The sequence below is a fragment of the Streptomyces sp. NPDC046866 genome (genome assembly GCF_040704625.1).
GTDB lineage: Bacteria > Actinomycetota > Actinomycetes > Streptomycetales > Streptomycetaceae > Streptomyces.
This window is the reverse complement of sequence record NZ_JBEYXN010000038.1, coordinates 1-43,901: the sequence shown is the minus strand read 5'-3', so window position 1 is coordinate 43,901 and position 43,901 is coordinate 1. Positions and strand designations below refer to the sequence as shown.

At 73.5% G+C, this 43,901-nt stretch carries 41 protein-coding genes; 14 read left to right on the top strand and 27 right to left on the bottom strand.

Features of this window, described 5'->3' with window-relative positions; genetic code table 11:
- Positions 1–85: 85 nt before the first annotated feature.
- The 7 genes from AB0953_RS33085 to AB0953_RS33055 all read right to left on the bottom strand — a co-directional run bounded on the left by AB0953_RS33085 (position 86) and on the right by AB0953_RS33055 (position 7,946).
- Positions 86–463, bottom strand: coding sequence for a DUF5335 family protein (locus tag AB0953_RS33085; RefSeq protein ID WP_366863285.1), 378 nt, complete (start codon positions 461–463; stop codon positions 86–88).
- Between the two features lie 17 nt (positions 464–480).
- Positions 481–3,129 carry an ATP-dependent chaperone ClpB gene (gene clpB, locus AB0953_RS33080; RefSeq protein WP_366863284.1) on the bottom strand — a complete coding sequence of 883 codons (2,649 nt, stop codon included), beginning with the start codon at positions 3,127–3,129 and terminating at the stop codon, positions 481–483.
- A gap of 5 nt (positions 3,130–3,134) precedes the next feature.
- Entirely contained in the window at positions 3,135–3,476 is a 342-nt protein-coding gene (locus AB0953_RS33075) for a chaperone modulator CbpM (RefSeq protein ID WP_366863283.1), read from the bottom strand.
- Between the two features lie 6 nt (positions 3,477–3,482).
- The gene (locus AB0953_RS33070) at positions 3,483–4,469 is read right to left on the bottom strand and encodes a DnaJ C-terminal domain-containing protein (RefSeq protein ID WP_366863282.1); all 987 of its coding nucleotides are present in this window, start codon (positions 4,467–4,469) and stop codon (positions 3,483–3,485) included.
- A 9-nt stretch (positions 4,470–4,478) separates the two neighbouring features.
- Positions 4,479–5,084 carry a nucleotide exchange factor GrpE gene (locus AB0953_RS33065; RefSeq protein ID WP_366863281.1) on the bottom strand — a complete coding sequence of 202 codons (606 nt, stop codon included), beginning with the start codon at positions 5,082–5,084 and terminating at the stop codon, positions 4,479–4,481.
- 121 nt (positions 5,085–5,205) lie between these two features.
- Positions 5,206–7,104, bottom strand: coding sequence for a molecular chaperone DnaK (gene dnaK, locus AB0953_RS33060; RefSeq protein WP_366863280.1), 1,899 nt, complete (start codon positions 7,102–7,104; stop codon positions 5,206–5,208).
- A gap of 206 nt (positions 7,105–7,310) precedes the next feature.
- Positions 7,311–7,946 (bottom strand): Hsp20/alpha crystallin family protein, encoded by a 636-nt coding sequence (locus tag AB0953_RS33055; protein ID WP_366863279.1) that lies wholly within the window; start codon positions 7,944–7,946, stop codon positions 7,311–7,313.
- Positions 7,947–8,131: 185 nt separating this feature from the next.
- Here AB0953_RS33055 and AB0953_RS33050 point away from each other — a divergent pair, with 185 nt between their 5' ends.
- Entirely contained in the window at positions 8,132–8,434 is a 303-nt protein-coding gene (locus tag AB0953_RS33050; protein WP_366863278.1) for a hypothetical protein, read from the top strand.
- A 19-nt stretch (positions 8,435–8,453) separates the two neighbouring features.
- Here AB0953_RS33050 and AB0953_RS33045 read toward each other — a convergent pair whose 3' ends face one another.
- The 3 genes from AB0953_RS33045 to AB0953_RS33035 form a co-directional block, all read right to left on the bottom strand.
- The gene (locus AB0953_RS33045) at positions 8,454–8,720 is read right to left on the bottom strand and encodes a hypothetical protein (protein WP_366863277.1); all 267 of its coding nucleotides are present in this window, start codon (positions 8,718–8,720) and stop codon (positions 8,454–8,456) included.
- A 100-nt stretch (positions 8,721–8,820) separates the two neighbouring features.
- Positions 8,821–9,435 carry a carbohydrate-binding module family 20 domain-containing protein gene (locus tag AB0953_RS33040; RefSeq protein WP_366863276.1) on the bottom strand — a complete coding sequence of 205 codons (615 nt, stop codon included), beginning with the start codon at positions 9,433–9,435 and terminating at the stop codon, positions 8,821–8,823.
- An 82-nt stretch (positions 9,436–9,517) separates the two neighbouring features.
- Positions 9,518–10,825: a geranylgeranyl reductase family protein gene (locus AB0953_RS33035; protein WP_366863275.1), complete on the bottom strand. Its 1,308-nt coding sequence runs from the start codon at positions 10,823–10,825 to the stop codon at positions 9,518–9,520.
- A gap of 241 nt (positions 10,826–11,066) precedes the next feature.
- Between AB0953_RS33035 and AB0953_RS33030 the strand changes: the two genes are divergently transcribed.
- The 3 genes from AB0953_RS33030 to AB0953_RS33020 all read left to right on the top strand — a co-directional run bounded on the left by AB0953_RS33030 (position 11,067) and on the right by AB0953_RS33020 (position 12,979).
- Positions 11,067–11,345: a hypothetical protein gene (locus AB0953_RS33030; RefSeq protein ID WP_366863274.1), complete on the top strand. Its 279-nt coding sequence runs from the start codon at positions 11,067–11,069 to the stop codon at positions 11,343–11,345.
- An 11-nt stretch (positions 11,346–11,356) separates the two neighbouring features.
- Positions 11,357–11,611: a hypothetical protein gene (locus AB0953_RS33025; RefSeq protein ID WP_366863273.1), complete on the top strand. Its 255-nt coding sequence runs from the start codon at positions 11,357–11,359 to the stop codon at positions 11,609–11,611.
- Between the two features lie 168 nt (positions 11,612–11,779).
- On the top strand, positions 11,780–12,979 hold the full coding sequence (locus tag AB0953_RS33020; protein WP_366863272.1) for a hypothetical protein: 1,200 nt from the start codon (positions 11,780–11,782) through the stop codon (positions 12,977–12,979).
- Positions 12,980–13,048: 69 nt separating this feature from the next.
- Here AB0953_RS33020 and AB0953_RS33015 read toward each other — a convergent pair whose 3' ends face one another.
- Both AB0953_RS33015 and AB0953_RS33010 read right to left on the bottom strand, forming a co-directional pair.
- Entirely contained in the window at positions 13,049–14,452 is a 1,404-nt protein-coding gene (locus AB0953_RS33015) for a PIG-L family deacetylase (protein WP_366863271.1), read from the bottom strand.
- A gap of 259 nt (positions 14,453–14,711) precedes the next feature.
- Positions 14,712–14,930, bottom strand: coding sequence for a hypothetical protein (locus tag AB0953_RS33010; RefSeq protein WP_366863270.1), 219 nt, complete (start codon positions 14,928–14,930; stop codon positions 14,712–14,714).
- 303 nt (positions 14,931–15,233) lie between these two features.
- Here AB0953_RS33010 and AB0953_RS33005 point away from each other — a divergent pair, with 303 nt between their 5' ends.
- Positions 15,234–17,318 (top strand): SpoIIE family protein phosphatase, encoded by a 2,085-nt coding sequence (locus tag AB0953_RS33005; protein WP_366863269.1) that lies wholly within the window; start codon positions 15,234–15,236, stop codon positions 17,316–17,318.
- 148 nt (positions 17,319–17,466) lie between these two features.
- Positions 17,467–18,207, top strand: a complete 741-nt coding sequence (locus AB0953_RS33000; RefSeq protein WP_366863268.1) for a class I SAM-dependent methyltransferase — start codon at positions 17,467–17,469, stop codon at positions 18,205–18,207.
- 311 nt (positions 18,208–18,518) lie between these two features.
- On the opposite strand, the gene AB0953_RS32995 is transcribed toward AB0953_RS33000, so the two are convergent.
- Together AB0953_RS32995 and AB0953_RS32990 are read right to left on the bottom strand one after the other, a co-directional pair.
- Complete coding sequence (locus tag AB0953_RS32995) at positions 18,519–19,034, bottom strand: hypothetical protein (protein WP_366863267.1); 516 nt, start codon at positions 19,032–19,034, stop codon at positions 18,519–18,521.
- 195 nt (positions 19,035–19,229) lie between these two features.
- Positions 19,230–19,790 (bottom strand): hemerythrin domain-containing protein, encoded by a 561-nt coding sequence (locus AB0953_RS32990; protein WP_366863266.1) that lies wholly within the window; start codon positions 19,788–19,790, stop codon positions 19,230–19,232.
- Between the two features lie 263 nt (positions 19,791–20,053).
- Between AB0953_RS32990 and AB0953_RS32985 the strand changes: the two genes are divergently transcribed.
- The 4 genes from AB0953_RS32985 (at position 20,054) to AB0953_RS32970 (ending at position 25,084) form a co-directional block, all read left to right on the top strand.
- Positions 20,054–21,031, top strand: coding sequence for a hypothetical protein (locus tag AB0953_RS32985; RefSeq protein WP_366863265.1), 978 nt, complete (start codon positions 20,054–20,056; stop codon positions 21,029–21,031).
- 340 nt (positions 21,032–21,371) lie between these two features.
- Positions 21,372–21,911, top strand: a complete 540-nt coding sequence (locus AB0953_RS32980; protein WP_366863288.1) for a 2Fe-2S iron-sulfur cluster-binding protein — start codon at positions 21,372–21,374, stop codon at positions 21,909–21,911.
- Positions 21,908–22,918: a xanthine dehydrogenase family protein subunit M gene (locus AB0953_RS32975; protein ID WP_366863264.1), complete on the top strand. Its 1,011-nt coding sequence runs from the start codon at positions 21,908–21,910 to the stop codon at positions 22,916–22,918. Before AB0953_RS32980 ends, AB0953_RS32975 begins: the two co-directional genes overlap by 4 nt.
- A 30-nt stretch (positions 22,919–22,948) precedes the next feature.
- Positions 22,949–25,084, top strand: a complete 2,136-nt coding sequence (locus tag AB0953_RS32970; RefSeq protein WP_366863263.1) for a xanthine dehydrogenase family protein molybdopterin-binding subunit — start codon at positions 22,949–22,951, stop codon at positions 25,082–25,084.
- A 62-nt stretch (positions 25,085–25,146) separates the two neighbouring features.
- Here AB0953_RS32970 and AB0953_RS32965 read toward each other — a convergent pair whose 3' ends face one another.
- Positions 25,147–26,301 (bottom strand): hypothetical protein, encoded by a 1,155-nt coding sequence (locus tag AB0953_RS32965; protein WP_366863262.1) that lies wholly within the window; start codon positions 26,299–26,301, stop codon positions 25,147–25,149.
- Positions 26,302–26,407: 106 nt separating this feature from the next.
- Here AB0953_RS32965 and AB0953_RS32960 point away from each other — a divergent pair, with 106 nt between their 5' ends.
- A complete protein-coding gene (locus tag AB0953_RS32960; protein WP_366863287.1) occupies positions 26,408–26,944 on the top strand; it encodes a DinB family protein in 537 nt (178 codons plus the stop codon).
- 43 nt (positions 26,945–26,987) lie between these two features.
- Here the strand turns inward: AB0953_RS32960 and AB0953_RS32955 are convergent, their stop codons facing one another.
- From AB0953_RS32955 to AB0953_RS32925, 7 genes are all read right to left on the bottom strand, one after another.
- On the bottom strand, positions 26,988–27,359 hold the full coding sequence (locus tag AB0953_RS32955; RefSeq protein WP_366863261.1) for a hypothetical protein: 372 nt from the start codon (positions 27,357–27,359) through the stop codon (positions 26,988–26,990).
- A 276-nt stretch (positions 27,360–27,635) separates the two neighbouring features.
- Complete coding sequence (locus AB0953_RS32950; RefSeq protein ID WP_366863260.1) at positions 27,636–28,814, bottom strand: GDSL-type esterase/lipase family protein; 1,179 nt, start codon at positions 28,812–28,814, stop codon at positions 27,636–27,638.
- 64 nt (positions 28,815–28,878) lie between these two features.
- Positions 28,879–29,448 (bottom strand): WHG domain-containing protein, encoded by a 570-nt coding sequence (locus AB0953_RS32945; protein ID WP_366863286.1) that lies wholly within the window; start codon positions 29,446–29,448, stop codon positions 28,879–28,881.
- Between the two features lie 171 nt (positions 29,449–29,619).
- Positions 29,620–31,161 carry a bifunctional 3-(3-hydroxy-phenyl)propionate/3-hydroxycinnamic acid hydroxylase gene (locus tag AB0953_RS32940; protein ID WP_366863259.1) on the bottom strand — a complete coding sequence of 514 codons (1,542 nt, stop codon included), beginning with the start codon at positions 31,159–31,161 and terminating at the stop codon, positions 29,620–29,622.
- On the bottom strand, positions 31,158–33,053 hold the full coding sequence (locus AB0953_RS32935) for an acyl-CoA synthetase (RefSeq protein WP_366863258.1): 1,896 nt from the start codon (positions 33,051–33,053) through the stop codon (positions 31,158–31,160). Before AB0953_RS32935 ends, AB0953_RS32940 begins: the two co-directional genes overlap by 4 nt.
- Positions 33,050–33,991 (bottom strand): fumarylacetoacetate hydrolase family protein, encoded by a 942-nt coding sequence (locus tag AB0953_RS32930; RefSeq protein WP_366863256.1) that lies wholly within the window; start codon positions 33,989–33,991, stop codon positions 33,050–33,052. Before AB0953_RS32930 ends, AB0953_RS32935 begins: the two co-directional genes overlap by 4 nt.
- A complete protein-coding gene (locus AB0953_RS32925; RefSeq protein ID WP_366863254.1) occupies positions 33,988–35,133 on the bottom strand; it encodes a VOC family protein in 1,146 nt (381 codons plus the stop codon). The genes AB0953_RS32930 and AB0953_RS32925 overlap by 4 nt, the downstream gene beginning before the upstream one ends.
- A 142-nt stretch (positions 35,134–35,275) precedes the next feature.
- Between AB0953_RS32925 and AB0953_RS32920 the strand changes: the two genes are divergently transcribed.
- A complete protein-coding gene (locus AB0953_RS32920) occupies positions 35,276–35,923 on the top strand; it encodes a TetR/AcrR family transcriptional regulator (RefSeq protein ID WP_366863253.1) in 648 nt (215 codons plus the stop codon).
- A 68-nt stretch (positions 35,924–35,991) separates the two neighbouring features.
- On the opposite strand, the gene AB0953_RS32915 is transcribed toward AB0953_RS32920, so the two are convergent.
- From AB0953_RS32915 to AB0953_RS32905, 3 genes are all read right to left on the bottom strand, one after another.
- Entirely contained in the window at positions 35,992–37,275 is a 1,284-nt protein-coding gene (locus tag AB0953_RS32915; protein WP_366863252.1) for a hypothetical protein, read from the bottom strand.
- 184 nt (positions 37,276–37,459) lie between these two features.
- Positions 37,460–37,870 (bottom strand): SRPBCC domain-containing protein, encoded by a 411-nt coding sequence (locus AB0953_RS32910; protein ID WP_366863251.1) that lies wholly within the window; start codon positions 37,868–37,870, stop codon positions 37,460–37,462.
- On the bottom strand, positions 37,867–38,184 hold the full coding sequence (locus tag AB0953_RS32905; protein WP_366863250.1) for a metalloregulator ArsR/SmtB family transcription factor: 318 nt from the start codon (positions 38,182–38,184) through the stop codon (positions 37,867–37,869). Before AB0953_RS32905 ends, AB0953_RS32910 begins: the two co-directional genes overlap by 4 nt.
- 169 nt (positions 38,185–38,353) lie before the next feature.
- Between AB0953_RS32905 and AB0953_RS32900 the strand changes: the two genes are divergently transcribed.
- The gene (locus tag AB0953_RS32900; RefSeq protein WP_366863249.1) at positions 38,354–39,877 is read left to right on the top strand and encodes a hypothetical protein; all 1,524 of its coding nucleotides are present in this window, start codon (positions 38,354–38,356) and stop codon (positions 39,875–39,877) included.
- Between the two features lie 447 nt (positions 39,878–40,324).
- Here AB0953_RS32900 and AB0953_RS32895 read toward each other — a convergent pair whose 3' ends face one another.
- On the bottom strand, positions 40,325–40,606 hold the full coding sequence (locus AB0953_RS32895) for a hypothetical protein (protein WP_366863248.1): 282 nt from the start codon (positions 40,604–40,606) through the stop codon (positions 40,325–40,327).
- A 130-nt stretch (positions 40,607–40,736) separates the two neighbouring features.
- Entirely contained in the window at positions 40,737–41,753 is a 1,017-nt protein-coding gene (locus AB0953_RS32890; protein WP_366863247.1) for a polysaccharide deacetylase family protein, read from the bottom strand.
- Positions 41,754–41,911: 158 nt separating this feature from the next.
- On the opposite strand from AB0953_RS32890, the gene AB0953_RS32885 reads away from it, so the two are divergent.
- Positions 41,912–43,582 (top strand): putative glycoside hydrolase, encoded by a 1,671-nt coding sequence (locus AB0953_RS32885; protein WP_366863246.1) that lies wholly within the window; start codon positions 41,912–41,914, stop codon positions 43,580–43,582.
- Positions 43,583–43,901 lie beyond the last annotated feature (319 nt).

Genomic DNA, 43,901 nt, shown 5'->3' with positions numbered 1-43,901 from the left:
CGTTCTTGGTCGGGACGGGACGGGACCGGGACGTCAGGGGACCTTCGTGGCACGCGGCCACACGGGCCGACCTCCGTTCAGCCGTCTAGCGGGTGGTGCCGTTGTCAGGCGCCTGCGTGTCGGCGGCCGGGAAGAAGGTGATCAGGGTGGCGGTGCCGTCGGGGTCCAGAACGCGGACGGCCGCCTCACGGACGTCGGGTGTCGATGTGTCGACTCCCTTCGGGTGCGGCACCATGTGGCGCAGCACGACGGGGTAGCGCGGCGGACGGCCGCCGACCCCGACCACCACGACATCGTTCTTCGGGTCGTAGGCGACGTAGGAGAAGGGCAGCCGTTCGGCCTCGTACTGGTGCCCGATCTCGGGGTCCAGCACTTCGATCGTGGCGAGTTCTCCGGCGTGAGAAGCGGTCACCTCCTCGAGCAGGGCCCTCCATCCGCTGCGGTCGGGCGACGTGTCGGTCATGGTGGCATCCTTCCTCTTCACAGGTTTCCGGCCGCAGCCGCCGCAGCCGGCTCCCGCGGCGCGTCGACGCCGATGGCGAGGGAGCCGCCTTCGACGTCCACGGTGAGCGTGGAGCCGTCGGCGATGTCGCCGGCGAGCAGGGCCCGGCCGATGCGGGTTTCGACCTCGCGCTGGATGAACCGGCGCAGGGGCCGGGCTCCGTAGACCGGGTCGAACCCCTCGGCCGCGATGTGGCGGCGGGCCGCCTCGGTGAGGACGAGCGACAGCCTGCGGTCGGCGAGCCGGCGGCGCAGGTCCTCGGTGAGCAGGTCCACGACGCGCTCGATCTCCGGGAGCGTCAGCGGCTTGAAGAGGACCACGTCGTCGACCCGGTTGAGGAACTCCGGCCGGAAGTGACGGCGCAGCTCCTCCATGACGGCCGCTCGCGCTCCTTCCTTGATCTCGCCGTCCGGGGTGACCCCTTCGAGCAGGTGCTGGGAGCCGATGTTGCTCGTCATGACGATCACGGTGTTGCGGAAGTCGACCGTGTGGCCCTGGGCGTCGGTCAGCCGCCCGTCGTCGAGGAGCTGGAGCAGCGTGTTGAAGACGTCCGCGTGGGCCTTCTCCACCTCGTCCAGCAGCACCACCGAGTACGGCTTGCGGCGTACCGCCTCGGTGAGCTGGCCGCCTTCCTCGTAGCCGACGTATCCGGGCGGAGCGCCGACGAGACGGCTGACGGTGTGCCGCTCCTGGTACTCGCTCATGTCGAGGCGGACCATGTTGTCCTCGGTGTCGAAGAGGGCCGCGGCCAGGGTCCTGGCCAGCTCCGTCTTGCCGACGCCGGTCGGACCGAGGAAGAGGAAGGACCCGATCGGCCGGCGCGGGTCCTTGACCCCGGCGCGGGCGCGGATGACCGCGTCCGCCACGAGGCGGACGGCTTCGTCCTGGCCGATGACCCGCTCGTGGAGGATCTCGTCCAGGCGCAGCAGCTTCTGCCGTTCCCCTTCCAGGAGCCGGCTGACGGGGATGCCCGTCCAGCGGGCGACGATGGTGGCGATCTCGTCCTCGGTGACCACCTCCCGCAGGAGCCGCTGCCCGCCGCGCTCGGCGGCGAGCTGCTCCTCCGCCGCCTGGAGCCGGCGTTCGAGGTCGGGCAGGCTGCCGTGGCGCAGCTCGGCCGCGCGGGTGAGGTCGTAGGAGCGCTCCGCCTCCTCGGCCTCGTAGCGGATGTGCTCGATCTCCTCACGCAGCGTCTGGACCGTGCGCAGGGCCGCCCGTTCGGCCTCCCACTGGGCGCGGAGGGCGTCGGCGCGGGAGCGGGCGGCGGCCAGCTCCTCGCGCAGGCCGGTCAGCCGGGTCCGGCCGGCCGGGTCGTCCTCGGTGGCGAGCGCCGCCTCCTCGATCTCCAGGCGCCGCACCCGCCGGCTGAGTTCGTCGAGTTCCGCCGGCATCGAGTCGATCTCCGTGCGGAGCATCGCGCAGGCCTCGTCGACGAGGTCGATGGCCTTGTCGGGCAGGAACCGGTCGGAGATGTACCGGTGCGAGAGCGTGACGGCGGCGACGACGGCGCTGTCCTGGATCTTGACCCCGTGGAAGACCTCGAGGCGTTCGCGCAGGCCGCGCAGGATGGAGACGGCGTCCTCCTCGCTCGGCTCGTCGACCATCACCGGCTGGAAGCGGCGTTCGAGCGCGGCGTCCTTCTCCACGTGCTTGCGGTATTCGTCGAGGGTGGTGGCGCCGATCATGTGCAGTTCGCCGCGGGCCAGCAGCGGCTTGAGCATGTTCCCCGCGTCCATGGCGCCTTCCGCGGCGCCGGCGCCCACGACCGTGTGCATCTCGTCGACGAAGAGCAGGATCCGCCCGGATGCGGCGGTCACCTCGTGGAGCACGGCCTTGAGCCGTTCCTCGAACTCGCCGCGGTACTTGGCGCCGGCCACGAGGGACCCCATGTCCAGGGCGAAGACGATCTTGTCGCGGAGTCCCTCCGGAACGTCGCCGTGGGCGATGCGCTGGGCCAGCCCCTCCGCGATGGCGGTCTTGCCCACTCCGGGATCGCCGATCAGTACCGGGTTGTTCTTCGTCTTGCGGGAAAGGATCTGCACCACGCGGCGGATCTCGGCGTCCCGGCCGACGACCGGGTCCAGCTTGCCGGAGCGGGCCTCGGCGACGAGGTCGCGGCCGTACTTCTCCAGCGCCTCGTAGGTGGCTTCGGGCGTCGCCGAGGTCACGCGCTGGTTGCCGCGTACCGCGGTGAGCGCGTCCAGGAAGCGCTCCCGGTTCAGGCCCTGGTCGCGCAGGATGCGGCCGACCGCGGTGCCGGTGTCCTCGGCGAGCAGGGCCAGCATCAGGTGCTCGACGGACACGTACTCGTCCTTGAGCCGTCCGGCCTCCTGCTCGGCGGTGTCCAGGAGCCGTGACAGGCGCTGCGTCAGGAACACCTGGCCGGGCGAGGCTCCGGGGCCGGACACCCGCGGCCGGCGGCCGAGCGCGGCCTCGACCTCGGCGCGGGTCTGGTCCGCGTCGGCGCCCGCGGAGGCGAGCAGCCGGGGGACCAGCCCGTCGCTCTGGTCGAGCAGGGCGAGCAGGAGGTGTTCTCCGTCGACCTCCACGTGGCCGAAGCGCAGTGCCTTCGTCTGGGCGTCCTGCAGGGCTTCCTGGGACTTCTGGGTCAGTCGGTTCATGTCCACGGTCTTCACCTCCCGTCAACGATGCCGCGCCGCGGTGGCGCGGCCTCGAGTTCTTCGATGCGCTCCAGCAGGTCCAGGACCACCGCCACGGCGGTGTAGTTCAGTCCGAGATCCGTGCGCAGGCGTTGGATGCGTGCCACCCGTACGAGATGGGCGCTGCCGAACCACGTCCCTCCCGCCGGGTCGCCGTCGGGCTCCAACAGGCCCAGTGCGACGTAGCGGCGCACCAGTTCCGGGTGCAGGCCGGTCACGGCGGCGAATTCGCCGAGGGTGGCGCGGGCCCGGCGGCGGGCGCAGGCCCGTACGATCGGGTAGGTCGCGGCGCCGTTCCGCGGGTGCTCTGCCATCGCCGCTCACCCCCTTCCCGTGGTGCCGCGGTTCGCCCGCGGGTCGAACCGGGACTGCTCGGCCAGACGCCGGAACAGCTCGCGTTCGGCGGGCTCCGGATCGGGCGGAACCATGATCTTCACCTGGGCGTACAGGTCGCCCGCGGTACCCCGGGGGCTGGGCAGGCCGCGCCCCCGCAGCCGCAGCCGGCGCCCGCTGGAGGAGCCGGGCGGCAGGTCCACCCGCGCCGGCCCGCCGGGGGTCTCCACCGGGACCGAGGCCCCGAGCGCAGCCTCCCAGGGCGTGACCGGCAGGTCGACGGTGATGTCGCGGCCCTCCACGCGGTAGCGGGGGTGCGGGGCCAGGCGCACGACCAGGTAGAGGTCACCGGACGGGCCGCCCCCGCTTCCGCTGCCGCCCTGCCCGGCGAGGCGGATGCGCTGCCCGTCGGTGACACCGGGCGGGATGTTCACCTCGTAGCTGCGGGGGCCGGCGGCAGTGGCCAGGGTGACGGTCCGCCGGCCGCCGGCGTACGCGTCCTCCACGCTCAGCGCGATCTCGGCCCGCTGGTCGGCGCCGGGCATGCCGGCGCGGGCGTACCCGCCGCCGAAGCCCCTGCCGCCGAACAGGTCGCCGAACAGGTCCTCGAACCCCGTGCCTCCCCCGCCGCCGAAGCCCGCGCCTGCGCCCGCGCCGCCGGTGCCGAAGCCGACGAAGTCCGGTCCGCCGGCCTGGGCGTACGCCCGCCGGCCGTCGCCGCGGCCGGCCGAGCGGCCCGCGGCCACCTGCTGCCAGGCGTCGCCGAACCGGTCGTACTCGGCCCTGCGCTCCGGGTCCGAGAGGACGTCGTACGCCTCGCCGATCTCCTTGAACCGCTCTTCAGCACCCGGCTCCTTGTTCAGGTCGGGGTGCCAGCGGCGCGCGAGGTTGCGGTAGGCGCGCTGGATCTCCTCGGCGGTGGCGTCCCGGGCCACGCCGAGCACTTCGTAGTAGTCGCGGTTCGCGGTCGCCATGGGGGATCCTCACTCCTGCGATCGGTTCGCCACCGACACCATCGCCGGACGCAGCAGCCCGCCTTCCCGGTCGTAGCCCGGACGCAGGACGCGCAGGACGCTGCCCGGCGTGGCGTCCGGCTCGTCGAGGACCTGCGCGGCCTCGTGGCGGGAGGGGTCGAAGGGCTCGCCCGTTTCGGCGATGCGGCGGTAGCCCAGCTGGGCCAGTACGCCGAACGCCTGCTGGCAGACCGCCTCCACCCCGGCCAGGACCGACTTCGGATCCGCATCGGCGTGCTGGAGCGCCAGCTCCAGGTGGTCCAGGACCGGCAGCCAGGCGGCGGTCACGCGGTCCCGCTCGCTCTGGCGCACGTCCTCGAGCTGTCGTGCGCAGCGCTTGCGGAGGTTCTCCGTCTCCGCCACCGCCCGCTGCCAACGGTCGCGCAGTTCGGCGACCTCGGCGTCGTCTTGGACGGCCGCCCGGACACCGGCCCGGGTCCCGGTGTCGGTGCCGGGGTCGGTGCCGTTGTCGGGTGCCGCCCCGTGACGGCCGTCGGGGGGCGGGGCGGGCGCGTCGGCGGCGGGCCGGTTCTCGTCCTGCAGCCACGGCCGGGCCTCTGCCTGCTTGTCGTTCATGGTTCACCTCGCTCGCCCCGCTGTACGTTCGCCGGCCGCCGCCGGGCCGGTCGCCCGGCGGCTGCCCTGCCCTCTGCGCTCCTTGCGGCCCTGGTCCGCATGCGCCTTCTGTCCTGCGCCGTCATCGCGTCGTGTACTCGGCGTCGATGACGTCGTCTCCGTCGGCCGCGCCCCCGGCACCAGGAGCTCCCGGGCCGCCGCCGGCACCGCCGTCCGCACCTGGGCCACCGCCGGGCGAGGCGAGGCCGTGCAGGACCTGCTGCAGGTCCGAGGTCAGCGACCGGACGCGGTCCAGCGGCGCCTCCTCCTTCACGGCCTGGCGGGCATCGGCGATCAGCGCCTCGGCGCGGGCCTTGTCGTGGACGGCGACCGCGTCGCCCAGCTCGCCCAGCCGCCGCTCGACCTGGTAGGCGGCACTGTCCAGTTCGTTGCGCGCCTCGACCAGCGCACGCATCCGGACGTCCTCCTCCCGGTTGCGCTCGGCCTCCTGGAGCATCCGCTGGACCTCGGCCTCGTCCAGGGTGCCGCTGCCCGAGACCGTGATGCTCTGCTCGGCGCCGGTGTCCTTGTCCTTCGCCGACACGCTGAGGATGCCGTTGGCGTCGATGTCGAAGGTGACCTCGATCTGGGGCACGCCCCGCGGCGCCGGACGGATGTTGTCCAGGCGAACCCGGCCCAGGACCCGGTTGTCCGCGGCCCGCTCCCGCTCGCCCTGCAGCACGACCACGTCCACGGCCGGCTGGTTGTCCTCGGCGGTGGTGAACACCTCGCCGCGCCGGGTGGGGACGGTCGTGTTGCGCTCGATCAGCTTCGTCATCAGACCGCCGAGCGTCTCCACGCCGAGGGAGAGCGGCGTGACGTCGAGCAGCAGCACGTCCTTGACCTCGCCCTGGAGCACCGCGGCCTGGACCGCCGCCCCGAGCGCGACCACCTCGTCGGGGTTGACCGACATGTTGGGTTCCTTGCCGCCGGTGAGCCGGCGCACGAGCGTCTGGACCGCCGGAATGCGGGTGGAACCGCCGACCAGGATCACCTCGTCGAGATCGTCCGCGGTCACCTTGCCGTCGGCCATCGCCTGGCGCACGGGACCCATGCACCGCTCGACCAGGTCGGCGGTGATCTGCTCGAAGGTCGCCCGGGTCACGGTGGCCGTCAGGTGCTTGGGGCCCGAGGCGTCCGCGGTGACGAACGGCAGGCTGATCTGGGTCTGCGCGGCGCTGGACAGCTCCACCTTGGCCTTCTCCGCCGCCTCGTAGAGCCGTTGCAGGGCCTGCGGGTCGTTGCGGAGGTCGATGCCGTTCTGCTGCTTGAACTCCTCCGCGAGGTGGTCCACCAGGCGGCGGTCGAAGTCGTCGCCGCCGAGGTGGGTGTCGCCGGCGGTGGAGCGGACCTCCACGACTCCGTCGCCCACGTCCAGGATGCTGACGTCGAAGGTCCCGCCGCCCAGGTCGAAGACCAGCACCGTTTCGTGCTTCTTCTTGTCCAGCCCGTAGGCGAGCGCGGCCGCGGTCGGCTCGTTGATGATGCGCAGCACCTCCAGGCCCGCGATGCGTCCCGCGTCCTTCGTTGCCTGGCGCTGGGCGTCGTTGAAGTACGCCGGAACCGTGATCACCGCTTGGGTGACCTTCTCACCGAGCTGCTTGGAGGCATCGTCGGCGAGCTTGCGCAGCACCGCGGCCGAGATCTCCTCCGGCGCGTAGGACTTCCCCCGTACGGAGAACCGGACAGCACCCTCGGGGCCGGCGACGACCTCGTAGGAGACCTGCTCGGCCTCGGTGCCGATCTCGCCGACACGCCGGCCCATGAAGCGCTTGGCCGAATACACGGTGCCCTGGGGGTTCAGCACCGCCTGCCGGCGCGCCAGCTGTCCGACGAGGCGGTCGCCGGCGTCGGTGAACGCCACGACGGAAGGCGTGGTGCGCCCGCCTTCGGTGTTGGGGATCACTGCCGGGCTTCCGCCCTCGTACGAGGCAATGACGGAGTTCGTCGTCCCCAGGTCGATACCCACAGCCTTGGCCATCGTCGTGGCCTCCTGTTCTGATCGCATAGCCGTCTTGTGGTCAGTTCAGTCCATATGTCTGATCTGATTCCGGGATAAAACTTGAGTGGCCTCTTGTCAAGAATGTGGCGCTGGTCAATGTCAGTGACGGCGGGGGCCCAGACGACGCACCGCCCGTGCCGACACTCACGACGGCACGGGCGGTGACAGAACGCATGCGGCTCGGGTCAGAGGCCCGACTCCGGCTCTCCCGGCGTGGCCGTGCCGGGAGTGCCGCCGGCGGCGCGGCCGGCCTGTTCCTCCTCGGCCCGCGCCGTGGCGCCCGCGACGAAGGTGTTGTGCGCTTCGACCGGGGTCATGCCGCTCTCACCCCCGAGTTCACCGGGCGTCTTCCCCTCGGTGCGCTGCTCCTTGTGCCCGATCTCGATCTTGTGGCGCTGCTGCCGGCTCGTCTTCGGGATGGTCAGGGTGAGCACGCCGTCGGTGAGGTCGGCGTCGCAACGCTCGGGGTCCGCTCCGGTCGGCAGACTCGTCCGGTACATGAAGGCGGCCCGCCGGTTGCTGAGGACCTTGCCGTGGTGTTCCTCGGACAGCTCGCCGCTGACGATCAGCTCCTCGCCCTCGACCTCGATGTCGATGCTGTCGGCCGGGTAGCCGGGCAGCTCGAGCTTGACGGTGTACGAGTCGCCGCTCTCGGCTTCCTCGGCCATCGGCAGCCAGACCCCGCCGCCCGCGGCGGGCGCCGCGGCCTGCTCCAGATACCGGCCCATCTGGTCCCACATGCTCTCGAACTCGGTGAAGGGGTCCCGCCCCCGCAGCACAGCACCAGGACTGCTGCCGTGTCGTCGGATCGGCAGTACCATCGCCGTCACCTCCCGTGGTGATCCCCGGGCGGCGGGAGAGCCTCCCGGTACCGGGCGCCTAACCGCGCCATCAGCGGCTAAACGCATGCGCCGCGTCGTTCTGCGGGCCGGCTGCACAGGGCCGGAGGGGCGACTCCCCGCCCCGCCTCCGCGCCCGCGGCCCGGCCGGTCACTAGCCTGCCCCCATGACTGCCTCCGCCGAGCCCGGCCGGGCCGCCGTCCCCGAGCGGTACACGATCGTGCTGCACCCGGGCCCGCCCGCCGACCCCGGCTCCGAAGCCGAACGGGGCCGCGAGACCGTCCTGCGCACCGCCCGCGTCGAGCTCACCGGTGCGCTCGGCGCCTCCGGCTATCCGCGCTACGCCGGTGAGGGGGTGCAGGCCGAGATCGATCCGGAGACGCGGGCGGTCGAGGCGGTGACCGTGGACGGCGCCGAGCTCCCCTTCGGCTGGACCGCCGGGCTGGCCGAGGAATCCCGCCCGGGCTGAGGGACGCGGCGCAGGGCGCTCAGAGCAGCCGCAGCGCCGCCTCGCACGCGTGGCACCGCCGCTCCTCCAGCGCGGGCGGGTACCACGGCTCGCCCGGTGCCTCCGGCCGGTAGTGCGCGTGCTCCATCGGGTCGGTGTCCTTCCCGCACAGCGTGCGGGGCGCCGGGTCCTCCGGTACGTCCGGGTCGGCGCCGGCCGCGTGGACCCGGACCACGACGGGCTCGACGCCGTCGGGGCCGATGGCGCGGTCCGGTTCCAGCTCGAACAGGACGATGATCGATCCCATACCCGCAGGATGCTGCACCGCGCGCGGGCACACACCCCGGGACGGCCTTCCGTGGACCCGGACGGGAGCCGAGGCCCGCACCGGAGCGGACTGCGCGCCGTCAGCAGTGGCTGACGGCCACCGGGTGGTTCTCGTACGGGCCGTACCCGGGGAAGGTGGCGGTCGCGGCGGCGACCTCCCGGCAGGTCGACGTGCTGCCGTCGCGGTAGAGCACCTGGAGGGTGTACGCGCCGCCGCAGCCGTTGAAGACGGAGGTGTAGCGCCAGCTCTCGGACCAGCCGGCACACGTCGGCGCGATGCCGGAGGCCGGCGTGCCGGCACTGACCCGGAAGGTGTCGCGGGTGGTGACGGGGGCGTCCCAGGGTCGCAGGAGACGGTTCGCGCCTTCCTCCCAGGTGATCGTTCCGTCGGCCTTCTTCACCAGGTACTTGTACTCGACCGGGGTGTGGGAGGCGACGAGCGCGTCGGCGGTCCAGGCCGGGTAGCCGTGCGCGTCGAGGGGCACGGCCCGTGCCGGATCCCAGGCTCCGAGGGCCGGAGCGTCGCCGACGGCGAAGACCTGGTCGCCCCAGTCGGTCCGGGTCGTCACCTGGAAGTGGATCGGCGTCTGCGCCGGGGCGTCCGCGGCGGCGGGCGGCGAAGCGCTGAAGAGGAGGGCGCCGGCCAGCGCCGCCGCCGCGCCGGCGCTCGCGTGCCGGCGTCTCGGTCCCTGCATGGATTCGGGTCCCTTCACGGGTGGTCGAGGAGCGGCCTCACCCTATCCAGGCCTGCAAGATGTTGCAGCAATTTTCAGAAAATCAACGTCGTGGGGTGGGAACGAGGCGGAGCAGGGTGTGCAGGACGGCGTCGATGGTGTCCTGGGCGGGTTCGTCGGTCACCTGCGTGAGGAGACGGGCCAGGGTGTGGAGGAGTGCGGGCGAGGCCATGACCCGCGGGTGGAGCAGGGGCCGGAAGCCGTAGCGGGAGAAGACGAGGTCCCCGGCGAGGTTGCCGAGCCGGTAGTAGCGGCCCCAGCGGCGGCGGATCTGCGCCGGGTAGTGCTGCAGGGCGTGTTCACGCCGTGGTCCGGCGGGCCGCGCGAGGGCCAGGGCGATGGTGTCGGCGGCGACCTCCGCGGCTTCCATGGCCTGCGCGATGCCTTCTCCGCTCCAGGGGCTGACCATGCCGGCGCTGTCGCCGACCAGGAGCAGTCCCCGCCGGTATTGCGGCCGCCGGTTCAGGCCCATCGGCAGGGGTGCGCTGCGCAGGGGCGAGGCGGCGCTTTCCTCGCACAGGCCCCAGTGCTCGGGGGTGCGCCGCAGCCAGTGTTCCAGCGCGGCGCGGAGGTCCACCGGCCGGTCGTGGCGGTGCTGCGGCAGGGCGCCCAGGCCCACGTTGACGCGCCCGTCCCCCAGGGGGAACACCCAGCCGTATCCGGGCAGGTCCCGTCCGGTGCCCGGGCAGCGCAGGTCGGCCCACAGCTCCAGGTAGGGGTCGTGGGTGCGGGCCGCGCTGCGGTAGTACCGGCGGGCGGCGGCCGCGACGGGCCGGTGCGTGTCGCGCTGGAGCCCGAGGGCCAGGGCCGTCCGCGCGGAGGCGCCGTCGGCCGCGACGACGAGCGGCGCCCGGTAGCGCACCGGCTCCCCATCCGGTCCGCGCGTGGCGCAGACCCCGATGACGTGGCCGGCCCGGTCCGTCAGCGGAGCCGTCACTTTGACGCGGGTGTGCACGCGCGCACCGGCGCTGCGGGCGTGCGCGGCGAGCAGGTCGTCGAAGTCGTGGCGGCTGCGGGTGAGCCCGAAGTCGGGCAGGGTGCCCAGGCGTGGCCAGTCGAGTTCGACCTGGTGTCCGCCGCACACCCAGCGCATGCCCCGGTTGCGCATCCACCCCGGCGCGTTGATGTCGATGCCCATGCGCACCAGTTGGTGGACGCCGCGAGGGGTGAGTCCGTCGCCGCAGACCTTCTCCCGGGGGAAATCGCTCTTCTCCAGCAGCAGGACGTCCAGGCCCGCGCGGGCCAGGTGCACCGCCGCGGCGGAACCGGCAGGTCCCGCCCCCACGACGATGACCTGCGCCTCCCCGCCGCCGGTGCCGGCGCCCTCTACAGCATCACGATCAGTGCTCACCCCACCACTATGCGCGCCCGGTGCGGCGACGGCCGCGCAGCGGGGCCGAGACCCCGGCGCCGTTCGCCGCGCCCGGCCCCGCGGGGCCGGTGCGCAGCACGCGGCGGAGCTGCGGGTTGGCGGCTCGCCGGCCGGGAAGACGCCCACCGGCGCACGCAGGCCGCACCGTGACCGGCGGCCGCGGCCGCTCGCAGTGCGCACCCCGGGCTCCCCGCCCGGGGCCACCGGAGAGGAGCCCGACATGAGCCGGCCGAAGCGGCAGAACGAAGACGGGTTCGCGCGGGCGCGCGACGAGGAAGAACCCGGAGCCCACTCCGGATCCGAGAGCCAGGCGCACGAGCGCACCGTGCCGGGCACGGCCGGCGCGCGGGAGGGGTACCACCGCGCGGGCACCGGCAGCGGCGAGCCGTTGAAGGGCGTACAGGCGGGGGAGGAGCGGGCGGCGGCCCGCGAGGACGAGGCCGGAGGCGGGAGCGGGCGGCGTCGGCAGAGCGGCGGACCCGGTCCCTCGGGCCGGTGAGGAGGCGCGGCATGCACGTCACCCGGGACCAGGTCCGCGCGCTGCTGGATCCGGCGGGCCGGGACCACTCGCTGGTCCTGCTGGAGGGCCGGACGGAGGTCGTCCCGACGGGCGGCCTGACCTCGCCGCGCTACGCCGGCGCCGTCGAGGTCGTGGCGGGCCGCGACCTCGTCGACGCGCTGGGCTCCTCCGGCGCCCCGGCGGAGGAGGATCTCGACGCGCTGGCCGCACGGCTCGACGCCGAGATCACCGCCCTGGGCGCCTGAGCGGTCGGACCGGGTCCGGTTCGTGGCCGAACGCTCACTGTCGGGTCGAGGGGAACCGGCGTACAAGTGGGGGCTGTGCACCATCGGCGGCCCCCTGCTCGGGGAGGGCGCAGAGGTCTGCCGCACCGTGTTCGTCCCGATCGTTCGTTGCAGGAGCAGGGGGGCATCATGCGCATGCGTTCACGGGCCTGGACCCTGGTGGTCGCGGGCCTGCTCGCCGCGGGAGCGGCTCCGGCGTACGCCGCTGACAGGTCGTCCGCCGAGGAGGCGCCGCCGCCGCCACCCGTGCAGTACACCGTGCAGGACCTCGGCACCCTGGGCGGTACCCGCAGCAAGGCGACCGCCATCGACGGCAACACGGTCGTCGGAAGCTCACTGACCAAGGGCGACGCCGCCGAACACGCCTTCGCCTACGACCTGCGCCGGCACACCATGGCCGATCTCGGCACGCTGGGGCACTCCAGCCGTGCGACCCGCGTGCAGGGGGACTACGCCGTGGGCGAGTCGGACCTCTCCGCCGACGGCCCGACCCATGGTTTCACCTACCACCTGCGGACCGGCCGGCTCGTGGACATCGGCACGCTCGGCGGCAGCAGCACGCACGTCACCGGTCTGGACGGCGACACCGTGGTGGGCACCTCGTCGCTGCCCGGTGACGGGGTCGCCCACGCCTTCGCGTACAGCCTGCGCACCCGGACCATGACCGATCTCGGCAGCCTCGCCGGCCCGTCGGGCGGCAGCACCGCGGCGGCCGTCCGCGGTGCGATCGTCGTGGGCAGCTCCTCCCTGCCGGACACGCCCGCCACCACGGTGCACGGATTCGCGTACGACCTGCGCACGCGGAAGATGACCGATCTCGGCACCCTCGGCGGGAGCTCCAGCACCGCCAACGACATCAGCGGTTCCACGGTGGTCGGCCAGTCGCGAACGGCCGAGAACCGCCTCACCGGATACGCCTACGACCTCCGCACCGGCGTCCGCACGGACCTGGGCTCCCGCCTCCTGACCGCGCAGTTGGTCAGCGGGCGCACCGTGGTCGGCGGCGACGGCATGCTCGCCAGCTCCTTCGACCTCCTGACGCACACGAGTGCCGTGATCGGTACCGGGCGCGGTGTCACCGAGGTCAGGCAGATCGCCGGGAACCTCCTGGTCGGCAACAACTACGCCCCCAACTCCTTCGCCTTCGTCGCCCGCGCCGACAACGGCGGCCTCACCTACCTGGCCTCCCTCGGCGGCCTCAACTCCGCCGCGGCGCAGGCCGACCGCCACGGCACCGTCGCGGGCAGCGCAGCACTTCCGCCCGCCGACCCGTCCTCGGCCAACGGCCCCTTCCACGCCGCGGTCTGGGTGCCCCACACGGCGGCGTAGGGGAGCGGCGCCGCGCCGCTGTTCGGGGAACGCCGGCCCGGACGCCGTCCGGTCGCGTCCGGTCGCCCGTCACCACTGCCAGCGCACCTCCGGCTGGTACGGGCCGCACGGCGCCAGGGTGAGGCGGGGGCGCGGCATCGCGAGGTCGTCCTGGTGCAGGCAGCGGCTGCCCGTTCCGATCCTTCCGTCCGCGTCGCGCCACCACGTCTGGGCGGCCGAACCGCTGCAGGGTGCCATGGCGACCTCCGTCGAAGCGGTCAGACACGCCCCCGACCCGGCGTCTTTGACGGTGGCGCCCGCGAAGGTCCACTGCTGCCCCGGACGCCCGTCGCAGTCGGCCGTCGCCACGGCGGTGCCCGCGAACCGGCCGAGGCCCCTCGTGAGACAGCGCTCGACGGCAGCCTTCGCGTTCGTGTGGCCCATCGCCGACACGATCTCGCCGGGCCGGGGCCGCCGGTGGAACCGCGTGTGCTCCCGGGCCATCCACCGGCGGAAGGCCTGGCTCAGGGCGGGTCGGGCCGGGCAGGGCCCCTTCGGGCATCCCGCGTACCGCAGGTACGCGGCGTAGGCGGCTTCCTTGTCGCGCCGCTGTTGCGGAGTGAGGTTGGCCGGCAGCAGGGAGAGGCCGTAGCCGACGTAGGACGCGACCGCCGGCCGGGCGGGAGCAAGGAAGGCGGCCTTCCTGAAGAACCGCCCTGTCATCTCGTGATCGCTGTGATCGGCCGGATTCGGCGGGCCGACCCCGAAGGTGGTGCTGTCGTAGTCGAGCGTCAGGATGCGCTGCGCCTTCAGGAGCGATACGACGCCGGAGATCACCGAGGTCAGCTCTTCCCTGGTGTACGAGCCCGCTCCGTCCACCGCCCTGATGCGCGCCGTCTGCCCGCGGAACAGCTTCAGCAGGCTCTGCCCCGAGTACCGGGCGCTCCCCGCCCCCTTGGAGAACCCGTCGGGCAGCCGGAGGAAGACCAGCCGCACGTCGGGGCGCTCGTCGAGGACGAAGGACACCAGGCGGTGGCCCCGTACGGTGAGATCGCTGCGGTGCCAGCGGTTCGCCACGCCCGCCATCGCCGCGTACGACGCCCGTAATCCTTCCTCGCGCCGTTGCACGTAGCGGTCTTCGGTGAAGGAGTGTCCGGCGTCTCCGGCGGTCAGGTAGACGGTGCCGACGGCGCACCGGCGGCGGACCAGGCGCTGGACCTCGGGGTTGATGAAGAGCAGATCGTCATCCTGATGGGCGACACCGGTCAGCGTGGGCCGGCACTCCGTACCCGGCTCCACACCTCTGCGGGCTCCTGCCGGCTGCTCACCGGTGGCCAGCGCGACGTCGACCTGCAGGAGGGGGGCGATCGTGCTGAGCGCGATGCCCAGGGCCAGGGGAAGCGCCCGCCACCGGCGCCGCCGCTCGCGCGCAGTACGGCGCAACGGGGCGGCCACGGCTCCCGCGGCCGGTTGGGAATCGGACTCAGACCTCACCTCGGACCCCTTCGGCAGACCCGTCCGTCCTGGCACAGGCAGGCGGCGCCCCGCGAGCCGACTGTGTTGGATCCGATGCTAAGGGTGAGCGTGAGGCGGCAGCGACGCGAGCGGTCCGATCGGCGGAGGAGTCCCCGGCCTGCCGACCCCGCTCACGCCGGGCCCGAAGCGGCGGGCCGGCCGTTCAGGGTCGCCGGGCGGCCCGAAGCCGGCCCTCGGGCCGCCGGGGTGAACCGGCGGCCCGAGGGGATGTGCGGAGTCAGTAGCCGGTCGTGCCGTAGATCCTCTGGCCGTCGTAGGTGCCGCCTTGGCAGTACCAGTAGCCGTTGCTGTGCTTGACGGGGTAGCCGTGGCCGTACTTGCAGTCCCCCCAGGACACCTGGGGCGTGGCCGCGTCGGCCGTGAAGGACGCCGTCGCGCTGATCCCTGCGAAGGCCAGGGTGGCGAGCGCCAGGCCGAGCATTCGTCTGACGTGCATGGTTGCTCCTCTCGGGGTTAGCCCGTTCGGGTAATTCCAGGGTGGCTGCGCGACCCGTCCCCAGGCGCGGTGACTACTCCGAACGGGTGGCGTCGAGGGCGCAGGCCGGCGACCGGCGGTGCCTGCGCCATCACCGTCCGCCAACCGGCGACCGCCGCCTCCGAGGGGGCCGTCGGCGCGCGCGGAGGCCACCGGATCGTCCACGACAGGGTCAGGGAGGAACATGGAGGGAAGACAGCCCTCGACCGGCGCGCCCGAGCCGGCCGCGCGGAGCAGGAGCGTTGAGGCAGGGAGCGTTGAGCCATGGGCGCAGACGAGCCGCTGCAGCACGAGCGCGACCGGGCGGGACCGGCGCCGCCGGGCGGACTGCTCGACCTGCTCAGCGTGGCCGCGATCGTGCTCGACACCCGAGGGCGCATCGTGTTCTGGAGCCCCCAGGCCGAGGAGGTCTTCGGCTACACCGCCAAGGAGGCCCTGGGGCAGTACGCGGCCATGCTGGTCCGCTCCGAACACAGGGACCTGGTGACCAGGCTCTTCGCCGAGGTGATGAACACGGGGGCGAGCTGGGCCGGCGCCTTCCCCATCCGGCACAAGGACGGCAGCACGCGCCTGGTGGAGTTCCGCAACATGCGGCTGCTGGACGACCTCGGCGACACCTACGCCCTGGGCATCGCCGCCGACCGGACCACGCTGCAGCAGGTCGAGACCGACCTGGCGCTCTCCCAGCGCCTGGTCTCGCAGGCTCCCATCGGCATCGCCCTCCTCGACACCGACCTGCGCTACATGCTGATCAACCCGGCGCTGGAGCGCATCAACGGCATCCCGGCCGTCGACCACATCGGCAAGCACCCCCGCGACATCCTGACCTTCCTCGACCTCGACACGATCGAGTCCGCGATGCGCCACGTCCTGCTCACCGGCACGCCCGTGATCGACCAGTACACCGTCGGCCGCACCCCGGCCGACCCCGACCACGATCACGCCTGGTCCGTGTCGTACTTCCGCGTCGAGGGCTCCAGCGGCCGGGTGATCGGCGTGGCGAACTCGGTGGTGGACGTCAGCGAACGCCACCAGGCCACCACCGAGGCGGACCGGGCCCGGCGCCGCCTGTCCGTGATCGCCGACGCCTCCGCCCGCGTGGGCACCACCCTGGAGGTCGAGCACACCGCGAAGGAGCTGGTGGACGTCGCCGTGCCCGACCTCGCCGACGTCGCGACGGTCGACGTCCTCGACGACGTCCTCGCCTTCCGCCCCACCACTCCCTCCCACGAGCCCGGCCCGGAGATGTTCCGGGCACTCGCCGTGGCCGCCGCCTACCCCACCGACGCCACCGCCGCGGCGCTGGCCGTCGGCGACCTCGCCACGTACGGAGCCGACCGGCTGATCACGCGATGCGTCCACACCGGACAGCCCATCGTCGTCGCCCACGCCGACCGCGACGACCTGCAGCACATCGCCCGCGACGCCCAGGCCGCGGCCACCTTCGCCCACGCAGGCGTCCACTCCTACCTCGCAGTACCGCTGATCGCCCGCAACGAAGTACTCGGCGTGCTCGACCTGCTGCGGGCCCGGAACCCCCTGCCCTTCGACGAGGACGACGTCCTCCTCGCCGGGGAGATCGCCGCCCGGGCCGCCGTCGCCATCGACAACGCCCGCTGGCACCAGAGCGTCCGCAACACCGCCGAAACCCTCCAGCGCAGCCTCCTGCCCGGCCAACCGCCCCCGCTCACCGGACTGGACGTGGCCTCCCGCTACCAGCCCGCCCTGGCCACCCAGGAGGTCGGAGGCGACTGGTACGACGTCATCCCCCTCGCCGGCGACAAGACCGCCCTGGTGGTCGGCGACGTCATGGGCAACGGCATCGACGCCGCCGCCACCATGGGCCGCCTGCGCACCGCCACCTGCGCCTTCGCCGACCTCGACCTCGAGCCCGACGAGGTCCTGTACCACCTCGACAAGATCACCCGAGGGCTCGAGCACTACATCGCGACCTGCATCTACGCCGTCTACGACCCCCACGACCACCGCTGCCGCATCGCCAACGCCGGGCACCTGCCGCCCGTCCTCGACGCCGCCGACGGCCACCGCCGACTGCTCGACCTCCCCACCGGCGCGCCGCTCGGCGTCGGCGGCGTCCCGTTCCACACCGCGTCCTTCGAGCTGCGGCCCGGCGACCGGCTGATCCTGTACACCGACGGCCTCGTCGAAACCCGCCACCACCCCATCGACGACCGCCTGGACACGCTGCTGAGCACCCTCGACGAACCGCGCCGGCCCCTGGAGGAGACCTGCGACTGGCTCCTGCACGCCCTGCGCCACCCCGACGACCACGACGACGTCGCCCTCCTCATCGCCGAAGCCAGGCGCGTCCCTCCCGCGCCGGAGTGAACGGCGGCTGTTGGATTCATCTCAGCGGAACGCCGATGATCTTTGTGTTTTCTGCCAGTAAGAATTCGCGCGGACGAGGCAGGAGACTCTCCACCGAGGGCCGCGGCTCGTTAGGGGAGCCGACGCCGCAAATCGAGGGGGAACCACGATGAGTGGTCAGTTGTACGACGGTATCGGCGAAGCCTTCGAGGGCTTCAAGACCCTGCCCGTCATCCGCTACGGGGAGGTACCGGGCTTCCTCGCCCTGGTCGGCGACGTCACGGGCAAGTCCGTCCTCGACATCGCCTGCGGGACCGGCTTCTACAGCCGCGAGCTCAAGCGCCGCGGCGCGTCCCGCGTCTTCGGATTCGACATCTCCGGCGCGATGGTCGACGCGGCCAAGGCGCTGGAGCAGGCCGAGCCCCTGGGCATCGAGTACGAGGTCGGCGACACCGCCACCCTGCGGGAGTTCGACCGGCCGTTCGACGTCGCCGTCGCCGTGCAGGCGTTCAACTACGCCGCGGATGTCGCCGAGATCGAGCGGATGATGCGCAACATCCGGCGCAGCCTGGTGCCCGGCGGCGCGTTCTACCTGTTCGTGCAGGACCCGGCGTTCGACTTCAGCGGCCCGTCGCTGGAGAAGTACGGGTTCCTGTGCGAGGCGACCGGCAAGGACAACGAGATCGGCACCGGAATCCGGCTCACCGCCCTCCTCGACCCGCCGGTCTCCTTCGAGGCCGTCGTGCCGTCGAAGGAGACGTACGAACACACCCTGGAGGCGGCCGGGTTCACCGGCATCGAGTGGGTTCCGCTGCACATCTCGGCCGCCGGCGTGGAGAAGTTCGGCGAGGAGTACTGGGCGGACTACACCGCGAACCCCCCGCTGACCATGATCCGCTGCACGGCCTGACCGCCTGCCCTGACGCCCCGAAGGTCTCCGGCCGCTCCGACGGCCAGGGACCCCGGGGGCAAGGCCGCCGGGCGGCGGCGACCCAGGATGTCCTGCACGCCGTGGCAGCGGTCGTGCCCCGTCCCGTCGACAGCGCGGAGCCCTGGCCGCGCCCCGGCTACAGCGTCCGGACGGCCACGAACAAGCAGGCGGCGACGAAGGCAGCCCCGCAGCAGACCACCAACGCAGGGCCCGCCACTCGCCGGGGCACGTCGTCGAGGACCGCGTGCTGCGGTCGGGCACATGGCCCCGTGACACGGGTCGGGGCCGCCCTACCCCAGGGCGGCGTTCTCGTTGTCCAGCAGTTCCAGCAGCAGCGCCCGGTGGAGCGTGGCGACCGGCTCCAGCAGGTCGGGGTGGCGCAGCAGGGGGGCGGCGTCGTGTTCGCGGGCACCGGGGCGGGTGAGGCGGGTGACCTCACCGGCCTCGCCGCGATCGACGAGGCGGTGGGCGGCGAGGGCGAGGGCGGGGGCCGCGAGGAGGCAGGCGGCCCAGCTGACGACGGTTTCGTCCACCCAGGTCCGCCAGTCGGCGTCGGCGGTGGCTTCGGCGTCGCCGCCGTGATCGGCTCCGGTCAGCCAGTCGAGCCGGGTGCTTCCACCCGGGCCGAGGAGATGCAGGAGCTGTGCGTCGAGCGGCGTCGGGTACCGCAGGGCAGCGGCGAGGGTGACGGCCTGCCGGGCCTGGGCCTCGGCCAGGGCCTGGCTGAACGCGCCCCCCGAGGGCGGGAAGGCGGTCAGCAGCCAGCGCGTGCCGGCGGCTATGACGGGTGTGAGATCGGCGGACACTGCGGCTTCCTCGGGGGCGTGCTCGCCGTGGCCCGTGCCGGGCCCGCGAGCTGCGGCGCGAAGCTGCGCCGCTCCGCTCGTGGGCGACCAGCGTAGCCGGAAGCGGAGGACGTGCGGCATGACGCACGTCACCGTCCGTCCGGGGGGCGGCGGCCCCGCGCGCGCACGTGCGGGCCCGCCGCCCGAGGCGGGGGTTCAGGAGCTGCCGCGGCCGGTCACGAAGTCGCGCGCACGGTCCACCAGGCCGGCACCCGGCGCGAGGAGCTTGCTGGCCGTGGGGCTGCTCGGTGCGGCAGGGTGCGGGCGGGTGGGCGCCATGGCCTTGGCGCGGCGGATCTTGTCACCGAGATCGTCCAGCTGCTGGGGGGTACAGGCTCTCCTCAGCATGGGGAAGAGGTTGGTCTCCTCGTCCTCGATGTGGGCGGTGACCTCCTGCATGAGCTGCTGGAGGAGCGGGGTCATCTCCGCGTCGTCGCTGCTCATCTTCTCCAGCCGCTTGAGCATCTTCTCGACGCGGTCGTGGTCCTCGATCTCCTTGTCGGCCATCCGCCCGCCGCCCTCGACGTGCTCGCGCACCGCCGGGTAGAGGTACTGCTCCTCGGCGACCGAGTGCCGCACCAGCTCGATGGTCATCTCGTCGACGAGATCGCGGAGCTCCTGTCCGGCTCCGGTCATCATCTGCATGCGGCCGAACATCTGCTTCACCTCGCGGTGGTCGGCCATCAGCTCGTCGATCACGTTCCCGCCGTGCCCCATGTCGCCTCCAAGTGTGTTCGGGACGGGCCTGTCCGGCCCGACCTGATGGCTGCCCCGCCGGACCCGGCGGCGCGCGGCCGCACGGGGCGTCTCACCCGCTTGGAGGGGGCACCGGACCCGGGCGGGCGGTCAGCTGCCGCCGTCGGCTGCTGCTCGGGCGTGACCCCGCAGGGCGGTGGACCGGCCACGCGGCGAACCGGCCCCGTCGGCCCCCGGGGCTGCCCGCGCCCCGGTATCAGCATGTCGATCTTCCGCATCGGGCGATGCCACGGCCCGACACCGCGGCCCTGCACGACCACGACCCCGACGCCCTCGCCCGCTACGTCCTGGCCACCGGCAACGCCTGGTGGCGCCGCCGCATCCGCGCGCACGCGCTCGCCGGCCTACCGGAGCCCCGGGTCCCCGGCCTCGCCGACCGGATCAGGGACGCGGGCGAGACGGCGGAGGTGTGCATCGCCCTGCCGGACCTCCTCGCGGACCGAGCGGAGCTCCTGCTACGGCTGCGCGACGGGGAACGGGGCGGGGAGGGTGCGTACGGCGTCGCCGAGGCGGTCCTGCAGGCCCGCGGCCTGCTCGGCGCCCGGACCGCCGCCACGGGCCTGGCGGCGCTCACGGCCTCGCCCCGGCAGCGGTGGCGGGAGATCGGGGAGGCCGGCCTCGGCGCCCAGGTGGAGCACCACGGCGCCCGACGCGGTCCTGGACGGGCTCGGCGAGGACCGACCCGAGGTCCGCCGCTTCGCACCGTACGCGGCACGGTGCAGGCGCACGCACGGAGCGGGACCCGCGGGCTGGACGAGCGGCTCGGCAGCCCGCGGACCAGGGCCGACGGCCTGGACGGGGAACTGCGGCGGGCGCTCGTCCACGCGTACGCTCCCCGGTGCGGGCAGCGGAGCGATCCGCGATGGCTCCTCGAAGCCCTGGGCACCGAGCGACCCGGCCGACCGACCCGGCCGGCCGACCCGGCCGACCGGCTCGCGCGTGCGAGTCCCGCGCCGGCCCCGGCCGCTCTCGCCGCCGGGCACGCCGGTGTCCGCGGGGGAGTACCACCGGCAGGGCGACGGCACCTACCACCGCCACCGCCGACGACGACCGGCACCCTGCCCGCCGGGCACTGGAGGAGGCCGGCTTCCGCCGGATCGACGACAGCCCCCGGCGGCATTCGGGTCACCGGCCTGCGCGGGTACCACTTCGGCAGCCGCGCCCCCGACGTCGACGCCCTGCTGTTCCCCTGGCAGGACTGAGCCGCCGGGAAGGCCGCGACCGGCACCGCCGCGGCCCGTGGGCCTCACCGGGGGCTCGGCAGCGGGACGGCCCCGGCTGCCCCGCGGACGGCTCCCGAGGACGCCCGGTCGGCCGTACGGGGGAGCCTCCCGGAGGCTGCCGGAGGCGTGCGGCGCGTGCGGGCGGGAGAGGGGCCAGGCTGGGCGGTGGGACGGATGTTCCCTCCCCCAACGGACGACAAGGGAGTTCGCCGTGGCCCACGCAACCGACCCGCCCGCACCCCGGCCGGCGCACGGCGGCGATCCCGGACCGGAGACGCACACGCCGGACGCAGCGGTCGGCGGTGCCGCCCGCTCCCGCCTGACCCTGCGCGTCAACGGGGTCCGGCACGACCTCGACCTGGACCACCGCGTCACGCTCCTCGACGCCCTGCGCGAGCACCTCGAGCTGACCGGCGCCAAGAAGGGGTGCGACCACGGACAGTGCGGCGCCTGCACCGTCCTCGTGGACGGACGGCGCGCCAACAGCTGCCTGCTGCTCGCCGTCGCCCTAGACGGCAGCGACATCACCACCGTCGAAGGCCTCGCCGCCCCCGACGGCTCCCTCCACCCGCTCCAGCGCGCCTTCATCGAACACGACGCCTTCCAGTGCGGCTACTGCACCCCCGGCCAGCTCTGCTCCGCCGTCGGCGCGCTCCGCGAGGCCGCCGCCGGACACCCCTCGCACGTCACCCCCACCCCTGCCCAGGCCGGGCCCGCCGCCCTGACCCCCGAGGAGATCAGGGAGCGGCTCAGCGGGAACCTCTGCCGCTGCGGCGCCTACCCCGCGATCGTGCGGGCCGTCGCCGACGCGGCTGCGGACGCCGCAGCCACCGGGACCGGCGCGGAGGCGATCGCATGAAGCCCTTCGCCTACGTGCGCGCCACCAGCCTGCGAGAGGCCGCCGACGCCTACGCCGCCCACCCCGGCTCCCGCTACCTCGCCGGCGGCACGAACCTCGTGGACCTGATGAAACTGGGCGTCGAGACGCCCACCGCCCTCATCGACGTCTCCCGGCTCCCCCTGGGGGAGATCACCGAACTCCCCGACGGGGGCCTGCGCATCGGCGCCACCGTCCGCAACAGCGACCTGGCCGCCGACCCCCGCGTGCGCTCCCGCTACCCGCTGCTCGGGCAGGCCCTGCTCGCCGGCGCCTCCGGCCAGCTGCGCAACGTCGCCACCACCGGCGGCAACCTGCTCCAGCGCACCCGCTGCACCTACTTCCAGGACCCCTCCAAGCCGTGCAACAAGCGCGAGCCCGGCAGCGGCTGCGGGGCCCGCGACGCGATCCACCGCGACCACGCGGTACTCGGGCACTCCGAGCACTGCATCGCCACCCACCCCTCCGACATGGCCGTGGCCCTCGCCGCGCTGGACGCCGAAGTCGAGCTGTACGGCGCACCGGACACCACCCGCACCGTCGCGGCCGCCGAGTTCCACCGGCTCCCGGGCGACCACCCCGAGCAGGACACCGTCATCCGCCCCGGGGAGATCGTCACGGCGGTGCTCCTGCCCGCCGCGGCGCCCGGCTCCGCCTCGCTCTACCGCAAGGCCCGCGAACGCGCCTCGTACGCCTTCGCCCTCGCATCGGTCGCCGTCGTCCTCGACCTCCACGACGGCCGCGTGCGCCGGATCGCCCTCGCCTTCGGCGGCCTCGCCCACCGGCCCTGGCGGGCCACGACGGCCGAGGCGCGGCTGACCGGCGCCGAGCCGCACCCGGACGCGGTCCGCGCGGCCGTCGACGCGGAACTGGCCCGGGCCGAACCCCTGCGCGACAACGCGTACAAGATCCCCCTCGCCCGCAACCTCGCCTGCGACGCCGTCGCCGCGCTGGCCGGTACGCACCCCGGTTCCCCCGCCACGCCGTGAGCGGCGCCACCGACCAGGAACAGGACCACCATGAGCCCCACCTCCGCCACCCTCGACACCACCGCCCGGGCCCTGCTCGGTGAGCCCGTCCCGCGGCGCGAAGGCCGCGAGAAGGTGACCGGCGCCGCCCGCTACGCCGCCGAACGGCACCTGCCGCAGCGGGCCTACGCCTGGCCGGTGCCCGCGACGATCGCCCGCGGGCGGATCACCGCCGTCGACACCGCCGCCGCCCTGGCCCTGCCCGGCGTACTGGGCGTCCTGACCCCGTACGACGCACCCCGCCTGGGCCCCTCCGACGACCCCACGCTCCAACTGCTCCAGGACCTGCGGGTGCCGCACCGCGGGTGGTACGTGGCGCTGGCCATCGCCGACACCCTGGAGGGGGCCCGGGCCGCCGCCGAAGCGGTGCGCGTCACCTACGAGGCGGAGCCCCACGACGTCACCCTGCACGAGGGGCACCCCGGCCTGTACACCCCCGGGGAAGTCAACGGCGGCTACCCGGCGCACCGCGAACAGGGAGACCCCGACGCCGCCTTCGCCGCCGCGCTCGTGCGCGTCGACGCCCGCTACTGCGTGCCGCCCCTGCACAACCACGCGATGGAGCCGCACGCCGCCACCGCGGACTGGGACGCCGGGCGCGGCCACCTCACCGTGTACGACTCCTGCCAGGGCACCACGGTCGTGCGGGCCGTCCTGGCCGGACTGTTCCGGCTGCCGGAGGACCGCATCACCGTCCTGGCCGAGCACGTGGGCGGCGGATTCGGCTCCAAGGGCACACCGCGCCCCCACGTCGTCCTCGCCGTCATGGCCAGCCGCCACTGCGGGCGCCCCGTCACCCTGGCCCTGCCCCGACAGCACATGGCCGCCACCGTCGGCCACCGCGCCCCCACCCTGCACCGCGTCCGGCTCGGCGCCCGCCCCGACGGCGTCCTCACCTCCCTCATCCACGAGGTCACCACGCACACCTCGCAGGTGCGCGAGTTCGTCGAGCAGGCCGCCGTACCCGCCCGGGTGATGTACGCCGTCCAGGACAGCCGCACCACCCACCGCGTCACCGCGCTCGACGTGCCCACCCCCTCCTGGATGCGGGCCCCCGGCGAGACCCCCGGCATGTACGCCCTGGAGTCGGCCATGGACGAGCTGGCCGATGCCCTCGGGATGGACCCGGTCGAGCTGCGCGTACGCAACGAACCGGCCACCGAGCCCGACAGCGGCCGTCCGTTCAGCAGCCGCCACCTCGTGGAGTGCCTGCGCGAGGGCGCACGCCGCTTCGGCTGGCCCGGCCGCCGGCCCCCGCTGCGGGAGGGGCCGCTCCTGATCGGCAGCGGCGTGGCCGCCGCCACCTACCCCGTGTACATCGCCCCCGCCGGCGCCCGGGCCCACGCCCGCCCCGACGGCAGCTACCTCGTCGAGGTCAACGCCACCGACATCGGGACCGGTGCCCGTACGGTCCTCTCCCAGATCGCCGCCGACGCCCTGCGCGTCCCGCTCGACGCGGTCTCGCTGTCCCTCGGCAACAGTGCGCTGCCCCCGGGCCCCGTCGCCGGCGGCTCCACCGGCACGGCGTCCTGGGGCTGGGCGGTGCACGACGCGTGCACCGCCCTGACCGACCGGCTGGCCCGGCACCGGGGGCCGCTGCCCGAGGCAGGGCTCTCCGCCTCCGCCGACACCACCCAGTCCGCGAACCAGAGGTCCCCGTACGCGCGCCACGCCTTCGGGGCGCACTTCGCCGAGGTCCAGGCCGACACGGTCACCGGAGAGGTACGCGTCCGCCGGCTGCTGGGCGTCTTCGCCGCAGGCCGCGTCCTCAACCCCCGCACGGCCCGCTCCCAGTTCATCGGGGGGATGGTGATGGGACTGGGGATGGCCCTGACCGAACACGCCGGCCTGGACCCGGTGTTCGGTGACTTCGCGGAGCGCGACCTGGCCGCCTACCACGTGCCGGCGAACGCCGACGTCCCGGCCGTCGAGGCCCACTGGATCGACGAGCACGACAAGCACCTCAACCCGATGGGCAGCAAGGGGATCGGGGAGATCGGCATCGTCGGGGCCGCGGCGGCGATCGGCAATGCCGTGAGCCAGGCCACCGGCCGACGCCTGCGCGAGCTGCCCCTGACCCCCGACAAAATCCTGTCCGCCCTCACCGCCGACCCGCCCGAGGCGTGACACCCCGCACGCCCCCGGACGTGCCCCTCCCGCAGCGGGCCGGAGGCCGGAGGCCGGCGGTCCTACTGGGCCGCAGGGAGAGACCGCGGCGAGGAGTGGAGGATCTCCAGTCGGCGCTGCGCGGCTTCCGTGGCTCCCGGGCGCCGGCCGGGGACGCGGCGGCGCAGCGAGACCAGGTGCGGGCCGAGGTCGCGAGCCCGCTGCGGGTCCCGGAGTTGCTGCCACTGGTGGTGCGCACGGTCCACTGCGGCCTGGACTGCCGGGGAATCCGGGGCCTGATGGCGAGCGAGGCGGGCGCCGGCGGCCGCCATCCACAACTCGCAGCTCGATCCCGGATCTCCGGCGAGGTGGGCCAGATCGGCCCGCACCTCGAGCCAGTGGACGGCCTGCGCGGATCCCGGACCGTGTGCCTGAAGCGCCCAGGCCTCCCATCGCGCGGCGAGCGAGGCGGCCTCACCGTGCCGGCCGGCGTGCGCGGCGGCGAGGATCGCGGGCAGCGGGCCCTCGGCGGTGGCGTCGAGCGGAGCGGCTGCCGTGTCTGCCGGAGCCGGAGCCGGAGCGGGAGCCGGAGCCGGCGTGCCGTCGACGGCGAGGAGGAGTGCCCCCTCATGGCCGGCCTGGGCGGCGGCCTTCGCGTGCAGCTCGGGCAGCGGCGGGTTCACACCACTGCGCCACGTGCCGGCCACAGCCTTCAGATAGGCCGGCTGGGCGAGCCGACGGCGGGGCAGTGCCGGCGCCACGCGGCCGTAGAGGGACACCCCGTGGCCGAGGGTGAGGCCGTGCGCGCGGATCTGCTCCCACGCATCGGGGTCGGCGATCAGGTCGACGACCACCCTCGTGGAGGCCGGGCGGCGTGGCTTGAGCTCGTTGACCAGCCACTCCCAAGGCAGCGCGGTGTACCGCAGGGTCGCCGGTGTGGTCCGGGCCAAGGCGAGGTGGACGCGCCCGTGTTTGCCGTCGATGTGGAGCTGCCCGATGAGGAACAGGCTCAGCGGACCGGAGGCGGCGGCGGCCGCACGCACGCGGGTGAGCACGGTCTGCTGGTCCGTCGGGTCGGCCAGTTCGACGATCGTGCCCGCCGCGGTTCCGGTCAAGGTACTCGGCGGGACAGCCGCGAGGGTGGGCAGAGTACTGGTGGCGTCGATGAGTCGGCCTTTGCCTGCCGGTGCAGCCGCGAGCAGCAACGCCGTCCCCATCGTGTTCTCCCCTGTGATCACATCAGCACCGTACGCCCTCCCCCTCGACCGGGCCCGACCGGCGTCGAGTGGTGCGGGACCGCGGGGGGCTGCCGGCAGGGCAGGGGCTTGCTAACGTCGGTGTGTGATGGCCTGCACGGAATGCGATTTCGTTTACGACCTTGCCCAGGGTCCTGAGGTCCCGGCGCTCGCCAGGAGCCACGCGGACGCGTACGCCGAGCTCCTGAAGGCAGAGCCGTCGGTGCTGCGGCGGCGCCCGGCGCCGCAGGTGTGGTCACCCCTCGAGTACGCCTGCCACATGCGCGATGTGCTGCTCGTGCAACGGGAACGCCTGCTGGCCGCGCGGCGTTGCGACACGCCGGTCGCCGAGCCCATGGGACGCGACGAGCGGGCCGAGCTCGACGGATACGGCGACCAGGAGCCGACCGACGTCGCCCGGCAACTGCGCGAAGCGGCATCGCTGTTCGCCCATTCCCTCGATCGCCTGACGCCCGCCGACTGGGAGCGCACGCTGATCTACACCTACCCCGAGCGGACGAAACGCTCCCTGCGCTGGCTCGCCGTGCACACCCTGCACGAGCTGCGCCACCATCTGCTCGACATGCGCCGCCAACTGGACCACCCCGGGGCTGCCGCCCCGAGCCCGGGCCGGCGGGAGGCGTAGGCAGCCCGTTCCCGGCGGGACGGCACGTACCGGGGCCGACGGCTCAGGGCACCAGCGGGGCGAAGAGCGTGTCTTCCGCGTCGTCGAGGACGAAGCCGTTGTCGAGGCGGACCCGTACGGTCACCCGGAGACGGCGCTGCTCGTACGCACGCCACTCCGGCTCCAAGGCCTCCACCCGCTCCTCCAGCTGCTTCTTGCTCGCAGGAGGCATCTGCGGGCCGTAGGCGTCGAGGAGGGAGGCGAGCCGGAGGTATTCGGCCGCCTCGGGGGTCTCCTCGCGGGGGTGTTCGGTGACGCGTTCGACGGTGCCCTCGTTGCCCGCCGCGAGCAGGAGCGAAGGACCGTCGAAGTCACCGGCCAGGGGCAGCTTCAACTCGCTCGCCAGCCGCACGCGCCGGCCCTCGTCCAGTGTCATGCGCCCATTAGGCCACAGCATCAGGTGAACCCCCACGCCGGGGCGGGACCGGGCCGCAGGGGCCCGGCGGAACGAACCGCCTTGAGGAGTGCCTCACGGGGGAGGGGGCTCTCACCGCCGACCGCCTGGCGTCCCGCTGCCCCGCAGTTGCCGAGGCAGCGGGGGCAGCCGGGCTCAGGTTGTGTCGCGGTCTGCCGCAGCGGCCCAGCGGCGGACATGCCGGTCGCGATGAACCCGGGCGGCTGCGAGTGTGCTGTCGAGACGCGTGGGCCGGGGTCAGGCTGTCTTGTGGGTGAAGGGGCCGTTGTCCGCGAACGCGAGCCTTGCGAAGTTCTCGCCGATGCGGCGGTGCCCTTCGGGGCTGGGGTGGAGCGCGTCCGGGAGCGGGAGCTCGGCGTGGTCGTTCTGCCCGTAGAGCTCGCGGCCGTCGAGGTAGTGGAGGTTCGGGTCCTCGCCGGCCCGCTGCTCGACGATGCCGGCAAGGACGTCGCGGATGACCGTGAGCGTCAGGCGCCCGGCGGCGGTGTCGGCCGGATCGCCGGTGGCCTTGAAGCGGAGGGTCCCGCCGTCGAAGTCCGGCATGAGAGGCCCGGGGGTGCCTTCGTGGGTCGGGCACAGGAGCGGCGACACCACGAGCAGGGGTGTCGTCGGGTGCCCCTCGCGGATGGTGTCGAGGAAGCCGTGGATGGCGGGGGCGAAGGCACGCCGGCGCATCGCGTCGCTGTTGACGACGTTGATGCCGAGCTTGACGCTGATCAGGTCGGCGGGGGTGTCCCGCATCGCACGCGCGGTGAACGGGTCCACCAGCGCACCGCCGCCGAACCCGAGGTTGACCAGTTCCACGCCGCCTGCGGACGCGGCCAGGGCGGGCCAGATGCCGCTCGGGTGAACGGCGTTCGAGCCCTGGCTGATGGAACTGCCGTGGTGCAGCCACACTCGGCGTCCGCTGTCCCGAGCGGGTTCGACGGGAGCGTCGGTGCGCAGGGCGATCACCTCGGTGATCTCCGCATGCGGGAGCCAGATCTCGACGTTCTTCTCGCCGTCGGGGAGGTCGGTGAAGCGGGCGGTGCCCGCCGATCCCTCGGTGAAGTCCGCGGTCTGGGTGAGCATGTCGCTGATCGTGTGGAGGTTCCCGCCGACCACGGTGGCCTGCGCGGTGAGTCGGCCGTCGACCAGGAGGTCGTACACGCCGTCGGGCGGGGGCGGAAAGCCCTTGTAGGCCCGCTTGGTGGGCAGCGTGTCCAGTTCGACGGCGGTGGCGCGGGTGCGGAAGGCCAGCCGGACGCCGGACGGCTGGGCCTCGGCCAGAGTCAGGAGGTCGTCGGGGATCTGTCGGCGTGCCCATGCGGGCAGCCGGTGCGGCAGCAGCCCCCGCGCGGTCCGCTCCACCTCGAGGTGTCCGCGCAGGAAGTCGGCGGTGAGGGGGGTGGTGGTCCAGTTCTGAACGGTGCTCATTGCCTCGGCCTGCCGGTTCTGGGCGTAGGGGTGGATCGGGTTGCGGAGGGTGGCGCGCCGCTGGTCAGCGGGCGGCCCGGTTCCGCAGCGCGGCGTCGAGGGAGTCCAGGGTCCAGGCCCAGGACTCCTGCGAGGCGACGTCCGTGTGGCTGAAGCCGCCGGCTGCCTCCAGGCTGACGTAGCCGTGGAAGACGCTGCCCAGCATGCGGACGGCGTGGGTCTGGTCCGGCTCTGCCAGGTCGTAGCCGCGCAGGATCGCGCGTGTCATCTGTGCGTGCCGGACGCCGGCGCTGGCGGCGGCCGTCTGCGGGTCGAGCCGGAAGCGGGCTGCGTCGTACCGGCCGGGGTGCGCTCGGGCGTAGTCCCTGTAGGCGTTCGCGAAGGCGATCAGGGCGTCCTTGCCTGCCCGCCCGGCCACGGCGTGGGCGACCCGGTCGGCGAGTTCCTCCAGCGCGAACAGCGCGATCCGGGTCTTGAGCTCCTGGGAGTTCTTCAGGTGCGAGTACAGGCTCGCGACCTTCACGTCGAAGCGCCGGGCGAGCGCCGAAAGGGTCACCTGCTCGAATCCGGCTTCATCGGCGAGTTCCGCACCGGCGAGCGTCAGCCGCTCCGGACTCAGACCTGCCCTGCCCACCACCATCACCTGCTTCCCGTCGCCTACAGACACTATGTATTCGCCTAAAGCCTATAGGCAAATCCCGAGGCCCCTTCGCGACCTGTCGTCCGGTGGGCGGCGGCGCAGCACTGCGGTGCCGGCGACGGCGCAAGGGGTGTTGGCGGGTGGCCTGCTGAGGGTGGGACGGGCCTACCGGGATCTGCCGGTGGCGAGCCCGCAGGGTCTCGGTGCGGGCAGGAGTGCGCACAGGGCCTTCGGGTCAGGTGCGGTGCGTTGGACGGTGCCGTCGGGGCGGACCAGTGCAGCTGCGGTGCGGCCCCGGCGGAGCCAGCGGTGCAGGGCGGTGCCGGGTGGGGCGGTGACCAGGACACCGCCGCGGTCGTGGACCTCGGAGCGCAGGGCGGGGGTGGCGGCTGCGGACGTGACCAGCGCGTAGCGGCCCGCGGCCAGGTCGTCGAGGCGCCGGCCGTCCGACAACGGCGCGTTGGGGCACAGACGTCCCGCGAGGCCGAGCCCGAGCCGTCCGCGGTCGACCAGGGCTGAGCGGTGCAGGGCCGGGGTCCGGCTGTCGAGAATGCGGCTGCTCAGGCCGGGAAGCCGGTGCAGGCGGGGTGCGAGCAGACGGCGAAGGGCACTGCCGGTGTCCCCGCCCGCGGTCATCGCGGTGCCGACCAGCTTGGCGAGGGTGATCATCGAGCGGGCGTGGGGCTTGCGTTCGGCCTCGTAGCTGTCCAGCACGTGTTCGGGGAGACGGCCGTCGAGGACGGCGGCGAGCTTCCAGGCGAGGTTGGCGGCGTCGCGCAGGCCGGCGCCCATGCCCTGGCCGATGAAGGGCGGGGTGAGGTGGGCGGCGTCGCCGAGCAGGAAGATGCGCTGCTTGCGCCAGTGGTCGGCGATCTGGGCGCGGAAGGTGTACTCCGCCGTGCGCACGAGCTGCAGTTCGTCTGCGGGGAGGTTGCCGGTCCAGGGTCGGATGAGGGGGTGCAGGCGGCTCATGTCGCGGTAGTCGTCGGCGCGTTCATCGGGCAGGAGCTGGAACTCCCAGCGGTAGCGGCGCTCGGCGATGCGCATGTAGGTGGCGGCACGCACCGGGTCGCAGACCTGGTGCACGCCCTCCCATTGGGCCAGGTCGGCGTCGGTGGCGATGTCGACCACCAGCCAGCGTTGCGTGAAGGCCAGGTCCTGCAGGGTGGAGCCGATCGTCGAGCGGGTCAGGCTGTTCGCGCCGTCGCAGCCGAGCACGTACCCGGCGGTCACGGTGCCGTTCTCGCCGGTGCTCCGGTCGGTGAGCCGGATGCGCACCGGCCCTCCGTCGGACTGCTCCATCCCGGTGACCTCCACGTTGCCGCGCAAGGTGACGGTCGGGTGCCGTTCGAGGTGGGTGCGCAGCAGCTCCTCCAGTTGGGGCTGGTCGAACATGTTGGCCTCGGGGTGGCCGTGGCGGCCGACGGCGGCGCCGCGCCGGAACTCGGCCAGCACCCGCAGCTCGCGGTCCAGGAGCCGCAGGCCGTGGGCGGGGCGGGAGATCGCGGCGAACTCCTCGGCGACGCCGAGACGGGCGAGCAGCCGGTAGATCTCGTCGTCCAGGTGGACCGCCCGCGGCAGGGGGTAGACCGAGTCCCAGCGGTCCAGCAGGAGGGTCTCGATGCCGTACTGGCCCAGCAGCGTCGCCGCGGCCAGCCCGGTGGGGCCGGCGCCGATGACGACGACCGGGACGGGGCGGACGGTCATGACATCACCGGTCCGGGCGTCGGCCGGGACCAGGTCCAGCGCAGGGCGTACTGGTCGAGGACCGCGCTGATGGCCTTGCGGTCACCGGTGCCGGGGGTGACGGACACGAGGACGGAGCCGTCCTCGATCGCCGCGTCGACGCGGGCGTCGTGGCCGTGGCCGGCCAGGGCCTCCGCGACGGCGATCCGGGTGGCGTCCGCCCGCAGGGCGGGTTTGTAGGGCTTGCCGACATCGGTCACCGGCAGCGCGGCAAGGATGGTGACGGACTTCGGGGCGGCCGCGCGTTCCGGGACGCGCTCGGCGGCCCACCGGCGGAGCTCGTCCTCGCTCACGTCCGCTTCCGGCGCGAGGGTCACGTACGCCACGGGGACCTCGCCCGCGTGCGGGTCAGGGCGTCCGACCGCGCCGGCGCCGGTGACGTGCGGGTGGGCGAGCAGCGCGTCCTCGATGGCGGCCGGGTCGATGTTGTGGCCGCCGCGGATGATCAGGTCCTTGGCGCGGCCGGCCAGGCGGACGAACCCGTCTGCGTCGAGACGGGCCAGGTCACCGGTGTCGAGCCAGCCGTCCACGAGCTTGCCGAGGCCGTCGAGGACCGGACGGCCCCGGTCGTCGCGGCCGGTGACGTAGCCGGCGAACACGGTCGGGCCGCCGATCGCCAGCAGGCCGGTCTGCCCGGCGGGGAGCTCCGTCCACGAGTCCGGGTGGACGACCTTGACGTGCTGGTAGGGCATGCGCTGCCCGACGGCGCCGGGGCGCGGCGCGTCGGGAAAGCTGCGGGCGCTGGCACAGGTGGCCTCGGTCAGGCCGTAGCCCTCGACCAGCGTCACCCCCGTGTGGGCCTCGAACGCGGTGCGGACGGCGTCGGGCAGCGGCGACGCGCCGACCATGGCGTGCCGCAGGCTGCTGATGTCCGCCGCGCCGACGGGGCACTGGGCGAGCACCTGGTAGACGGTCGGTACGGCGCTCATGGCGGTGATGCCGTAGTGCTCGACGATCGACCAGAACTCGGCGTACAGGGCCGGTTCGCGATAGCCGAGTGGTCCTGCCCACACCACCTGCCGGCCCTTGAACAGCGGCGCCAGCAGTGTCACGACGAGGGCGTTGACGTGGAACAGGGGAAGGGCGGCGAAGAGGGCGGCGTCGCCGTCGAGCATCGAGTCGGCAGCGATCATCCAGGCGTTGGCGACCTCGCCCGCGTGGGTGTGCGCGGCGAGCTTGGGGGTGCCCGTCGTGCCACCGGTGTGGAAGAACGCCGCCAGGTCACCCGCCGCGGGTGTCTCGCCCGCGAATCCGGACGCGTCGTCGTCCCGTGACAGCTCCGCCAGTTCGCCGACCAGGACACCGCCGAGTCTCGGCAGCGGCACCGAAGGGGCCTGCGCCCCCGTGGGGCGGAGCACCAGGACCGCGTCCAGCCCGCCCGTCAGCTCGGGGACCTTCGCCCACACCTCCGGGGCCAGCTCGGGTCCTGCGGCGATGAGGACCCGCGCGCCGGAACGCCTCAGCAGCTCGCCCAGGTGGTCCGGGGCGAGTGCGCCGCCCAGCGGCGCGGCGATCCCGGCGAGCTGGGCGGCCAGAATGGCCGGTATGAGTTCCGCGCAGTTGGGTGACATCAGGGCCACGGCGTCGCCGCGCCGCACCCCGAGACGGTGCAGCAGGTTCGCGTGGCGGTGCACCTGCTCCAGCAGGCCGGCGAACGTCAGCCGGGCCGGCTCGCGCCACCGGTCAGCGTCGGGCAGCACCGTCAGGGCGGTGCGGTCCGGCCAGGTGCTCGCCGCTCGCACGAGCAGGTCGTACGTCGAGCCGGGCAGACCGCGCGCCTCCAGCGGGATCGCCTCGATCGAGGGCAGGTCGTCGGGGCCGCGGTAGCCGGGCCACAGCAGGTCCTCGGTCACCGCGCGTACCTCACCGTCGTGCGCTGGCGGCCCAGGTCGAGCCTGCCGTCGTCGGTGGCGACGGCCGCCTCCACCAGATCGCCGTCCCGCAGGTACTTCGGGTTCTTGGCCTGGGACTTGAAGAACAGCCGCCACTTGGTCGCGGCCGGCAGCAGCGAGCCCAGGACCTCGACCGGCTTGGGCGGCGCGCTGAGCGCGGTGCCGACCGGGGTACCGGTCAGCAGCAGGTCGCCGGGGTCCAGCCGCTGGAAGCCGGTGAGCGCCCGGAGGGCCTTGAGAGGCCCGTGGATCATGTCGGAGGCGGGCATGTCCTGCCGCAGCTCGCCGTTGACCCACAGGCGCAACCGCAGCTCGGCGAACCGGTCGAGGTCGCCCTCCTCCAGCAGCACCAGCACCGGCCCGGTGGGGGTGAACGTGGGGTAGGACTTGGCCTCGTAGAACTGGGTCTTGGGCAGCTGCAGGTCCCGGGCGGAGACGTCGTTGGTGACCACGAGGGCGGCGACGTGGCGGGCGAGGTCCGCGGCGGTGACCTCGGTGCCGACCGGGAGCGGTGCGCCGATGACGAGGCCGATCTCCACTTCGTAGTCGAGCAGCCGGACGTGGGCGGGCTTGACGATGTCCTCGTACGGGCCGCTGATCGAGCCGGACGCCTTGCGGAAGAACGCGAGCGGGACGCTGTTCGGAGCAAGGCCCGCATCGGCCGCGTGCGAGGCGAAGTTCGCCATCTGGGCCACGACCCGGCACCCTGGGGTGACCGGGGAGAGCACCGCGAGGTCGGCGACCGGAACTCCGGCGTCGGTGCTGTGCACGGCGGCGGTGACGGCGTCCCGGTCGGCCAGCAGTGCGGCGGTGGTGGCGGCCGCGGTCCGGATCCGGACGGCGCGCTGATCGCGGACGGCGTACCAGCCGTCGGCGGTGCGCAGGACGTTGACGCTCATCGGTTCATCGCTTTCATCAGGCCCAGCAGGCGGCCGGGGTCGATCTCGTTGTCGGCGCGCAGGGCGCGCACCACCTCGCGGATCAGGGCGGGGGAGGGGTGGGCGCCGAGGAAGTCGCGGGTGGCGGGCGGGCCCCACTGGGCCAGGCCGCTCGCGGACATCGGGGCCCAGCCGGGTTCCAGGTCGCAGTCGAACAGGTCGCCGTCGGCGAAGTGCTCGACCATCAGCCTGTCGGGGTCACGCCAGTAGTCGAAGAGCTGGCTTCCCTGGACGTGCCGGCCGATGCCCCAGCTGCGCTGGTAGCCGCGCTCGGCGAGGTACTGCCCGCCGGCTGCGATCGCGTCGAGGTCGGTGACCTGGTAGGCGGAGTGGACGTAGCCGGTGCGCGGGCCCAGGTGCATCGCGAGGGTGTGGTGGTCGACCGGGGTGCTGCCCTGGTCGCAGCGGATGAACGCCATCGTGGGCCCGCGGTCGCGCCGGCCGTCCAGGAACAGGAAGTCGCTGACGATCAGCCCGAGGGTCTCCAGGTACCAGTCCAGGGCCCGGGTGAACCTCGGCGTCTCCAGCACCACGTGGCCCAGCCGCTGGATCCGGGCGGGTTCGCGCGGCGGGCGCTGGGCGGTGTTGGTCCGGATGCGGCGGCCGCCGAAGTTGAGCGGGAGCGCGGGCTGCTCGGGCAGGGCCGGGAGCCGCTCGGTGCCGTGGACGACGCGGACCGGGAAGCCGGACGGGTCGGCCAGGTCCACGACCCGCCCACCGCCGAACTCCCCGAGCTCGCGGACCGGATGGCCGGTGGCGCGGGCCAGCCGGTCCAGATCCGCGCGCTCGGCGGCCCGGAACGCCGGGCCGAGGAACCGCGAGGTGCGGCCCCGGCGCACGACCGCGCACGCCGAACCGGGCAGGGTGCCGCGCAGATACAGCGCCCTGCCGGTGCGCGCGGCGACGGCGAAGCCGAAGTCGCGGGCGAACACCTCGGCGCGGGCCAGATCGGGTTTCTCGAACTCCAGCCAGGCCAGGTCCGCCACTTTGATCACGGGCTGCCGGGCACGGCCGGGATGCTCCCCGCGCAGCGCCCCGTGCTCGCTGTGCAGGTCCTGGTGGGCGGTGGTGGGCCCGGGCGGGCGGGCTCGGTCGTCCGACATGGGGGCTCCGTCGGTGGTGGCTCGAACGGACACGCTTCTGATGAGAAGCTCTTAACTGATAGAAGCATCAGACTTGAGTGCCCAATCGTCAAGTGCAGGGGTTGATGGAATCATCAGATCTGAATGCGCCTAGACTGGCGGGATGCAGAACCAGCCCGACACCAGCGGCGGCCCGGCGACCGCGAACCGCTTCGAACGCCGCCGGGCGCGCACCCGCCAGGCGCTGATCGGCGCCGCACGGCAGATCCTGGCCGAGACCGGCGAGACCTCGGCCAGCATCCAGGAGATCGCCGACCGCGCCGACGTGGGCTTCGGCACGTTCTACAACCACTTCGAGACCAAGAACGACCTGTTCGACGCGGCGGTCGGTGACGCCCTGGAGGAGTACGGCCAGCTGCTCGACAGGGTCACCGAGGGCATCGACGACCCCGCCGCAGTCTTCGCCGCCAGCGTCCGCCTCACGCTGCGGCTGGCCGCCTCGCATCCCGAGATCACGCAGATCCTGCGCCTGCGCGGCCTGCCCCACATCCACGCCGCCACCGGGCTCGGGCCGCGCGCCCTGCGTGACCTGGAGGTCGGCAAGGCGTCCGGCCGTTTCACCTTCGAAGACCCGCTCGTGGCCCTGTCCGCGGTCGGCGGCGCGCTGATCGGTCTGATCCAGCTCAACTCGGCGCGCGATCTCGACGCCGCGGCCGGCGAGCAGATGGCCGAGATGATCCTGCGCATGCTCGGACTCCCGGCGAACGAGGCCCACGAGATCTCCACCCGCCCGCTGCCCGACCTGCCCTGACCTCGGCCGCCCCCGCCGGCCGCACGCGCGTCCAGGCCCCCGCGCTGGTGCTGCTCAGGGCCTGGCGGTCACGCGGAACGGCGGCGCCGGGCCACGGCGTACAGCGCTCCGCCGAGGGTCACGGCCACAGCGGCGAGCCCGCCCATGGCCAGTGCGCTGGATCCGGTGTCGGCCAGGTTGCCGCCCGTACCGCCGTTCGGTCCCGCCGCGTTGGCGGGGGCGGTGGTGCCGGTGCTCGCGGAGGCCGAGGGCGAGGGTGTGGCCGAGGCCGAGGCGGACGCCGACGGGCCGGGCTGCGGCGTGGTGTCGGCCGGCGTCACGGTGATGGTGAGCTTGGCCGCGTTGTTGCCCAGGTCCCGGTCGATGTCGGCGATGCTCAGCTCGCCGGGGCCGCGGTCGGCCTTGTACCGGTACTCGCCCAGGTAGGTGCCCGGCTTGACCCAAGGCTCGATCTTGAAGATGCCCTTCACCGAGCCGCCGGTACCGCCGAACACGCGGCGCCCCTCCGGACCCGGGCGGCCGCCGACGAAGCTGATGCCGGGCGGCAGTACGAACTCGGTCTCCACCACCTTGCCGTCGGCGGCCGCGGTGGCCACCGATCCGGTGCCCTTGATCTGCCAGCCCGGGTTGAGCAGCACCTGGCCCCCGGCCGGACCGCTGCCCGTGGCCCCGTCCACGGTGAAGTCGGGCTGGTTCGCCGGGTTTTCGACTGCCACCTCGCGGCCCCAGAAAGGCCACTCCTTGAACGGATCGGACGGAACGGCCTTGATGGCCGCGGCCGTTCCCTTGACCCCGCCCTGCTCCGGCTTGTAGATCGGCTTCCCGCCCGGCGTCCAGGTGACGTAGAACCGGTCCCGCCACAGCACCGGGGTCGCGGTGACGGTCAGCCCCGTGTCGATCCGGTAGTACGCGCCCGGCTCGAAGGTGCCGGTGAAGCTGCAGAACAGGTACGCGTCGCGGTACTCCCGCACCGGGTCGACCTTGAAGTATTCGCAGTTCGACGGGCGCTCCTGGGCATTCAGCTCCAGGCCCGGCGGCAGGTGGATGCCCAGCTCCGCCCCCTGGACGGGCTTGTCGGCGATGACCCTGAACCCGAGGCGGAGGCTCTGCTTCTGGCCGTTCTCGACCGTGGTGTCGAGGAGTTCCTCGGAGGTGGCGAGGCCGCGGAACTGGTCGGGGGAGCCCTTCGGCCCGTCCGGGCTCTGGCTGCCGGCCGCGGTGTCCGGGAGCGCCGGGGTCGGTGACGGCGCTGCTTGGGCAACGGCTCCGGCACCCCACACCAGCGCGCCGGCAGTCAGCACCGCCCCGATCCGCGGTGCAGCCGTCGCAAGGGCGCGGTTCAACCTGATCACAATGTCCCCCTCGTGTCATACGGGCCGGGCGTTCAAACGCACCCGACCCCAGTACGACCCGCGCCGAGCCCGCCTGGTTGCCCCGGGAGATCAAAAAAGTTCCTGGTACCCGGCCGCCGGTACCGGGAGGAAGGCCGTCGAACCGGCCGAGCGTCGGCGCTGGAGGACCTCTCCCCGCGGAAGGTCAGGCACTCCCGGCCAGGGTCGCGGCGAGGTTGTCCAGGACGTGGGGCCAGCCCCGGCCCATGCCCTCGTACGCCTGCCGTCCCAGGGGGGAGTCGAGGTCGAAGCCGGCGTGGGTGAGGACGAGGCGGGTGCCCGTTCCTTCCGGGTGCAGCGTCCAGGTGATGGTGGTGTCGAGCGTGCCCTCGGCGAACCGGTAGGCCAGCAGGCGCTCGGCTTCCACCTCGGTCACCTCGCAGGGCTGGTGGCCGAAGTTGCCCATGTCGAGCGTGAAGCGGTGCCCGACGACGGGCTTGACGTCGCCGGCCGCCCACCAGCGGGCGTGCAGGCCGGGGTCGGTCAGGGCCTGCCACACCGCCGCCGGCGGGTGGGGCAGGAACTTCTCGCAGGTGATCGTGTTGTTCTCGCTCATGACGTTCCGTTTTCCTCGTCCAGAAGGTCGGACAGTGCGTCCAGGCGCTGCTTCCAGTAGTGCTCGAACGGATGCAGCCAGTCGCTCACCTCGGCCAGCCGGGCCGGTTGCAGGTGGTAGAAGCGGTGCCGGCCGCGCGGCTCCTCGCGCACCAGCCCGGCGGTGCGGAGCACCGCCAGGTGCTCGGAGACGGCAGGTCTGCCGAGCTCGAACAGGCCGGCCAGCTCACCGGTGGAGCGGGCCCCGTCACGCAGGCTCTCGAGCAGTCTGCGGCGTACCGGGTTGGCCAGCACGCCGAACACATCGGTGGGCATGACCCCAGTATGCGTCGGAAGAATCCGACGCGTCAAGAATTCCCGACGCGGCGTGGCCCGAGCCCGAGCGAGCCGAGCCGATTCGCCCGACTGCCACCCGGAATGCGCGCTCGTCCCGACCCGGGCAGCGTGGTGCACCCGCCCCCTTCACCCCGGAGGTACGACGTCGATGCCCCAGAAGGCCATCACGGTGTCGGATCCGCTTGCGAACGCCCGGGCCGGTTCCGCCGCGGTCCGCACGCGGCCGGGCGACCTGGTGTGGCTGGGGTCCGTCGCCTCCTTGTACGGACTCCTCCAGCTCCTCTTCGTCGTCCCGGGCACCGGACTGGGGTGGGACGAAACGGTGTACGTCAGCCAGGTGTCCGGCGACCACCCGGCCGCCTACTTCAGCGCCCCGCGCGCCCGCGGCATCACCTACCTGGTCGCCCCCGTCGCCGCGTTCACCTCCTCCGTCCCGGTGCTGCGCGTGTACCTGGCCGTGCTGGCGGCGGGGGGACTGCTGCTCTCGCTATGGGTGTGGAGGGGGCTGCTCCCGACCCGCGTGCTCGCCCTCGCGGGCGGCCTGTTCGCGGGGCTGTGGACCGCCCTGTTCTACGGGCCCCAGGCCATGCCCAACCTCTGGGTGGCTTTCGGGGCCCTCTTCACCGTCGGGTGTTTCCTGCGGGCCGCCCGCCCTCACCGGGACCGCCTCGCGCCGGCCGGCGTTGCCGCGGGGGTCGCGTTCGCCGCGCTGATGCGGCCTGGTGACGCCCTGTGGCTGGCCCTACCCCTGCTCTGCGCCGCCTTGGCCGTGCCTGCCGGCCGGCGGACCGCTCTCGTGGTGGCTCCGGTCGTCGGCCTCGCGGTGGGCGGCGCGGAATGGGCCGTCGAGGCGTACCTCCGCTACGGCGGCCTCCTGCCGAGGCTCCGCAGGGCGAGCGAGATCCAAGGCGGTCTCGGCTGGAACCCGGCCTTCACCGACCAGCTGCGCGCCCTCGGCGGGCGGACGCTCTGCCGTCCGTGCGATGGACCGTGGCCCCGGCCCGTCACGACCCTGTGGTGGTTCGCCCTGCCCCTGCTCGCCGCGGGCGGGCTCGTCGCCGCGTACCGCAGCGGACGGGGCAGGCCGGTCGCCCTGCCCACTGCGGTCGCACTGTTCCTCGCCGCGCCGTACCTCCTGATGATCGGCTACGCGGCGCCGCGCTTCCTGCTGCCTGCCTACGCGCTGCTGGCGATCCCGGTCGCGGTGTGCCTGGACCGCCTGTTCGCCGCGTGCCGTACCCGCCCGCTCGCCCTGACCGCTCTGTGTGCCGCCCTGGTGTCCCACCTGGCCGTGCAGTTCGCGATCACCGGTGGCGTGGTCGCCCGCAGCCGCGCCGACCGGGTGGCGTTCACCGCCGTCGCCGCAGAACTGCACCGTCTGGGCGTGCGCCCGCCGTGCGTCCTCAGCGGCATCGAGGCGGTCCGCGCCGCATTCGCCACCGGATGCGCGGCCCGCCAGGTGTACGGGGGCCACGACGGCAGCATCACCGCCCGTGAGCTCGCTTCCCTGGCGCGCACCCGGCCGACGGCCGTGCTGGTGTCGGGAGATTCTCCGCCGCCCCCGTGGGCTCGGAGCTGGCAACCGCACTCCCTGCCCGACGTCCCGGGCCGGCCCGCCTACCGCGCGTACCTGGCGCCGACACCGCCGGCCACGCCGGGTGAGGCGAGGTAGAGGCCACCGCGGCCCTGGCCTGACCGGTCCTGGCGTGCGGCCACGACCCTGGCGGCGTATTCCGCCAGTCGGGCCCGCAGCCGTTCGCGCGGCACGCCCTCCCGGCTCCGGCCGGGCGCTCGACGAGGTCGGCCCGGGTGGCGGCGATGAGGGCGTGCCCGGCGAAGTCGGCGTCGGCCAAGTCCGGGACCTCCTCCAGTACGGACCGGAGCACGCCGTGCCACCAGTTTCCCCGAGGGATTCGCGACGATCCTCGCCGATGGACGAGGCCATCGCCGCGGGCGTCGAGGACCGGGTCACCGACTCCGCTCGGCGCATCAGGGGGCGCCCCGCGCGCGTCTTCCGTTCCGTCAGGGAGCGGGAATCGAGGCGCGGAAGCTGAAGGGCAAGCACAGGGACGTACCCGGCCGCGTACGACCGAACCTCCCCGGCAGTGGCCGCCCCTGGTCAGCTGGCCGACCTCGCGCCTGCCGCCTCCTGCACCCTGGCCTCCAGCTCGTCGCGGTCCAGACCGATCACCTCCGCGTATTGGTCCAGGGCCGTGTCCAGGAGCCACCAGGGCTCGCGTGCGTCCTCCCACGCGTCCCGCCAGGTCACGTGCTGCTCGTCGGTCCACTGAGCCGCGTCGCCGAGTTCCTCCTGAAGGCGGGCCAACCCGGCGTGCGCTTCGTCGGTCGCTTCCTGCAGCTCGATCAGTTCGTCCAGCACGTCCGACAGTTCGATTTTCATTCCGGGATCTTAGGCGCCCAGTGCCGGCGGCCGGCTCGCAGTGCTGCCGCCGGACGGGGGAGGACGGCCGGCCGCGTTGTTCCTGCCCGCGGGATGCTGTCGCCGCCTGCCGTGCCGTGCCGGCACGGGGTCAGTACGGCCGCGCCCGCTTCGCGAAGGCCGGCGACAGTTCGTCCTGCAAGGCGCTCGGGAAGGCGACGGTGTTCGGGTCCCCGTCCGAGGTGTACCGGTTCCCACCCGCAGCGAGCTTGTCCAGCCAGCTCGACGAACCGAACTCGGCCTCCCCGCCCTCGTCATCGCGTCCCGCCGAACGGATCCGGGGGATCGCGCCGGGGGTGAAAGCCTTCGCGAAGGGCGAGACCGACGGGTTGGCCCCCACGAGGTACACCCCGTCGTACCGGTAGCCCGTTCCGCGTCGGGCGAGCCCCTCAGGCTCGGGCATGGCGCCGAAGGGCAGGGCGAGCGAGGTGACCTGCGTCCCGGGTGCAGCCTTCTCGATCGCCTCCTGGCCGGCTGAGATCGCCCCCTCGGCGTCCGCCTGGTCCAGGGAGCGCAGGTTCTCGTGGCGGCCCGTGTGGTTGGCGACCTCGTGGCCGTGCTCCTTCAACCACGTCAGGGCCTTGGCGGGGCCCGTGGCCGAGAAGGCGTCCGCGTTGACGAAGAAGGTCGCCACCGGCTTGAACGCGGGGTACTTCTTCGCCGTGTCCGCCAGGATGGCGACCGCGGTGCCCGGCGCCGGGGCCCCGTCCGGGCCGAGGCGCACCTGGCTGTTGGTGGAGTCGTCGAACGTCAGGACCACCGGGTGCGTGCCGGCCGGGATGTCGATGCGGCCCGTCTGGAAGTCCCGCGCCGTCACCGGCACGTAGTTCTCCCGGGCGAGGCGTTCCAACTCGGCCCGGAAATCGGCCGGCGTGCGGTCGTACACGCTGGCCGGCTCCTCGACGAGCTGGTGGTACATCAGGACCGGCACCTGGCCGAGTTCGTTGGCCCCGACGTCCGCCGGGCTCTTCGCGGTGACGGGGCCGGCCGCCGCCGACGACGCGGCAGCACGGTGTCCCCCCACGGCCGGTGAGGGCCCCGTGGAACAGCCGGTAGCGAGCAGGGCGGCGCCCGTCAGGGCGCCGAGCGGGACGAGCAGGTGGCGCATCAGAAGCCCTCCAAGGCAAGGGGTCGCGCCATGACTACCTGCGACGGGAGCGCTCATACCGCACTGTCCCCTGCATGGCGTAGCCGCCGCGCCGGAACCGATCGGGGCCGTCCGTGTGAAATCCGGGCCGAGCAAGGCGACCGGCACACGGAGCGGCAATGAATGGAGGCACATCCGGCGCACGCCACGGCACGAAGGACATCGAGATGTTCACCACACGCACGCCGCATTCCAGCCCCTCCCTCCGTCCCCGGCGCTCGGCCCGCCGGCGCGCCCTCATGGCGACCACCGGAGCGGTCGCGCTGGCCGGAGCGGGCGTCGGAGCCTGGACGTTCTTCGCGCCGGGCCCGGGCATCCAGGGTGTCAGCGACGGCGCGGTCCTCAACGGTCGCGCGGCCGCACGGGTCAGCGCGTACCTCGCCGCCGGCGCGGCGGGCGGCGAGAACGAGCCGCGCGCCACCCTGGACGGCGCCGCGGTCCCCCTCACGGCCGATGGCGCCCGCCTGAAACTCGTACTTCCGCACCTCAAAGAGGGTCGGCACACCCTGGTGGTGGACGGCGCCGGCAGCTTCCCCTTCGCCTCCTCCCGCCAGGTCGTGGGCTTCAGCGTGGATGCCACCGCCCCCGAGCTGAACGTGGCCGACCCCGAGGTCAAGAAGGCCGGCCCGGTGACCATCACCGGCAAGGCCTCCACCGACGCCCGGGTGAGCGTCAACGGCAAGAGCGTCCCCGTCGACAAGACCGGGGCCTTCAAGGCCACGGTGCCGAAGGGCACACCCGTCGTCACGGTCACAGCGGTGGACCGCGCAGGAAACACCACCACCAAGGACGTGTCCGCCCGGGGGCGCCGCCCCATGATCCGAGCCGCGCACATCACAGCCATCGGCTGGGGCGACGACACGCTGCGCGGCGACATCCTCGCCCTGGTCCGCAGCGGCAAGCTCAACGCCGTCGAGCTGGACGTCAAGGACGAGGACGGCGAGGTCGGGTACGCGTCCCAGGTGCCGCTGGCCCGCCGGATCGGCGCGGCCAAGGGCTACTACGACGCCCGCAAGGCGATCGCCGAGATCCACGCCGCCGGCGCCCAGGCCATCGGCCGCATCGTGGCCTTCCGCGACCCCAAGCTGGCCTCGGCCGCCTGGAAGTCCGGACAGCAGGACCAGCTCGTGCTGACCCCGGACGGAGAGCCCTACGACGGCGGGCACTACGGAGCCCTGTCCTTCACCAACTTCGCCAACCCCACGGTCCGCAAGTACAACCAGGACCTCGCCGTCGAAGCAGCTCGGCTCGGCTTCGACGACATCCTCTACGACTACGTGCGCCGACCGGACGGCCCGCTGGCGGACATGCGCTTCCCGGGCATCGGCACCACCACGCCCGAGCAGTCCATCACCTCGTTCGTCGCCGACACCCGGACCGCCCTGCGTCCCCAGGCCAAGTACCTCGGCGTCTCCGTCTTCGGCATCGCCGCGACCCGGCCCACCGAGATCGCACAGGACATCGGTTCCCTGGCCAAGGTCACCGACTACATCGCACCGATGGTCTACCCGTCCCACTGGGGGCCGGGGGAGTACGGCGTCGCCGAGCCCGACACCGCCCCGTACGCGATCGTGCAGCGTTCGCTCGCCGACTTCGCCCGCCAGGCGAAGGGCACGCAGGCCGAGATCATCCCGTGGCTGCAGGACTTCTCGATGGGCAGCACCTACGGGCCGACCGAGGTGGCCGAACAGATCAAGGCCGCGGCGGCGAACAAGATGAACTCCTTCATCCTCTGGAACGCCGGCGCCCGCTACCAAGGCGCGGCACTCCAGCAGATCGCCGCGCGCTGACCGTGCCGGCCGTACCGGTCCGAGAGGAGAAACCGGGCCCAGGACCCGCCTGAAACGCAAGCGGACGGTAACGGAAGGTGACATTCGGGCGCCCGGGCGGTGAGGCGCCCCACAGGACCTGCGTCACATTCGCCCCCGGATAGTAGGTCGGCGGCGGCATCGGGCGGGGGCCGGATCCGCCCGGGATGGGGCCTCGGGGCGGGTGGGCGGGCCGGTCGCGGCGGGGCCGGCGGGCGGGGCGGCTGCGAGGCGGGGTAGTAGGAGGGGGTCGTGGGCCGGCCCGTCGGGGGCGGGCTTGCGGGTTGTCGTGGGGAAGCGG

Coding starts and splice junctions, on each gene's coding strand:
- AB0953_RS33020 (WP_366863272.1), top strand. CDS start 11,780: ATGCGCATGCGTTCACGGGCCTGGACCCTGGTGGTCGCGGGCCTGCTC.
- AB0953_RS32950 (WP_366863260.1), bottom strand. CDS start 28,814: ATGAGCACCGTTCAGAACTGGACCACCACCCCCCTCACCGCCGACTTC.
- AB0953_RS32925 (WP_366863254.1), bottom strand. CDS start 35,133: ATGTCGGACGACCGAGCCCGCCCGCCCGGGCCCACCACCGCCCACCAG.
- AB0953_RS32960 (WP_366863287.1), top strand. CDS start 26,408: ATGGCCTGCACGGAATGCGATTTCGTTTACGACCTTGCCCAGGGTCCT.
- AB0953_RS33085 (WP_366863285.1), bottom strand. CDS start 463: ATGACCGACACGTCGCCCGACCGCAGCGGATGGAGGGCCCTGCTCGAG.
- AB0953_RS32970 (WP_366863263.1), top strand. CDS start 22,949: ATGAGCCCCACCTCCGCCACCCTCGACACCACCGCCCGGGCCCTGCTC.
- AB0953_RS32930 (WP_366863256.1), bottom strand. CDS start 33,991: ATGAGCGTCAACGTCCTGCGCACCGCCGACGGCTGGTACGCCGTCCGC.
- AB0953_RS32955 (WP_366863261.1), bottom strand. CDS start 27,359: ATGACACTGGACGAGGGCCGGCGCGTGCGGCTGGCGAGCGAGTTGAAG.
- AB0953_RS32885 (WP_366863246.1), top strand. CDS start 41,912: ATGAATGGAGGCACATCCGGCGCACGCCACGGCACGAAGGACATCGAG.
- AB0953_RS33025 (WP_366863273.1), top strand. CDS start 11,357: ATGCACGTCACCCGGGACCAGGTCCGCGCGCTGCTGGATCCGGCGGGC.
- AB0953_RS33010 (WP_366863270.1), bottom strand. CDS start 14,930: ATGCACGTCAGACGAATGCTCGGCCTGGCGCTCGCCACCCTGGCCTTC.
- AB0953_RS33040 (WP_366863276.1), bottom strand. CDS start 9,435: ATGCAGGGACCGAGACGCCGGCACGCGAGCGCCGGCGCGGCGGCGGCG.
- AB0953_RS32940 (WP_366863259.1), bottom strand. CDS start 31,161: ATGACCGTCCGCCCCGTCCCGGTCGTCGTCATCGGCGCCGGCCCCACC.
- AB0953_RS32920 (WP_366863253.1), top strand. CDS start 35,276: ATGCAGAACCAGCCCGACACCAGCGGCGGCCCGGCGACCGCGAACCGC.
- AB0953_RS33055 (WP_366863279.1), bottom strand. CDS start 7,946: ATGGTACTGCCGATCCGACGACACGGCAGCAGTCCTGGTGCTGTGCTG.
- AB0953_RS33070 (WP_366863282.1), bottom strand. CDS start 4,469: ATGGCGACCGCGAACCGCGACTACTACGAAGTGCTCGGCGTGGCCCGG.
- AB0953_RS33045 (WP_366863277.1), bottom strand. CDS start 8,720: ATGGGATCGATCATCGTCCTGTTCGAGCTGGAACCGGACCGCGCCATC.
- AB0953_RS32985 (WP_366863265.1), top strand. CDS start 20,054: ATGCCACGGCCCGACACCGCGGCCCTGCACGACCACGACCCCGACGCC.
- AB0953_RS33050 (WP_366863278.1), top strand. CDS start 8,132: ATGACTGCCTCCGCCGAGCCCGGCCGGGCCGCCGTCCCCGAGCGGTAC.
- AB0953_RS32900 (WP_366863249.1), top strand. CDS start 38,354: ATGCCCCAGAAGGCCATCACGGTGTCGGATCCGCTTGCGAACGCCCGG.
- AB0953_RS32910 (WP_366863251.1), bottom strand. CDS start 37,870: ATGAGCGAGAACAACACGATCACCTGCGAGAAGTTCCTGCCCCACCCG.
- dnaK (WP_366863280.1), bottom strand. CDS start 7,104: ATGGCCAAGGCTGTGGGTATCGACCTGGGGACGACGAACTCCGTCATT.
- AB0953_RS33000 (WP_366863268.1), top strand. CDS start 17,467: ATGAGTGGTCAGTTGTACGACGGTATCGGCGAAGCCTTCGAGGGCTTC.
- AB0953_RS33005 (WP_366863269.1), top strand. CDS start 15,234: ATGGGCGCAGACGAGCCGCTGCAGCACGAGCGCGACCGGGCGGGACCG.
- AB0953_RS32890 (WP_366863247.1), bottom strand. CDS start 41,753: ATGCGCCACCTGCTCGTCCCGCTCGGCGCCCTGACGGGCGCCGCCCTG.
- AB0953_RS32905 (WP_366863250.1), bottom strand. CDS start 38,184: ATGCCCACCGATGTGTTCGGCGTGCTGGCCAACCCGGTACGCCGCAGA.
- AB0953_RS32975 (WP_366863264.1), top strand. CDS start 21,908: ATGAAGCCCTTCGCCTACGTGCGCGCCACCAGCCTGCGAGAGGCCGCC.
- AB0953_RS32895 (WP_366863248.1), bottom strand. CDS start 40,606: ATGAAAATCGAACTGTCGGACGTGCTGGACGAACTGATCGAGCTGCAG.
- AB0953_RS33030 (WP_366863274.1), top strand. CDS start 11,067: ATGAGCCGGCCGAAGCGGCAGAACGAAGACGGGTTCGCGCGGGCGCGC.
- AB0953_RS33065 (WP_366863281.1), bottom strand. CDS start 5,084: ATGAACGACAAGCAGGCAGAGGCCCGGCCGTGGCTGCAGGACGAGAAC.
- AB0953_RS33075 (WP_366863283.1), bottom strand. CDS start 3,476: ATGGCAGAGCACCCGCGGAACGGCGCCGCGACCTACCCGATCGTACGG.
- AB0953_RS32990 (WP_366863266.1), bottom strand. CDS start 19,790: ATGGGGCACGGCGGGAACGTGATCGACGAGCTGATGGCCGACCACCGC.